Genomic DNA, 57,671 nt, shown 5'->3' on the forward strand with positions numbered 1-57,671 from the left:
TGCCCTTCTCTCACCTATTGCATTTAGCACAAGCTACAACATCGATATTATTTTGGTAATTATCTGCTCGCTTGTATTAATGAGCTTCGCCTTTATTGGAAAACGCAATCAGATGGGCAGGATCCAAGGTTTAATTTTTCTTGGTGTCTACATTCTTTACATCGGATTTTCAGTTGCAATGTAGTTTCACAGATAGGATGCTTCGATCTGGCGAACTTGCTCATAAAGCCATTGGTTTGTAGGTACATACAGATGATGTTGTTTCGCCAGACGAAGTATTGTCCCAGCAAATAGTTCCACCTCAGTGGGCTTTCTATTTATCCTATCCTGTGCCATAGAGGGCATGCCATGTGGATCAAGTGAAGCGATGAGTTCAGCCATTTGCGTGAGATCATTTTCGGTAACGGCAACACCTTCGCTATTTGCAACTGCCCGAGCTTCTCGCATAGCAGCGATAAAACAGCGATTTTGTTCACTCGCTCTTTCTGTGGCAGAACCATATGTTCCCCCAAACACCATGCATGTTTGATTGATGCCAACATTGAGCATGAGCTTTACCCACATACGATGCTGAATATCCTCTTCAACAACATGGGCAATTCCTGCACGATTAAAGAGATCATCAATATCGTTAACTGCAGACGCTTCCGTTTGAGGAGAGGCGCCAAAGCGAATCTCGCCCGGATGACTGAAGGTAAGATTATTGTTGATGAAGACCGCATCCATGCCCTGCGCAACTGCCAAAACAGTTCGCTCCCAGCCAAATCGTTGAGCAATCTGTTTTTCACTTATGACACCATTGAGCAAAGAGATAAATGCTGTCTGGGGGCCAGCAAGGCTATCTGCTGTCATAAGCGCTCGGTCAAATCCGCCATATTTTGTAGCGAATATAACAAGATCAACAGGAGTGGCTTCATCTTCTGAAATGGTAGGGATCTTGCAAACTTCACCATTTATTGTGATTGACTCATTTGCATGACGTTCATATCGCTCGCCATCCATAACAAATGAAACGGCGGAATGACCAAGATTTTTCTCAATCAAGGAAGCATACAGCAGGCCAACTGCCCCACGCCCTATGATAGCCACTCGCTCAATTGCCATGACAATCCCCCGATCTCGGTTTTATAACTTTGCTATTGTACCTTGCAGCAAATCGAATGCTCTACGCAGCAATTGAGTGGAAAGGCTTACCGATGACAAACACTGCTAAAACACTCGTAATTATTGCTCATCCAGATCTACAGAACCAAAGTAGGGTGCATCGTAGGTGGAAAGAAGAGCTTGCTCTTCATGCAGATGAGTTTGATGTGCGGGATCTTTATGCTCTCTATCCAGACAACACCTTCTCAGAAGAAGACATTTCAATAGAGCAAGAGGCGCTCGCTGCTCATGATCTCATCGTTTTTCAATTTCCCATCTATTGGTACCATGCACCAGCACTTTTGCAAAACTGGTTTGATAATATCTATGCCTTTGGATGGGCCTATGGCGGTGAAAGAGCAAACCCAGGAGAACCAGGCCGTATGCTCGCAGATAAGCATTTTGCTGTCGCCGTGAGCGCAGGAGATATAGAGCAAAATTATCAAGCAACGGGAACCGTAGGTTTTACACCCTCAGAAATTATTATCCCTTTCCGAGCAACGGCAAACTATGTTGGAGCTACATGCGAAGAAGAACCCTTTATTCTCTTTGGAACAGAAAACAATGGGCTTTCCGATGAGCGTTTAGAAGAAAGTGCTTCAGCCTATATCACATGGCTTCGTACATTACGCAACAACCTCAGTGGTCAAAGGATCAAGTAGTTCTCCATTTTCATTTTCGCCCCACTGACCACACCGACACACCCGTATTGCTACGCGAGAAGCATCTACCCCAAGCTCAGAAAATGCTGCCTGTAAAAGAATGCTAGGACGCAACGAGCCGGTAGGTGTTGCTCGCGTTTCTAATTGCACCACAAGCGCATCAGATGTTTCTTCCACCTGAAATCCAACGAGTGTTTTCGTAAGATCAACCTGCTTGCACTTATCTTTACGCATGTAAGAAAGCTGGCCCTGGCAAGCAAGTTGGTTTAACACGTTCCGGAGATCCTCACTGGAGAACAGAAGACTCTTCTGCTCAGAGCCACAGAGTTCAAGTTGCCAAGACGAACGCACAAGCCATGCTTCGAGCGCAGGAAGTTCAGAGGAAACATAACCAGCACGAAGAGGTCTTAAGTCTGCAGGAGTGGCATCATAAATTCTTTTAAACGCCTCATCTACATCAACCAGCTCGCGTAAGTAAAGGTCATACCACTCCCCTTGGGAAGAAGCTCCCACAGGAAGAGCCGAGCTAAATTGCACACGCATACGGGGAGAAAAGCCATTGGAAACAGAAAATGGCAAAGACGCACGACGAATACATCTATCAATCGTGCCGAGTACCTCCAAATGAGCAAGGTGACGCAACCTATCTTGTTTCGCATAGCATACACGCAGTCGGAAAAGATCTCTCCGCGTTACTACCTGCTCAGTCATCCGCGCTCACCTGCCAAATCATTCTGAACACCAAGGGTGGGACAAACACCGCAGCCAGTACAGGTTGATCTCGTACAGTCAGGCGTTGTAACACCGAGCTCAGCACGGCGCCATTCTCGTTCTAAGAAGCCACGAGAAACACCAGGGGACGTATGTTCCCACGGCAAACGAACATCAAGTTCATAGGGTTCAGCAGCAATTCGTTCGAGATCCATGCCTACTTCTCGACCTGCTTCGACCCAGCGATCATAATCGAATTGATCGGTCCAGGCATCAAAACGCGCTCCGTGCTTCCAAGCATTCTCGATAAGATCAAATGCTCGGCGACCCGTTCGAGATAGAACTGCCTCAACAACTGAAGTCCCTGGGTCAGAATAGGAAATACGGATAGCCCTATCCGGTGCACTAGCAAGCAGCAGCTTTTCTCGCCTGCGCACTTCTTCCATAGGGAGTTGTCCAGACCATTGGAACGGCGTATAGGCCTTAGGGACAAATACGGCAACCGAAATCGAGACTGAAGCACTGCCGCGACGCCCTTTTGGCAGAATTTCTCGAGCAATAGTAAGAACGCGTTCGGCAAGTTCGGGTATGGCACGAATATCGTCGTCCGTCTCGGTAGGTAGTCCCATCATGAAATAGAGTTTGAGACGATTCCAGCCATTCTCAAATGCATTGCGCGCAGCGCGCTCGAGATCCTCTTCAGAAACATTTTTATTTATAACGTCACGTAAACGCTGAGATCCAGCCTCAGGCGCAAAGGTTAAGCCGCCCTTTTTAGCGCTTGCAACTTCAAGCGCCATATCAACACCAAAAGAATCAAGTCGTTGAGACGGAATGGAAACGCGCACCGCCGAACCATCGAGCGAGGTATTGATACGGTGAAGTATCTCTGGGCACTGGGAATGATCTGTTGTGGAAAGAGACGTAAGTGACACCTCATCATATCCCGTTAACGTAAGGCCTTTCGAACAAGCTGCTACCACCTGATCTGCCGTGCGCTCACGAACGGGACGATAGGTCATACCTGCCTGACAGAACCTGCATCCTCGAGCACATCCTCGCAATACTTCAATCGAGAGCCGGTCGAATACCGTTTTTGCATAGGGAACAATCGTAGTTGTAAGTGGATTAGTATCTTTAAAATCCTGCACTACGCGTTTATAAACAACTTCAGGAACCTCTTCGTGCTCGCGAGGAACTGCATAACCCCATTCGGTTGATGTCTCATCCGTAACAATGTCGTAGAGAGAAGGCACATACACACCGGGAATTTTGCCAAGCTTTCTCAAAATATTGATACGCGAGAGCCCTTCTGCACGGCCATCGCGTACCGCACAGCACACATCAACGATAGCTTCTTCACCATCACCCAAAATAACAGCGTCAAACGCAGGGGCTAAAGGTTCACAATTCCAAACGGAAGGTCCTCCACCAACAACGATGGGATCATCTTCATCTCTCTGTGATGAACGAAGCGCAATGCCCGCTAAATCAAGCGCCTCAAGAATATTGGTGCAAGCCATTTCATGGGCAATGGTAAATCCGATGACATCAAACGACGCCACTGGACAAGCACTTTCAAGGGCAAGCAAAGGCACATTATGTGCTCGCATAAGATCGGCCATATCGACCCATGGCACGTATGCTCGCTCGCAAGAGATACCCGTCTGTGCATTGAGAATGTTGTAGAGAATGGCCAGTCCTTGGTTAGATAAACCAAGCTCGTAGGTATCGGGGTATACGAGCACCGCATGAAAAGGACCATCTTGCTCGCTGATACTGCCAAATTCATGATCGAGGTAACGCGAAGGTCGCTCGACTATTTCAAGAAATGGTTCAATTTCTGAAAAATGGTTACGGCGTTGGAGCCTCATACCTCACCTCTTTGCGCAAATACATGTTGCACTCCAGAATCTGCCTCATTGAGGGCACTTTCCAGAATCACTACAACACCCCAGCCAGAAATCATAGTCCCGCCTGTTGCAATACCAGCACGTACAAAACGAGCAAACATCTGCATTTGGTCACGAGAAATAAAACGAGCTACGCCACGCCATACAAAACCAGCCGCTATAACGAACACGGATACTGCAGATCGTATGGGAAGACTTGTGCATCCAAAAGCAGCTGCAAGATCTAAGGAAAGCATCACTTGTTTTGCAGTCAGAACACTCATTTCTGCACCAGGAGTAACTCCCAGAAATACAACTCCAGCATTGGAGGAGGCGCAGTTGTTTACGAGTGCGCGGGCCTCTGCATGACGTGTAAACGGAAATGCGGCAGCAACTGCAATTCCTTTCGGCGTTGCATCTACAAGCCAACGAGCAAGTGCTTTAACAAGCGTTTCTGGCTCAGCCGCGGCGATAAGTGAAACAGGTGCTCCATCAGCAACACTGCACTTTTCAGCATCTGGAACCTCGAGACTAGAATCGGCCAGCAACGCGCAGGGTGTACCCGCAGAAGCGTAGTAACGCGCTGCTTGTGCAACAAGATCTTGGTTGCTTCCAGAAAAAATAAGTGCAGCGTCTGCATATTGTGGACGTAAGTTTAGAAAAGCATCCAAACGTTGAATCTCAATATCTGCAAGAACATTGTCAGGAATGAGAACATCTCGTACAGCACAAACTGCTTCGCGTGGCGCATCTTCTGCCACGAGAATATGCAAAAGAAAACCTTCACGCGAGCTGGTGTGGGCATCACGCGCAGCATTGAGTATTCCTGCAATTTCAGAAAAGTTTACTGCCATAGCACAACCATTCTACCTGCACGTATTTAAGCTGCCTTTGTACGGTGCGCATAAACAGATTGAACAATACCACCTGCAATAAGTTGCACAACCATCGATGATGCACCATAGCTAATAAAAGGTAAAGGAATACCAGTAATGGGCATCATGCCAAGACACATACCAATATTTTCAAGAAGCTGAAACGACCACATGGCCACAACGCCCACAAGACAAAGCTTGCCAAATGGCGCTTCAATTCTCATAGCAAGTAAAATCGTTGAAAAGATGAGTGCGGCAAAGAGTGCTAGCAGAACAAGGGCACCAATGAAGCCAAATTCTTCTGAGAGAAGCGCAAAGACAAAGTCGGTGTGAGCCTCTGGCAAAAATCCCTGACCTGCTTGGGTGGCATTTCCAATGCCTTTACCAAACAATCCTCCCGAACCAACTGCAATTTGAGCTTGCTGAAGGTTATAGCCATCTCCGGTAGGATCAACAGAGGGATCCACAAATACGATAAGGCGTTTAAGCTGATACTCTTTCAAAATATGCGGCAAGCCATCGGTCATAGAGCTGGCCACTACAAGTGCCGCCGCACCAACAATAATTCCTATTGTGGCTAAGACCCATGACCGCTTTGCTCCGCCACAAATAATGATTGCTGCGCCTAAGAAAAGTATGACAAGACCAGTTCCTAAGTCCTGAATAAGGAGCAAGAACAGCGGGACACAGAGTATGCCACAAAGCTTCGCATACTCTTTGAAGTCGTCAATACGCCCGTTATACTGGCTTGTTGCTGAAGCCATAAGAAAGATGGTTACGATCTTTGCCACCTCAGAAGGCTGGAAGTTAAAAGGAATGAGCGGCAAGCGCACCCATCCGGTCATTCCTCCGCCTTCTACACCGAGGCCCGGTACATTTGGCAAGAGAATAAGCACAATATCTATTGCCAGCAAGACGTTGGTGAGATTTGAGATAGCACGATAGTCATAACGCCAAATTGCTATAGCTCCAACCAACCCAATTGCAGCACCAACACCTTGCCGTACAACTGAGGCATCAGAGATTGTGAGAGAGGCAGACCAAACAACAACAAGTCCATAGGCAACAAGCAGCGCAAGAGGGATAAGAGCCGTGAGATACAGTTCGCCCAATATGCCCTGGCGCCGTTTTGTACGGGAACGAGAAGGAGTTTTACCTGTATTTCCACCAAAAAGCGAAGCAAAGAAACCTCCACTTCCTGCGCGACGCGTGGCACCGCTTGATGTGTCTAAAGGCATAACACCCCTCCCCTCTTATTCAGTAGCAGTATCGTTAGAACTGCTTTGCGTATCCGGTTCATTATAGATAGCACCCAAGGTATCGCGCACTGCATACATAGCAGAGGTGGCACCAAAACCACCTTGCTCTATGACGGCAGCAATAACGTACTTTGGATTATCCGCAGGAGCATACACACAGAACCATCCTGTTGCTGGTTCACCTGGACGTTCGCCAGACCCTGTCTTGCCGGCAACGCGCACCGATAAATTAGTAAAGTGTGCTGTCGTGGAAGCATCTTCTTCGTAGATAACACCTTCAAGAGCGGTGTGTACCAGATCGAAGTAGGAAGCATCTTCCTCAGCAGTAAGAAGCTCTTGTCCCTGTGTTTCCGAAATCGTGCCATCACCAGAACGAGCCTGAATACTCTTGAGGAGATGAGGTCGCCAGATGGTACCTCTATTTGCGATACCGGCATATACACAGCACATTTGCATCGGAGTTACTAGGATGTCACCCTGTCCAATTGCAATATTGGTATTGTCACCGCCCTTCCATGAGCGGTCTTCATCGGAGTAATCCGAGAAATAGTTCCACTTCCAATCGGGCGTAGGCACGCGTCCTGAAGCTTCACTTGGCAGATCGATCCCTGTGGCTGACCCAAGGCCCCACTTCTCAAAAGTGTCTTGCATGCCAAGTTTCTTATCCTCATCGGCATACCAGAAGCCTTTGCCAATTTCATAAAAGACTACGTCACAGGAAAAGGTAATGCCTGTCTGAAGGGTCATATAACCATGTCCATCATGATCCCAGCAGTATTGGCCACTGGCTTCACCAAAGCCTGTCCAGAAGCCCGTACAATCGTAGCCACTGTCTGGAGTCGCAATACCATAATCAAGGGCCGCAAACGCCGTAAGCGGCTTGATAGTCGAAGCAGACATGTACTGGCCTGAAACCGCACGATTCATCAGTGGATTGTCGCTTTCTTCAGATGACAATGCATTCCAATCGTCATTTGAAATACCGCCGACAAAAACACTCGGTTCAAACGTGGGAGCACTTGCAAGGGCCAGCACTTCGCCATTGGTTGCATCAAGTACAACAACAGCACCTGCATCGCAATCTTTATTGCCCTTTGCACGCGATTCTTCAATTGCATGCTTTAGGCCGGCTTCTGCTCCTGCCTGAATAGTCGAATCAATGGTAAGTACAATGTCAGATCCTGACACAGGGGGTACCGTGGTGGAATAGTCGGTAATATTACCATCAGCATCTACGAAGACACGCTGTTCACCGCGAACACCTTGTAACACATTTTCATACTGGTATTCGATGCCAGCCTGTCCCACAATGTCACCCATCTCGTAAGCGACACTGCCTTCATCGTTGGATTCCTGACTTGCATCGTGCTGTTCTTGCGTAACACTGCCGGTATATCCCAACAGATGTGCCGCGAGGCTTCCCTGAGGATAAGAACGCTGTGTACGTTCTTCTACCGTAACGCCTGGGAATATATCTGCATGCTCCCCCAAATATGCAACAATCCTGCGTTTAACATCTATAGATACCGTTCGCGCACTCTGGGCACCTTCGGATTGATCCTGCACTTTTCGTTTAGCCGCTATGTAGGGCATACCGAGTAAGTTAGAAAGCAGACGCAGTTCAATTTCATCGTCCAGCACCGAGCTTTCAGCTGCGACAGCAAGACTCGGACGGTTGGTGACCAATTCTTCACCATTGCGATCGAGAATTCGACCACGCGTTGCAGGAAGAGAAATGCTGCGGGTGCGATTGGATTCTGCCATGCTCGTATACTTATCGCTTGAGACGAGCATCATGCTCCAAAGTTTGCCGGTGAGCAGCGCAAACACACCGGCAGAAAATGCAGCAAGTCCAAAAAGGCGTGACTTTGTACCCGACTCAGCAGATGTGTCTTCCCCACCTGCGGCGCGAGGCGTTTGTCCACCGATGTCAAAGGTAAACCGACCCGCACCGGAGCGTGAAATAAACCACACTGCAAGAGCTATAACAATAAGCGCCACAATAATGATGAGCGCAATTATGAGTGGAGCGGACATCCGGGCCTCCTAGAGCCCCTTGCGATTGGCCCGAAAGGGCCAACCAGCATGGCTGCGTCCTGTGCCAAGACTTGGTTTAGACCCTCCACCAAAGCTTGGCTGTCCTGTTGGTCCAGAAAGATGACGAGCAAGCCAAGCAACAAGAAAATACGCCACAATATCAAGGGCAATAGCGGGAAGTGTGCGTAATCCAAGTATCAAGAAGAAATTGCTTGCTTGACCTACAAGCATCATAGCAAGCCCATAGACAAATTCAGTAGCAACTGCAGCGATCAAAAACATCTGAAATGAACCAGTATGATCTTCTGCAAGTCTGTTGTGTTGTTCTCCGCCGAGCAAATATCCTACCAAGGTAAGTTCAAAAGCCATGAGACCGACAGGGCCAGTGGTTGTGAGATCGAAAAACAATCCTGCCAAAAAGCCAAAGATTACTGTTGTACGTCCACCAATTTGTAAGGCAAGACATGCAGTTGCAACAAGCGCTAGATTTGCGCGTCCGTTGGCAATGCCTATATTTGGCACAATAGCAAGCTGTAACAGTGCGCATACACAAGCTACGATAGCTATAACTTTTCGATTACGGTTTGCATCATTTACCTGCATAGTCTCACCTCCTGTTGGTGCTGTATTTGTAAGTTACTCTGCATTAACCCTCAGATGAATCAGTTTGTCCGTCCGATTCATCTGATGCATTATCAGAATTGTTTTGAGTGTCGGTACCTGAACCTGTCGTCTGATCGGCTGTGTCTTGCGCATCGGCTTCTGCATAATCATCTGAAGTTGCCTGCTGAGACTGCGTAAGAGATGTGATGACAATAACCTCCTCGAAGCTGTCGGTACTAGAGAGGCTTCGAACTGTAATGGAGTAGTACAGCGAGCCAGACGTTCGTTCTATATTGGTTACCCGTCCTAGTGGTAGTCCCTTCGGGTAAACACCACCTAAACCGCTGGTAACCACAAGATCTCCAACTTCTACGGTTTGGTCAGTCCGTACAAGAGAGAGACGTAGCGTACCGTCAGCAGATCCTTCAAGCATTCCCTGAGCTCTGCTCGATTGGATCATCGCCGAAACAGAAGAACCTTCATCAGTGATAAGCCGAACCACAGATGATGTTGCTCCACACTCAGATATTTGACCGATTACACCACTTGAATCACAAACAGGCATACCAACTGCAAGACCTGAGGTTGTGCCTTTATCAATAGTGACCGTAGAACTCCACGAATCAGTGGAGCTGGCAATAACATTTGCAGCCGTAGACTCGAGATTATAGGTACTCTGCAAGTCGAGAAGATCTTGTAGTCGCTCGGCTGTTTGCTCCGCTTCTTCCAGCTGAGCATTTCTGCTCGTTAACTCTTCATTTTCAGCACGAAGCTCAGAGAGGGTCTCTTGATCTGCAGTCAGGTTAGCAAATACATTACCCAGACTAGAGAACGGCGTACTTATCAAAGCACCAAGATACCGTACCGGCATGGTAACTACCGTAACGGCACCTCTCACTGTTGTAATAGGTCCCGATCCCGCTTCGCGACAGCTTAAGGTAAACAAGGTTAAAGACACGACACACAAAATCACTGCGAGCCGTGTTCCTTTACCGTTACTCTGCTGTGTTCGTCTTGATACCCCTGTAGAGAAGCGCGGCATACTATCGCCCGCCTCGTTCCTTAATTAGCACTCTGAACAAACCCACCAGACAAGGCGTTTGCCTCAAGAACTTTTGCACAACCATTTACAACGTTTTCGAGCGCTGTAGGACTGACGTTTACGGGCACACCTGTCTCATCACGAAGACGAGAATCAAGGCCACGCAGCAATCCACCGCCACCAGTAAGAAGGATGCCGTAGTACATAAGATCGCTCGCCAAATCAGGAGGTGTTACATCAAGCGCATCTTTAACAGCCTTGGTAACCTCATCAAGCGGCCGATTAAGGGCTCGACGGATCTCCTCAGATTCAATTCGAACAGTCTTCGGAAGGCCGTTGATAACATCTCGGCCATTTACCTCGACATCAAGTTCCTCACGTAGAGGAGCAGCAGAACCAACTTTGATTTTGATATCTTCAGCTGTACGCTCGCCTATTGAAAGGTTATACGCGTCGCGCACGTGCTCAAGAATCGTTTGATCAAACTCATCGCCAGCAGTACGAATGGACTGTGAAACAACAATGCCGCCCATGGCAATAACTGCGACTTCAGTGGTACCGCCACCAATATCGACAACCATTGATCCGGTGGGGTCTTCAATAGGTAAATCTGCACCAATAGCAGCAGCCATTGGCTCCTCAATAAGATAAGCCTGACGGGCGCCAGCCTGAATAGTTGCTTCAAATACAGCGCGCTTCTCTACTGAAGTAACCCCTGATGGGACGCAGACAACAACTCGAGGACGTGGCGACCAAGGATAACGGCGTTGCCGAGCTTTTTCGATGAAGTAGCGAAGCATGACTTCCGTAACATCAAAGTCTGCAATAACGCCATCTTTGAGAGGGCGTACCGCAGAAATAGACCCCGGTGTACGCCCGACCATACGTTTAGCATCGGCGCCAACAGCCAACACACGATCTGCTTCTTTATCAATAGCGACAACGGAAGGCTCGTTTAACACGATACCCTGGCCACGAACAGAAACAAGCGTATTGGCCGTTCCCAGGTCTATGGCAAGGTCGCCACCATACTCTCCAAAGAGTGAGTCGAAGATCGACATTGTTTCCTATCCCTCAGACCGACCGATCCCTTCGGTCGACACACGGTTTCGTTTCTTCTTCAGTCTAACAAAGCTCATACATCATGCATCCTGAAGGTACAAACAAGCATTTATTTCACTTAACCAGTAACAACCGTGCCCTCAGAATCGGCGTTTTGCGATGCATTGTCCGTATCTGTGGAGGAGTTATCACTAGAAGTAGCAGAGCTATCACTAGAAGCGTTTGTATCAGTTGAAGATGCATCATTTGAAGCATTTGCATCAGTATCTGCAGTGCCCTCAGAGGTTGTCGAATCAGAAGTATCAGAAGCATCGTCTGATGAAGATTCGAGCGTTGTTCCATTTGAGGATTGAGAAGCATATACCGGCTCAACGGAACTGACCGCCCAAGAAATGCCAGAACGGACCAGATCGACGTTATATTCAACTTCCCCACCGTTGGAAAGCGTGACCTTTACATGAGCAGTAGAGGTTGCCATGGACCGATCGAGTCCATCAATCTGAACATTCTCTACACCAGCAGGCAGCACCGCTAATACCTCAGAAGAAGCCTCATCAGAAAGAGATGAGCTCAGAGAAGCGGATGGATCATCACTTGTAAATAAGGATTCAACAACCGATTCCTGCGTAGGCCATCCAAACCCATTGAGATAAAGTGCAGTAGCTGCACCAGCAAGGATAAGAAGAATAATAAAGATGACAAGGAAGATCTTAAGACCGGTATGACGATGCTTGCGACGCATCTTACGGTCGTCCTTATCAGCCTGGACCAGATCGCCTTCCGAAATGGAGAAAAAGCCTGTGTCTTCAGGTGATGGCATAAGCTCGCCGGACTTGCCAAGTGGATCTAAAGGATCTATCTGGATGCCACCGGTACCACCAGCAGTATCATAGCCAGCCTGTGCAAGGAGCGCATCGGTCTCAGAAGGGCCATGAGAAGACAGCGCGGCAACGGCACGTTGTGCAGCCGTAAAAGAAGCTTGCTGCTCTGCCGTAAGCTCCAACGAACCATCAGCTGTTGCACGCCCAAAAGCATCCACTGCCTCTGTCATGCGGTTAGCAGCTACGTAGGCACTGCCAAGATCTGCCCAGATTGCATTTTGGTTAGCAAGAGGAGTAGAGAAATCAAGGGCTGTACGATATGCCTCAACAGCATCGACAGGACGTCCAAGTTTCATAAAACTCCCACCAAGGCACACCAAGGCGCTTGAAGGATCTGGGTTGTTCTCATCGATAGCAGCATTGCGGTAGGCAATACCAGCCTCACGTACATTGCCCAGGCGCGTTTGTGCATCGCCTAAAGCCATCTGAGCTTTATAAGGGGTGGCATAATCTGGATCCTGAGTGGCTGCAGTAAGTGCTTCAACAGCAGCTTCAAGACGACCAGCAGCCAGAAGCCCTCTACCTTGATTGCAACGAAGGGCACCGCGCTTGCCATAAGCTGTGTCAACAAGCGCTTCTTCGTATGCAGCAGCAGCTTCCTCATAGCGACCCATTTTCATAAGAGCATTGCCCTTCAGATGGTCAGCAGCACCAAAAGCCTCACCAGGACGCTTTGCCTGCCCCACATAGGCAACTACTGAAGCCCAGTCACCTTTCTGATATGCGGCGCGGGCCGCATCAAATGCTTGTTGATCCACGGTAATAACTCCTTTTTCACTCCCCCGTTGAGATGATAGCTATGCTGCCACCTCATGCTCAATTCGTACAGACTCAATAACGTCACCTGCACGAAGCTGGGAGATCACATCCATGCCATCTATTGTCGTTCCAAATACGGTATAGCCGCTATCGAGTGCATGCTGCGGGCCTAAGCAGAAATAGAACTGAGAGCCTGCAGAATCTGGGTCACTTGAACGAGCCATGGCAAGTGCGCCATCCACATGACTATTATGCGGGTTCGTATCATACTCATGACGAATGCGGTATCCCGGACCGCCAGTACCAGGCATACCAAACTCACCACGCTTGCCTGCTGCAACATCTTCAGGTGTCATCTCACGCGTATTGGGACAACCACCTTGAATTACAAAACCTGGAACATAACGATGAAACTTCAGGTCATCATAGAATCCTGAAGAAGCAAGCTCACAGAAGTTAGCAACATGAATAGGAGCACCCTCGCCATCAAGGCGAACACGAATAACCCCTTTAGAAGTGGTGATGACAGCAATTTCATCACCAGTGACCTGGTATTTAGGTGTATAGAGCGGATCTGCAAAAAAGCCCATATGCGCTCCTTTCTCACCCTACGTCTTGTAGGAACATTATACTCACCGGCATAATTCTACCAGCTCATTGCAGTCTGGAATCATTTCACAGTATGAGCAGAACAGAGCCAACCAAACTTATAAACTAATTGCTTTCATCGGGCGCCTGTGGCTCCCAAGCTTCATAGTTCTGGTTGAAGAGTCCTTTATAGGTGTTCTCTCCGCTGGCATTTTGACTTCCCACCAAAGGAGCCATTATTTCATCGCGATTTGCAGCGGGATCTGAGGAGGCTTCCGCACTATTCCACGCACTATTCAGTGCATCTACACGATTCCTCAGCCAGTTTCCCAGCGTTACGAGATGCTCAACATCTTCAGCATATGTTCCAGAAGTTACATCGACGGATTGTATATCGCTGATGAGATTTGAAACATCATACGAAAGTTCTTCACATTCACTGGAAGCATTATCAAAGGCTTCTTGATCGCCGCCAAAAGCAGCTTCTTCAAATCCATCTTCTGCCTTATCAATGCGTTCTGCTAAATCTGCGAGCTCCTTGTAATCCTCACTAAGCTGCTGATAGGTAGCCTCATCCCCAGTAAGCGTTTCTTCTTGATCCTCCTGATCAGAAGAATCCTGACCGCTCAGGCGTTCCACTACACCAGGAAATCCCGCTGTAGATGTATCGCGCGCTTCAGTTGCACGAGAGGAATATGCCTGAGGATTCCACGGATGTGTAAGGATAAGAGCCAAGCCACCAATGAGCACCAGTGAAGCCAATGCACAAACCAAAACCGTTTTTGTATGAGGCAAGCGACCATAATCAGGTTCTGATTCAGCCGGAATAGCACTCTCAATACGAGGCATCGAGTGTGTTTCTTCTAAAGCCTGCTCATCCTCTTCATCAGCCACATCAACCTCAGGGATATGCAATTGACGTCCCGAGTCCTTTGAGGTGTTTGTGCTTGAAGCCTCCTCATTAACTACTGGCATACCGCAAACAGGACAAGTAGCGGCACCTTCAGGCAAAAGAGAGCCGCATGCGGAGCAATAGTTCCCTTCTATTTTTGGCAAAACTGTCGTTGCACCAAGCTCCCCGTGACATGCTGGACAAACCGAAGCGTCATCGGAAACATTTGTGCCACAGTAAGGACAAATCACAGATATTCCTTCCAAAATGCCTGGAGCCCAATGCAAATAAACACAGAAGCCTAGGCACGTTCGAGCTGACTAAGCACGTAAGGCAGAATACCGCCAGCTGCAAGGTATGCACCCTCCGTTGGTGTATCAACACGAACAACGCACTCAAATCGGATACTTGTACCATCTGCATGCTCTGCTGTCACCACGGTAGTACGTGAGGCAGGAAGCCCAGCAGAAAGATCAACAGGTCCAAAGGAATATGTCTCAGTACCATCCAATCCAAGTGAAGTAGCGGTTGCACCCTGCGGCAATTCAAGCGGTAATATTCCCATTCCTATGAGATTTGAACGATGAATTCGTTCAAAACTCTCGGCGAGAACAGCCCGGACTCCAAGCAACAACGGGCCTTTACCAGCCCAGTCACGTGAAGAGCCACTTCCGTACATTTTGCCAGCTACAACAACAAGCGGTGTCTTCTCACAACGGTAGTGCTCCGCTGCATCAAAGATGCTCTTCTCAGCACCATCCAAAAGATCGCGTGTCCAGCCACCCAGACGTGGAGCGACCAACTGATTCGCAAGGCGAACATTTGCAAAGGTGCCGCGCGCCATTACCTCATGATTTCCACGGCGACTTCCATATGTATTGAAATCTTGGGGTGCAACGCCATGCTCTTCAAGATAACGAGCAGCAGGTGAATCAAGTGCAATAGTACCCGCAGGAGAAATATGGTCAGTTGTTACAAAATCGCCCAGAAACGCTAAGCAGCGAGCATTCTCTACAGAAAGCTCGGTTTGAGGATGAGCAATTTCAAAGTACGGTGCTCGACGAACATATGTTGAATTTTCATCCCATGCAAATGTTGCAGATGTACCGACTTCTCCCACTTCGATGGATTCCCATGCTTTATCACCGCGGAGCAATCCATTGGATGTTTCTGAGAAAAGCAGCGGGTTGAGATACTCATCAAGAACCGCCTGTATCTCATCGTCTGTAGGCATTATGTCGGAAAGCATAACAGGGGTTCCATCGCTGCTTATTCCGACTGGCTGTTCACTTAAATCAACGTCAACAGTTCCTACTAACGCATACGCAACAACAAGCGCTGGCTGGCAAAGGTAATTCTGAGCAACATCAGGAGAAATGCGTCCCTCGAAATTTCGATTACCAGAAAGTACGCTCGTCAGCTCCATATCTGAAGCATGTTCCTTGAGGCAAGGAAGAATAGGACCTGAATTACCAATACAGCTCATGCAGCCATAACCACAATTCACAAATCCTATGTGTGCGAGATCGTCAGATAATCCAGCATGTTCAAGAAGCTCTTGGGTTGCATGGCTGCCAGGAGCAAGTACACGCTTAACCCATGGCTTTGCCTGTAACCCATACGAAACCGCCTTCTTAGCTACAAGACCGGCAGCAACCATCATTGCAGGGTCAGTTGCTGTTGTGCAACTCGTTACCGCAGCGATCGCAATAGTGCCGTGTCCGAGATCATAGGTTGTATCACCACACGTCACAGCAAATGTTTGATCCAAAGATCGGTACCCATGCTCTTTGGCAGCCTTACGGAACTGCTTTTTCAAAGCAGAAATGGGCAAACGGTCATGTGGTCTAGATGGACCAGCAAGGCTTGGCTCAACCGTAGAAAGATCCAACTCAATCATGCGTGCATAGTGACGATTGCCGCCACTTCCCCACACACCTTGCATCGCGAGGAAACTCTGAGCAAAAGCAATCTCATCAGCATTGCGACCCACGAGGCTAAGATACGAAAGCGCCACCTCATCTGTTGGGAACAAAGTGCAGGTAGAACCATACTCAGGAGTCATATTGGCAACACAGCACCGCTGAGTAGCAGAAAGCTTTGCAACGCCAGGACCACATACCTCTACAAAGCAGCCAACAACCCCTTCAGAACGAAGAAGCTGTGCCACGGTAAGGGCAAGGTCCATACCACTCGTTCCAGCCGGAAGCTCACCGGTAAGATGCAAGCCTACAACCGCAGGCACCAGCATGGTAATAGGCTGACCTAAAGCTGCGGCTTCAGCTTCAATGCCGCCGACACCCCAGCCAAGAACACCCAGGCCGTTTGCCGTAGTGGTGTGTGAATCGGTTCCAACCAGAGTATCAAAGCATGCAACTTCAGCATCTGAGGTTGCAAGCGCATCCTTGCCAACCACGTCACAAAAACGCTCAACATTAAGCTGGTGACAAATGCCAACTCCAGGCGGAACAATACGCACATTATCAAACGAACGGCTTGCCCACTTTAAGAAAGCAAATCGTTCGTGATTGCGCTGAGCTTCTATTTGCCTGTTCTTCTCTGCTGCATCTGGCGTACCAGTACAGTCAGCTGCAACTGAATGGTCTACAACGAGCGTACAAGGGATATGAGGATTGACACGCGTTGGATCCCCTCCGCGTGCCACCATAGCATCGCGCATTGCAGCAAAATCAACAAAGACGGGAACGCCCGTAAAGTCCTGGAACAGGACACGAGCTGGCATGAACTCAATCTCGCCACCCTGCTTACCAGCAAGGCCTGCATTTACAATGCGCTCGGCATTTTGGATAGCCTCTTCATCATTTGAAGCTCTGCGAACAACATTTTCCAAAAGCACCACGAGAGAACGAGGAATTGTTTCGGCCCCTGGAATTTGAGAAACATCGTACACAAGACGACGAAGAGACCCATGCTCAACCCAACAACCCTTGCGAGCGCGACGAACCGCTTCTTCGAATGCGTTGTCTGCCATAGTGGGACCCCTCAATTCTGTTGTTGGACAAACGTTTGAAGAGGCCCCCTCGCCGAAAACGACAAGGGGGCCGCATTTTTATTGGTGCCCTCAGAGGGGTTCGAACCCACGACCTTTCGCTCCGGAGGCGAACGCTCTGATCCACTGAGCTATGAGGGCGCACTCGGTGATTATAGCGTCCTTCGCGACCAAGAGTCTTCTCGTCAAAAGATTCTCACAGGCACTACTCAGTATCTTAAGAAGCTGTAAACATCCTTACTATCTTTCTCCGTCAAGGGTTTACCTGTGCTTTATATAATCAGACCGCTATTAGTAGTAAAGTGTGAAAGCTTATGGAGATAACCATTCGTAACAACGAGAGTATGGAATACACATGATTGCTGTTATCAACAATACTGCTACGCCCGAACAGATTCACCACTTTGTCAGCTGGGTTGAAGAAAAGGGCCTTTCTGCGAACGTTTCTCAAGGCACAAACGAGACCATTATTGGCCTTATTGGAGACACCTCACAGATAGATCCATTCTTGCTGGAAAGCATGGATATCGTTGATCGCGTGCAACGTGTTTCAGAGCCTTTTAAGAAGGCTAACAGGAAATTTCATCCCACCGACACTGTTGTTGACTGTGGCCACGGGGTACTTCTTGGTGGCGGACACTTTCAGGTGATTGCAGGCCCCTGTTCAGTCGAAGGAAAAAATCTCATCGAAATCGCTCGCGAAGTGCATGCTGCAGGAGCAACCATGCTTCGAGGTGGAGCTTTTAAGCCTCGTACGAGCCCTTATAGCTATCAGGGAATGGGCAAAGAAGGCCTCGATTTACTCTGTGAGGCACGTGCCGAGCTTGATATGCCCATTGTTACAGAAGTGATGGATGCTCGTGATCTCGATCTATTTGTCGATCGCAACATTGACGTATTACAGATCGGAGCCCGTAACTCACAAAACTTCACTCTCCTGCGTGAGGCAGGTCGTACGGGCATTCCGGTACTTATCAAACGTGGCATTTCTGGCACCATTGATGAGCTTCTCATGGCAGCGGAATACGTCATGAGCGAAGGCAACTCTCAGGTTATTCTGTGCGAACGCGGAATCCGTACCTATGAGACGCGCACACGCAATACATTTGACCTCTCTGCAGTAAGTGTGCTGCATCATCTTTCTCACTTACCAGTTGTAGCCGACCCAAGCCACGCCACAGGATATGCCCGTTATGTCTCGCCGATGGCACTTGCCGCTACGGCTGCAGGGGCAGATGGCCTTGAAATTGAAGTTCATAACTGTCCAAGCAAGGCATGGTCAGACGGAGCACAAGCACTGACACCCGAACAATTCGCTCAAACCATGAAAAAGATTTCGCGTATTCGTGAAGTTATTACTGAAGATGAACAGGAGCAATAGCACTATGTCAGGAGAGGATGAGAAGAACTCATCATCAACTCAAACACCCACTGCAAACACGTCGACCTATGTTCCGGGTCGTGTAGGCATTGTGGGTCTCGGCCTCATGGGCGGATCGTTTGCAAAAGCCTTCGCAAAAGGCGGCCGCGAAGTCTATGCCTGGAATCGAACGCATGCAACCGTAGAGCTTGCAATGGTGGAAACAATCCAAGGTGAACTTACACCAGACGTTGTGCCGACTTGTGAGCTCATTATTCTTTGTGGCTATCCTGAAGTCTGCGTGCAATGGCTTGAGGACATGCAAGACCTCATCTCTCCTCGTGCCATTGCTATTGATACCGCAGGTATTAAACGCAGTATTTGTGACAAATGCTTCGCTATTGCAGCTGATAAACCTTGGACCTTTGTTGGATGTCACCCCATGGCTGGCACGCAATATTCAGGATTTGGTCATGCTCGTGCCAACATGTTTCACAATGCACCCATGGTTGTTGTGCCACCACCAATGGATGATTTCGCTCGTCTTGAAGTGCTTGAGCGACTTAAGAATCTGCTTGCACCATGTGAATTCGGTTCATTTACCCTTGCGACGGCAGATTTTCACGATAGGCAAATTGCCTATACCAGCCAACTTGCGCATGTGGTTTCCAATGCATATGTAAAAAGCCCTGCAGCTCAAGCTCACAAAGGTTTTTCAGCAGGTTCATACAAAGATCTGACACGTGTTGCACGTCTTAACGCACCCATGTGGACAGAACTTTTTCTGGATAACGCCGATTATTTGTCAGCTGAAATCGGTACGCTTGTTACTAACTTATTAGCTTACAAACAGGCTATTGATGAGCGCGACAGCGCACAGTTATGCACCCTACTTGAAGAGGGCGATCGACTCAAAAAGGAGGCCGAACGCCGATGAATACCTCACAGATAACAACGAAGGAAATAGAAGTTCCCACAAGTTCTCGAACATACCAGGTAACCGTTGGCGCAGGGATTCTTGAAGAAATCGGATCGATATGTCGGTCAAGCGTTGGCGGTGATACCTGTTGCGTTATTAGTGATTCAACCGTAGCTCCCCTCTATGCTGAGCGCGTCAGTCGCTCTCTCAAAGAGGCGGGATATCACTGCTTTGAACTTACCTTCCCTGCCGGTGAATCTTCTAAGCGCATTACAACACTTGAGCACTTACTCGAACAGATCGCTCAAGCCCAACTAACGCGCGATGATCTCATTGTTGCTGTCGGAGGCGGCGTAACTGGAGACATGGCTGGCCTTGCCGCAGCTCTTTATCTCCGTGGTATTCAAGTTGTACAAGTCCCCACCTCATTGCTGGCTATGGTCGACTCATCAATAGGCGGCAAAACAGCAGTGGATCTCGCAGCTGGCAAAAATCTTATTGGTGCCTTTTTGCAACCATCTGCTGTTCTTGCTGACGTGCAGTGTCTGAGCACAATTTCACCTGATCTTTTCCGCGATTCATGCGGTGAAGTTATTAAACATGGTGTTATTGCAGATGCTGATCTTTTCTCTCACCTGGAAGCTCATCCGCTTACGCAAGCTTTCTATGACCAAGCAACGCTTGTCTCGGTCATTGCGCGAAATATTGAGATCAAACGAGATGTTGTATCTGCGGATGAAAAAGAGCGTGGACTGCGTCAGACGCTCAACTTTGGTCATACCATTGGACACGCAGTAGAAGCAGCCTCTAACTTCAGCTTAGGTCACGGTACTTGCGTTGCTATTGGCATGTGTTGCATTGCCCGTGCCGCTTATACAAAAGGATGGTGCGAAAGCGATGTGCCCGCACGTCTTGAAGCAGTTGTAGCAGCACATGGGATGCCGATCGACACTGACCTTTCCCATGACCTTATCGTTCAATTTGCCACACATGATAAAAAGCGTCATGGTGATGGGCTTAACGTGATCATTCCTTCACGCATTGGAGAAGTCGAGATTAAGCGTTTATCGCTAGATGAATTTAGAGAACTGGTTACGCTCGGCTGTGGCGTAACACGACATCTTTCATAGAGAAGAGGACCTGTGGAAGCACTTATCAATCCTCAGCCACTTGCAGGAGCAATACCAGCGATTGCATCAAAGTCTATGGCACATCGGTTGCTTATCTGTGCTGCTTTTGCTGACCATACAACCGATATCACGTGCAATACTACCTCTGCGGATATAGATGCCACTGTGCAGTGCCTCAATGCGTTAGGCGCACGCATCACGCGCACACGCGTTGGTTTTAGGGTTCGCCCTCATCGAGAGACATCCTCACTCATTGCCTCTCAAACCACGACACTCAATTGTGGGGAATCGGGCTCTACCCTGCGCTTTATTTTGCCAATAACCTGTGCATTGGGAGTAGACGCGAATATTTTAGGTGCAGGACGGCTTGCGTCTCGCCCGCTTTCTCCGCTCTATGAAGAACTTATAGCAGCCGGAGCTAACCTATCCGAGCAGGGATCCTTCCCTCTTCATGTTTCTGGCAAGATTCGCCCTGGTCGTTTCCAACTACCTGGCAATGTATCTTCTCAGTATCTGAGTGGCCTTCTGCTTGCAGCACCTCTTCTAGAGGGAAAAACTGAAGTGGTAGTAAAAGAGCCTCTTGAGTCACGCTCCTATGTAACACTCACCATTCGTGCGCTTGAAAGTTTTGGTGTACACGTTCACGAAACAAAACAAACAACCAAAGAGGGAACGTTTACAACTTTTACCGTTCCGGCTCATTCGCCTTATACCACTCCAGGACAAGTTTCTGTTGAAGGCGACTGGTCGAATGCGGCGTTCTGGCTCGCCGCAGGATGTCTCGCAGGTCCTGGCGTTTCGGTCACTCAGCTCGATCTTGCAAGTCCCCAGGGCGATCGCACTATCTTGGCTGCGCTTGCACTGTTGGGGGCTCGACTTTCTCGCAAAGGTACGCAAGCTACTGCAGCGCCTGATACGCTCAATGCTTGCTCAATTGATGTAAGCGACTGTCCTGACCTTGTCCCTCCCTTAGCAGCAGTCGCCTGTTTTGCGCAGGGAACCACACATATTACAGGGGCAGAAAGACTTCGTCTTAAAGAATCGGACCGTCTGGAAACAGTTACTGCTGCACTCAATGCTCTTGGTGGTTGTGTTCGCATTGAAAACGACAGTCTTATTATCGAAGGAGTAGATTCACTTAAAGGAGGAACTGTCGACGCGGCAAACGACCATCGCATTGCCATGATGGCAGCTATCGCCGCTATTCGCGCCACATCTCCGGTTCGCATTCTTGATGCAGGATGCGTAGCGAAATCTTATCCTGATTTCTTCAAAGATTACGCCGTACTCGGCGGTAATGTCACTCTTTCTTAGAGAGGACAAGCTTATGGGTTCAAGTATTGGTACAACACTCAAAGTAACCGTTTTTGGCCAATCACATTCGGCTGCCATTGGCTGCGTCATTGAGGGTATTCCTGCGGGCTTCGAACTCGACGAGGAACAGCTTTCGCGCTTTTTAGCACGAAGAGCTCCTGGACAAGGTCCTTGGTCGACAACACGGAAAGAGCCCGATCGTCCACGTATTGTTTCTGGCCTTAATCAAGCGGGAAAAACATGCGGCGCACCCCTTGCCGCTCTGATAGAAAACACCAATACGCGAAGCCAAGACTATGCCAATCTTGCCCGTATTCCCCGCCCTGGTCACGCCGATTGGCCCGCACAAATTAAATGGGAAGGCAACCAAGATGTTGCCGGAGGTGGCCACTTTTCAGGAAGGTTGACAGCACCTTTGTGCATAGCCGGCGGTATTGCGCTACAAATTTTGGCTACTAAGGGCATTCATATTGCTGCACATATCTTACAAATCGAACATGTGAGGGACGTACCTTTTGCAGCTGTTGAAAAAGAAGACCTCGCAGCCAAGACTCTCCAACTTCAAATCGATGAGCTTGCGAATAACAAAGCCTTCCCCACCATTGATGATGCAGCTGGTATCGCCATGCGAGATGCTATTGAAGCTGCCAGAACAGAACGTGATTCTGTAGGCGGCATCATTGAATGTGTGGCCACTGGCGTACCTGCAGGTATTGGTGGACCCATGTTTGATGGTATTGAATCCGTTATTGCACGACTCGTATTCGGTGTACCTGCCGTAAAGGGTCTTGAATTTGGCTGTGGCTTCGCTGCGGCTGGCATGCGTGGCTCCCAACACAACGACCCCTACCGCATGAAGGATGGAAAGATTTGTCCTCAATCCAATCACGCTGGTGGAAATCTGGGAGGCATTACCACCGCTGCACCCATCCTCTTCCGCATGGCAGTAAAGCCGACTTCTTCCATTGGAAAAGAACAGTGTTCTGTAGATATGATCGATAAGGTCGACACTAAGCTTGTTGTTAAAGGTCGTCATGATCCCTGTGTTGTCCCCCGCGCTGTCCCTGTTGCTGAATCGGTTATGGCACTTGCTGTTCTTGATGCTTGGTTATCGTGGCCCCCTGATGGAACGCTTTCACGCTTGCAGTAATTCGTGTACTTCCTTACATGAGAGGAAATAGGTTTGAAGGATATTCGTACGCTTAGAAAAGATATCGACTCCATCGACACCCAGATTCTGGACCTGTTTGCTCAACGCATGGACTGTGTTTCACAGGTTGCCGAATACAAACGTGAACACGGTCTACCTGTCCTCGACAGAACTCGTGAACGAGCAAAACTTGCCGATGTCGCCTCGCGTGCACCAGAAAATCTTGGAAATTCTGCCCAGGTGCTTTTCTCGGTACTCATGGATCTTGCCAAAGCTGACGAAGGTAACCGTATGGGTTCTTCTTCAAAGCTCGTAGAACGTATTAAGCGAGCCCGAAGATCAACTCCCGAGCTTTTTCCTCAAACTGCTCGTGTTGCCTGTCAAGGTGTTGAAGGTGCCTATTCTCAAGTGGCTGCCGATCGCCTCTTCAAGCATCCTGATATTAGCTATGTACGTACGTTTGCCGACGTATTTGAAGCTGTAGAAAACGGGCGCTGCCAGTATGGTGTTGTACCAGTCGAAAACTCTACGGCAGGTTCAGTTAACCAGGTATATGACCTGCTTGCCCGCTATAAATGCCATATTGTGCGAACATTTCGCCTCAAGGTTGACCACTGTTTGTTGGCAAAACCAGGTGCTGAGCTGAGCACGATTCGTGATATTTACAGTCACGAACAGGCCATCAATCAGTGTTCAGATTTTCTGGCAAGCCTCGGCGATTCTGTTCGAGTCCATATTTGTGAGAACACTGCTATGGCTGCACAGATGGTGGCAGAGAGTGATCGTACAGATGTTGCAGCGCTTTCAAGCAGATTTTGCTGTGAGCTTTATGGTCTTAAACAGCTTGCAAGTGGTGTTCAGGACATGGGCAACAATTACACGCGCTTTGCCTGCATATCTAAAGAGCTTCAGATTTTCCCAGGCGCTGAGCGTACCTCTTTAATGATGACAGTTGGTCACAAGCCTGGGTCTCTTTATCGTGTGCTGGGTCGTTTCTTTGCTCTCGATATCAATCTGGTTAAACTTGAGAGCCGCCCCATACCAGAACGAGACTTCGACTTTATGTTCTACTTTGATCTTGAGTGCCCTGTTGCAGCACCAGAGTTTTCTGCGCTTATCAGCTCACTCGATGATGTTTGTGAAGAGTATCGCTATCTCGGCAGTTATTCGGAGAACGTATAATGGCAGACAAAAGCTCCCTTTACGGGTTAATTGGACGAAAACTTGGCCATAGCTGGTCTCGGGAAATCCACGAGCGCCTTGGTAGCTCCCCGTATGAACTTTGGGAGCTTGAGCCCGAAGAAGTCGCGTCTTTTATATGCAAAGGTACGTGGAAGGGAATCAACGTAACTATTCCCTACAAGAAAAATGCAGCTGAACTTGCTGATGAACAATCAGCACGTGTGATGCAGCTTGGAGTTGCCAATACACTCATTCGTCAATCAGATGGCTCTATCTTTGCTGAAAATACTGACGTAACAGGATTTGGCTGGATGCTCGAGCACTTCTTCAAAACTCGATTTGATTTGAGTGCCCGAGATGCCCTTGATTCAAAAGAAGTCCTGGTTCTTGGTACTGGAGGGGCAGCTCAAGCGGTAAGTTGTGCACTCAGTGGCGTTGGAGCTCGGGTTTATTTTATTTCACGGCATGGAGAAGATACCTATGCAACCCTCTTAGAGCGCCATTCCCATGCATCGCTTATCGTTAACACAACACCTGTCGGCATGTATCCAAACTGTCCCGACTCCCCCCTTGATGCAACCGTTCTTTCAGAAATGAATGATCTTTTGGGTGTGCTGGATGTGGTATATAACCCCATTCGTACTGGCTTAATACTCCAAGCTGAACGTCTGAACATTCCCGCCGAAAGTGGACTCTGCATGCTTGTTGCTCAGGCAGTACATGCAAGCGAGCTTTTTCAAGGACGCCAGCTTGATGAAAGCATGATAGAAACCATCGTGCATGATCTTAAAACGCAAACACAGAACATTTCCCTTATTGGTATGCCAGGTTCTGGTAAAACCACTGCAGGTAGACGACTTGCCCGTCTCTTAGGACGACCATTTGTAGACCTTGATGATGCCTGTGCTGTTGCAGCAGGAATGCCTGTAGCAGACTATATTACCGCCCATGGTGAACAGGTATTTCGCAAGCTAGAAACAGAGATTCTTGCAGATTATGGCAAGCGTTCCGGTTTGGTGATTGCTTGCGGTGGCGGCGTTGTTACGCAGCCCCACAACTATGAGCTTCTACGCCAGAATTCTTTTGTTGTCATGCTTGATCGTCCTCTTGAGGAGCTCTCTCTTCAAGGACGTCCTGTTTCCCAAGCAAAAGGCATTGAACAGCTCGCTCATGAACGGATGGATCTCTATCGTTCATGGTCTGACACTATTCTTACGTGTACAGGATCTCCCGATGGCGATGCAAATGCTCTCATGACGCTTATCTCTTCATAAGAAAAGACAAATAATCCAGAAAATATTCGTTTAATCTGCCGACCAGAAGAAATACTCTTACGTTCAGAGGTTTTAGTGAGTTCTGCCTTCATTTCATATGGCAAAGCTAATAAACTCATTACTTTAATTGGGATTATCTCTTATTTGCTCACCCTGTAAAGGATGTTTGGATGAAGGAAGGCGGGATCATGCCTGAGGCCACTATCGCCCGAAATGTCATTGAAGCCGTAGGAGGAGCACATAATGTGCTAGCGAGTACGGTTTGCATGACACGCCTTCGAATGACGTTGCGTAATACTTCTGCAGTTGCAGTCGATAGTCTCACTCAAATTCCTGGCGTTCTCGGTGTTATCGGCCGAGGGGATCGTGGCATTGAAGTGGTGTTTGGCCCTGCAGTTGTTGATGGGGTGTACCAACAGTTTTGTAAACTTGTCGGAAATCGCTCTGAAGAGGTATCGCCTTCGTCCTCTGCAAGTGAAGCTGTAAAGAGCGCTATGCACATCGTCATAAGCCCTGGAAAACAACAAGGCTATGCAACTCAGACAGAACCCCGCAACAACAAATCTGATACGTTCTCTGCCCAACCCGATTCGACTAATGCAACAACGAAAGACCTTCCGGGTGAAGATCTCACCCTTGATGAGCTTTATCAACTTCTTGAATCGGACAATCGTGTTGATCCGAACTCAACACCAGATACGAAGGATGCCACCGTAGTTGCTGCCGATGCTACTGGTCGTCATATTTTGGTGCTCAATGGCCCTAACATTAATATGTTGGGCATCCGAGAACCCAATGTCTATGGCACAGAGACCTATAGCGACCTTGTTCACCTCTGTGAGCGTGCTGCTGCAGAAGCAGGATTTTTGTCCTGCAGTTGTTATCAATCAAACCATGAGGGCGATCTTGTTGACCAAATTCAACAAGCACTTGGCACCTTTGATGCCATTGTTATCAATCCTGCCGCTTATACACATACCTCAGTTGCACTTCTCGACGCTTTAAAAGCAGTAAAAATACCAACCGTGGAAGTACATATTTCTAAAGTTGAAGAACGTGAAGATTTCCGACAGCGCTCATATGTCCGTGCTGCTTGTATCGAAACCATCACAGGTCTTGGCCTGAAGGGATATGTAAAGGCAATCACAGATCTAGCCACCTATTTAGATAAGCATCCAACCTATTAGATTGAATCTCCCAGATATATCGTATGGACTAATGGCAGCTTATTGTATTTAGTCCATACGATGTGTGGCATAAACTTCCTCATCCATCCAAAGAGTGACCTCTCCTGAAGAAAGTGTTGTGGGCACATCTATAAGCCGCTGATTCGAAGAGCCTCTAAATCTTAGAGTTATATCGTAGAGATCTTGGACAAAAGGGCCGTCCACTAAGACATCGAGCACTTCAAGGATGCGATCTGTTGTCTCACCAAGATGCCATGCTCCACCGCGTGTAAGCTGTTCCCATGTGTGACCAGAAAAGAGCCAGATGCTCTTTTTTGCACCAAATTTTTCTCGAACTGATTCAAGAAATTCTACTAGCCCCTCCTGATTTTCCGGCTCCATGGGCTCTCCCCCAAGAATGGTAAGCCCTGTAATATATTCAGGCTCAAGAGAAGTTATTATCTGCGACGCTACCTCATCATCAAACGGCTGTCCCGCATTGAAGTCCCAAGCCTCAGCATTAAAGCAGCCAGGACATCCGAGCCGGCACCCAGACACAAAAAGCGTTGTGCGAACTCCAGGGCCGTTAGCAATATCACAGTATTTAATATTTGCGTAGTTCACAAATGACTCCTTATACAGAGATGGCGGACCTTATAACAAGATCCGCCATCTATTATGTCCTATGCAATCCAACGAATAGGACTAGAGATGCATAACGCGATCGCGTATTTCTTCGGTACGGCCCTGATTCCAGAATTGCGTACCAATGTAACCACAGGTGCGGCGAGCAACATTAAGCTTTGACTGATCGCGATTGCCACAATGCGGGCACTCCCAGACAAGCTTGCCATCCTCTTCGACAATTCTGATCTCGCCATCGTAGCCACACTCTTGGCAATAATCGCTCTTCGTATTGAGCTCGGCATACATGATGTTGTCGTAAATATAGCGAAGCACACTCATAACCGCTTCGAGGTTATCCTGCATATCAGGAACCTCAACATATGAGATGGCACCACCTGGTGAAAGCTGCTGGAACTCACTTTCAAACTTAAGCTTAGTAAAGGCATCAATGGGCTCACGTACATTCACGTGATAGCTGTTAGTAATGTAACCATGATCAGTTACATCCTTGATAATGCCAAATCGACGCTGCAGGCACTTAGCAAATTTGTAGGTAGTTGACTCCAGCGGCGTACCATAGAGCGAATAGTCGATGTTCTCAGCCGTCTTCCACTCGGTGCACTTATCATTCATGCGCTGCATAACAGCGAGTGCAAAAGGAGTTGCTTCGGGATCGGTGTGAGAGTGACCAGTCATAAAACGGCAGCACTCATACAGACCCGCATAGCCAAGGCTAATGGTGGAGTAACCACCATACAGCAGCGGATCGATAGGAGCGCCCTTAGGCAAGCGCGCTAAAGCACCATACTGCCAAAGGATAGGTGCTGCGTCAGAAAGTGTGCCCTTCAGACGCTCATGACGGCAGCGCAGGGCTTTATGGCACAGCTCAAGACGCTCGTCAAAAATCTCCCAGAAACGGTCCATGTCGCCGCCGGAAGACAGAGCAACATCAGGCAAGTTTATGGTAACAACTCCCTGGTTAAAGCGACCATAGTACTTTGGCTTATTCGGCTCATAGTTGCCGGCATTGGCGATATTATCAAAGCCATTACCAGAACGGTCTGGCGTGAGGAAGCTACGGCAACCCATGCAGGTATAGCAATCGCCTTCACCGGGTTTTTCGCCCTTTGACAGCTTAAGTTCACGCATCTTCTTCTCAGAGATGTAATCCGGCACCATGCGCTTAGCAGTGCACTTTGCAGCCAACTGGGTGAGATAGTAATACGGAGAATCTGGATCGATATTATCGGGCTCGAGCACGTAGATCAGCTTCGGGAATGCAGGAGTGATCCAGACACCAGACTCATTCTTAACGCCCTCATAACGCTGGCGAAGTGTCTCTTCGATAATGAGTGCCAAATCGCGCTTCGTACGTTCATCGGTAGCTTCGCCCAAATACATAAAGACTGTTACAAATGGAGCCTGTCCATTTGTAGTCATAAGCGTGACAACCTGATACTGAATCGTTTGTACGCCACGACGAATTTCTTCACGAAGCCTTTTTTCAACGATCTCGTTGAGCTTATCCATTGCGGGCTCAATGCCAAGCTCATTCATCTCATTGATTACCTGGCGACGAATCTTCTTACGGCTAATCTCAACAAAGGGAGCAAGGTGCGTAAGGGAAATGGACTGACCGCCATACTGGTTAGAAGCAACCTGAGCGATAATCTGCGTAGCAATATTGCAGGCCGTTGAGAAGCTATGTGGCTTCTCGATAAGGGTACCTGAGATAACCGTGCCATTCTGAAGCATGTCATCAAGGTTTACCAAATCGCAGTTATGCATATGCTGGGCAAAATAGTCGGCATCATGGAAATGGATAATACCCTCGTTATGAGCCTGCACCACATCATCAGGCAGCAGCATACGCATGGTAAGATCCTTGGAAATCTCGCCTGCCATATAGTCGCGCTGTACTGAGTTAACGGTGGGGTTCTTATTGGAATTCTCTTGCTTAACATCCTCATTGTTGCACTCAATAAGCGAGAGGATCTTGTCATCAGTTGTGTTCTTCTGGCGCTTGAGGCTCTGAACGTAACGATAGATGATGTACTTGCGAGCAACCTCAAAACGACCCAGTGCCATGATTTCATCCTCAACCATGTCCTGAATCTCTTCTACCGTAACGGTATGTCCAGCTGCTTCACAACGATCCTGAACGTTCTCGGAGGCATATACGACCTGACGCTCTGTCAGACGCTCATCAAAAGGCACTTCTTTGTTGGCAGCACGAATAGCATTTGAAATCTTAGAGAGATCAAAGCTCACTTCGGAACCATTGCGTTTAATGATCTTCATAGGATTATTCCTCTACTCGTTAAAGACGTTCTACATCTCATAAGATCGGAGACGCATGACATATAGTAGCGCATTGCATGGACAAATATAGCAGAATGCCCCATCAGTTGTGTGTAATTTTGTAAACGGTACTATATCTTGTGCTTCTTTTATCCTGCACGAATAAAGAATGCGCAGGTAGAAGAGATGCAAATTGTGGTTCAGAAGCCCGTTGAAACACAATAGGTTGTATATAAACAGAATACGTGGATTGTTTGAAGTTCCCAACAGCAACAAGAACCACACACTTATCAAAGCGTATACCCATCGGCTGCGTTACCATAAGACCTTGCGACTACATAACGCAAAAGCGTGAACATAAACACAGATACCAGGAGGAGTCATATGCCTAACGAGGGAAGCTACGAGGCGGCACAAAGAAAAAGTGATGAGGTTCATGCCGACCTCAGCAAGCACCCCGAGAATTACACCATGCTTACAGGCGACAGGCCAACAGGCCGCCTACATCTTGGCCATTACTTTGGCACGCTGGTAGACCGTGTGCGGTTGCAGAACATGGGAATTCACACCAACATTGTTATTGCCGATTACCAGGTCATAACTGATCGCGATACCACAGAGCACATCCGCGATAACGTTTACAACATGGTCGTAGATTATTTAGCCTGCGGCATTGATCCATCTAAAACCATGATCTTTACCCATTCGGCAATTCCTGAGCTTAACCAACTCATGCTGCCGTTTCTTTCGCTTGTTACCGAAGCAGAAATGGAGCGCAATCCAACTGTTAAGGCAGAGCAGCAAGCATCGGGCCATGCTCTAACAGGACTATTACTTACCTATCCAGTCCACCAGGCCTGTGACATTTTATTCTGCAAGGGCAATATCGTGCCAGTTGGTCGTGACCAACTCCCCCATATTGAAATAACTGACAAAATCGCCCGTCGCTTCAATGAACGCTATGCCCCTGTCTTCCCCGAGCCAGTAGGACTTCTCACCTCAACACCTCTGATGCCTGGTTTAGACGGCCGCAAAATGAGCAAATCTTACGGAAACGCCATTTCACTCTCAATGACAGCAGAAGAAACTGCAAGGCTCATCAAAAAGTCGCGCAGCGATTCCGAGCGCACCATTACCTTTGACCCTGAGAACCGTCCTGAGATTTCTGGACTTCTTTCCACAGCGGCAATTTGCACTGGTCGCGATGCAACAGAAATCGCTGACGAAATTGGCGACGGTGGCGCAGGACAGCTCAAGCGCTACGTCACCGAAGTAGTTAACGATTACTTTGCCCCGATTCGAGCACGCCGAGAAGAAATTGCTCAGGATATGGATTATGTTGCCAACGTAATTCACGAGGGCAATCAGCAAGCACGCCAAATTGCTTCAGCTACCCTCGAACAGGTCCGTGAAGCAATGGGCATGACGTATTAAGTCACGTTCTGATTAGTCGAGTTCTGATAAGGCCTCACCCAGCAGTGTGAGGCCTTTTTCTAAGACCTCAGACCGTGCGCAATACCCCAAACGAGCGCCACAAGGGAGCTCAAAACGACTTCCGGGCACCAAAAGAACACCACGCTTGTGTAAAAGATCAAGACAGAAAGTTTCGTCATCAAGGTTATTAGGCAAATCAAAACGAACGTATGAGGTTGAAACTCCCTTTGGCACCGTCCAATGAACACGCGGTTGTTGGGCAACCCATTGTTCTACAATCGCACGATTCTTTTGCATGATGGCGGAATTACGCGCAAGAACACGATCACGATGAGCAAGAACATAGGTTGCCAAGCAATCGTTAATGGCACCGCCGGAAATCATGGTGTAATCACGAAGGATACGAATTGTTTGAGAAATCTCATCATTAGCAATGACCCAGCCGATGCGTGCTGCAGGCAGAGAATATGTTTTTGATACCGAGTTGGTAACAATGCCACGATCGTAAACATCAATCACAGAAACAAAATCATCAGTATCTTCAAGTGGAAGATACACTTCATCGCTTAAAACATAGGCACCAACCGATGAAGCTATTTCAACAATCGCCTTAATTTCTTCAGCAGAAAGCACCGTGCCAATAGGATTGGAGGCATTATTTATACAGATGAGACGCGTATTTGGACGTATAAGGCGTTCAAGTTCCTCTATGTCAGGGTGCCATCCAAGCTCTTCATGAATCTGCCAATACTCAACCTCAGCTCCAAGAGCCCGGGGTATCTCATAGAGCGGAGCATAGGTAGGCCACTCAGCAATAACATGATCGCCTGGACGGACTACTGCCATAAGTGCATTGAGATTCGCGCCGGTACATCCATTTGTTTGTAAAATCCGGTTTGGTGCAATATCAGTTGTATAAAGACTTGCCACTTGCTCTTTAAAAGCAGGTGACCCTTCGATCCATCCATAATTGAGCTTCTCAGCAGCAATAGCATCACGAAGTGTTGCTCCGCCTTCTCCGTCCAGCGCCTGAAGCTCTTCAAACGTAAGAGAAGCAATGGTGGATTGAGCAATATCAACGCGCGCACTGCGCTCCCATACATTAAGCCAATCTTCTACGCCTATAACGGGCATATCCATAACAACCTCCAGGTGTTGTATTCGTGTATGGGAGCGCTTAGATGTGCTTCTATTTACCGCAATGTAGCGTACATCACAGCCTTGATGGTGTGCATGCGATTTTCAGCTTCATCAAAGACTTTTGACTGACGAGACTCAAATACTTCGTCTTCAACTTCCATCTCTGTTACGCCAAACTTCTTGGCAATATCAGCACCAATGGTGGTATTGGTATCGTGGAACGCAGGAAGACAATGAAGGAAAATAGCAGACGGGTCAGCAAGAGCCATAAGCTCCTTCGTTACACGATAAGGCGTGAGCTGGGCGATACGCTCAGTCCAAACCTCATCCGGCTCACCCATGGAGACCCAAACATCGGTATAGATAACATGTGCGCCAGCACAAGCAGTCTGAGGATCCTGAGAGAGCGTAATGGTGCAGCCATTCTCAGCGGCAATGGGTGTGCAAGCCTCAATAACATCATCGGCGGGCATGCACTCTTCAGGTCCGCAGGCAACAAAATTCATGCCGAGCTTGGCGCACACCACCATAAGAGAACGGGCAACATTGTTCTTGGCATCGCCCATAAAGACAACAGTCTTACCCTTAATATCGTAATTAAAGTTCTCTTGAATCGTAAGAACATCGGCAAGCATCTGTGTAGGATGCCAAAGATCAGTCAGACCATTCCAGACAGGCACACCGCTCTTTGCAGCAAGCTCATCAACATCTTCCTGAGCAAAGCCACGGAACTCAATACCGTCATACATGCGGCCCAGCACCCGGGCGGTATCCTCAATGGATTCTTTCTTGCCCATCTGTGAGCTGCCTGGATCGAGATAAGTTACACCCATACCCAAATCCATAGCGCCTACCTCAAAGGCACAACGTGTACGGGTAGAAGTCTTTTGGAAGAGCAGAACGATATTCTTTCCTTCAAGATAACGATGGGGTGTACCAGTGCGCTTGAGATCCTTAAAGTTCTTAGACAGCTTGAGCAGATACTCAATCTCCTCAGTTGAAAAATCGAGAAGTTTAATAAAGCTTCTCCCGGAGAGGTTGACGCCCATCTATATACCTTCCTTTCAATTATTGAAGCTCAGCTGCAAAATCTGAGCACTTAACAACAATCAAACTTATTGAATAACCTCGTCACGCTCAAATGGCATGCTCATGCATCTTGGACCTCCACGACCACGAGAAAGCTCAGATGAAGGCACCACAAGAAGATCGAGACCAGCCTTGTACAAAGCTTCATTTGTCACATTATTTCGCTGATAAACACAAATTCGACCAGGAGCAACTGCGAGGGTGTTAGATCCGTCATTCCACTGCTCACGAGCAGCTGCTACCGGATCGCCGCCACCACACTCAACCAGCGTGACAGAATCAAGCCCCAGAGCATGAGCAAGAATGTGTTCAAGCGTATCGTTATGCTCAACAATTCGAACAGATCCCGGATGAGAACCACGAGAAAGCTCGAAGACTTGCAAAGTTCCCATAATGCCAGGATGAATGGTGAACTTATCAATGTCTATCTGCGTAAAAACCGTATCCAAGTGCATGAAAGCACGAGAGACAGGAATATTAAACGCCAAGATCGAATCTATTTCAGAAAGATCTTGCCGTTCCCACAATATATGCTGCGCAAGCGTATCAATTGCGGAAGCTTGTGTTCGCTGAGAAATACCGATAGCCAAGCATTTGGCTGAAAGATTAAGGATGTCGCCACCCTCCATATGGAATGCACTGTTGCGGTGATACCACAGCGGCGTATCGCAATAGTGAGGATGATCGCGGAACAAAAATTGACCCAGCAACGTTTCACGATTGCGCACGTCAGAATACATGTGATTCAGACAAACACCATGCCCAACCACAGCAAAAGGATCTCTTGTGAAGTAAGCGTTTGGCATAGGATCTACGAGAAGAGAAACTTCCCCACCTTGTCCAGGGCGAATATGATCCGCTAAGCGCGACCCAGCCTCAATAGGAAGATCAACTTCGTTTGCACGAACACCAGCTATGCATTTGCAGACAAAGGCCTCGGTGTCTTCGATGGAATCCATGAACTCGCGCACAGCAGCACGTGTACGTTTACCACGTAATCCCGACTCTTCGAGCCATCGCGTACAAAACTCATCACGACTGCCCGCAGCATCGAGCGCCTCAGCAACTAAGTGCTCTAAATACACAACTTCCACGCCCTGGTCGCGAAGAACCTGAGCGAACGTATCATGCTCTTGCTGAGCCACCTCAAGATATGGAATATCGTCAAAGAGAAAATGAGGGAGCTCATCTGGCACAAGATTGAGAAGCTCTTCTCCTGGACGATGGAGCATGACTTTACGTAAAGTCCCAATCTCGCTATGAACAGACAGCCCTTTTGACATATGCGAGGTCTCCTCTCATAGACAACACACTGCATGCCAACGCAACACTATGAATTATCTTCGTAGCATATCGCCATTCTATCCAATAAATAGAGCAGACGGGTGAGCGGAGTAAGCAGCACCGTAATCGGGTTTATCCAACTGATGCGACCATTTCATATTTTGCAATAATAACCCTTTTCACCTGGTATTTATTTCCTAGCAATAAAATGTGGACTACGATTTAAAATATAGTTATAACCACTTACGATCAATTTTCAATATTGACAAATTCAAGATGCATTATGCATATCTGGAGCTTTCGAAGTGAGTATGTAAGGGTTTCTCTACTTGCACATCCCTTGTGATTATACGCCTAGAGCCCTGGTAACATTATTAGTACACACAACGATGCCGGGGGGAGCTATGGCAAAGAAAGAAGCTAGCAAAAAATCCCGTAAACAAACTGATGATAAGGACCTTTCACTTGAACCTTTCGAGCGCAGTCCTGAGGGTCTCGCACGGCGTGTTTCAAAATTTGAAGGGCGCAAGAACGCTGGCAAGCATTCCGAACGAGATTTTTCTTATACACAAAATCGTGAGTTGAGTTGGTTACAGTTCAACATGCGAGTTTTAGATGAGGCATTTGATCCCACCGTGCCTCTTTTTGAGCGCCTCAAGTTCGTTTCTATTTTTGCAAGCAATCTCGATGAATGGTTCATGATTCGAATCGGAGGACTTTCTGAGCTTGCTACCCTCAAGCACCAGCCTCGTGACAATAAATCAAATCTCACACCGAGTGAGCAGCTTGAGAAAATTTTTAAGCAGCTCCCAGAGATGTTAGATCGTCATGAAGAGGCATTTCATCGTACGGAAGCCGCCCTCGCTCAAGAGGGGCTTATTCGCGTTACGCCTGCAACTGCCACAGAAGCCGATATCACTGCAATGACGCACTATTTCCGTCAGCGTCTCTCCCCTATTATTTCTCCTCTTATTGTCGATCCACGCCATCCTTTTCCTAACTTAAGAAATGGACTTCTCTATGTCATGTGCTCGCTCGATGGGCCCGATGAAAAGGGACTGTTGGGAATGGTTGAGGTTCCGCCAACCCTTGATCGCGTCATTCCGCTATCTTCCGGCTCCCAAACCTCTCGATACACCTTGCTAGAGGATGTCATCATCGCCAACTTGAGCGAGTGTTTTGGTAGCTATGTCCCCACATCGGCATGCATCATTCGCGTTACCCGCAACGCTGATATAGATCCAGATGGCGAAGGAGTGGAAGAGGAAGAGGACTATCGCCAACATATGAAAAAGGTCCTCAAGCGGCGCCAGCGTCTTGAGCCTGTTCGCCTTGAGATGAGCTCATTTGCTCCATTTGACGAATCCCTTACCAGCTTTATTCGCAAAGAGCTCAAGCTTTCACGCGAACGAGTATCACATGTCGAAATCCCGCTTGACCTTTCATACGTGTATGACTTGGAAGACCTCCTTCCAAAGCGCGTTGCTTCTAAACTCGTCTTCCAACCCTTCGAGCCGCAGCTTTCTCCTCTGGTAGAACAGGGTAAACCTATGCGTCAACAAGTCATGGATCATGACATTTTGCTGTTCTATCCCTATGAAAGCATGTCCCCTCTGCTCGACTTACTCCGCGAGGCTTCAAACGACGATGACTGTATTTCAGTCAAAATCACCCTCTATCGTGTAGCAAAGCAATCGAGACTGTGTGAAAGTCTCATTGCAGCTGCTGAGAATGGCAAAGATGTCACTGTTTTAATGGAACTCCGTGCACGTTTTGATGAAGCCAATAATATTCAGTGGGCAGAGCGTCTGGAGTCTGCAGGCTGCACCGTTATATATGGTTCCGAAGGCTTTAAATGTCATTCAAAGATATGCCAGATCACCTATCATGAAAGCGGCAAAATAAGCCGTATTACCTGTCTTGGAACCGGCAACTTCAATGAGAAGACAGCTCGTCTTTACTCAGACTTTATGCTCCTTACCTCTCATGAAGGAATTGGAAACGACGGCAACGCATTTTTCCGCAATCTCTCAATTGGCAATCTTGCAGGCACGTACGCCTATCTCGGTGTTGCACCAACAGGGCTCAAGCCTCTCATTATGCGTGGCATAGATCGAGAAATTGCTCGAGCTCAAGCTGGTATGCCCGCTCAGGTATTCCTCAAGATGAACTCACTTACCGATCGTGATGTTATCGACAAGATTGCCTATGCATCACAAGCCGGCGTAAGGGTCATCATGATCATCCGTGGCATCTGTTGTATTCGCCCCGGAATCAAAGGGATTACCAACAATGTGCATGTCCATCAAATTGTTGGACGTCTTCTTGAACATTCTCGTGTGTATGCCTTTGGCGCCGACGTGGATACAATTTATCTTTCAAGCGCTGACATGATGACGCGAAACACCGAGCGACGTGTCGAGATAGCCTATCCAGTTCTTGACCCCATCTGTCGCAAAATGGTTATCTCTTATATGAACCTCCAGCTTGCTGACAATGTAAAGGCTCGTATTCTCACGCAAAATGGCACATGGAAACGTGTTGAGCGCAATGAGGATGATCCGGCAATCGACAGTCAGCAGCTCATGATTGAGTTGGCTTATCGTCGTTCATCCAATGCTATTTCAGGCCGTAAGGCAGCGCTTTATCCTATTTCTGTCGTGATGCCAAAACTGCCTCAGGGGGGACTGCACGATCTTCTCGTGATGTCAGGATCTGCAGAAACTCACCCACGTCTTGCAACTGAGGCCGATCCCGCTGTACATGAGACTGAAGACACCGATGCTCGAGTGGAAATAACGGAAGCTCCTTTAACTCAAGAGGTGGCTTCTGATATTGCGGCTGAAACAGTTTCCTCTCCTCAGTCCACTGAAGACATAACCCCGGTGAACGAGAGTGTCGTTGAGCAGAAAGCATCAGAGTCGGTTTCATCAGAAGCTTCGTCTAACCCTGATGAAGTCGAAGAGATAGTGGAGCCCATTATTGAAACGGTTGAAATAGAGGGTCCTGTAGAGTCACACACAAATAAGCCAAGTGATATCGCAGCAATTGATTTGCATCATCGAGGACGATTTGCCACCGCTTTTGCACTTATCGTCCTTGGAATAAAAACTCTCTTCCGCGGAACTAACAACAAACAATCCTAGGCGACGTATATATGAAACTCACCATTGAACGCATGACCTATGGACCGGATGCCATCGCTCACGATGGCAATGGTAAGGCAGTTTTTGTAAGAGGTGGAACACCGGGCGATTATGTGGAAGCAGAAATTCTCTCAGAAGGATCGAGCTTTTCGCGAGCGCGCATTGCTGAGGTACTAGAACCCGGCCCTAACCGGATTTCTTCGCCCTGTCCCCTTTCAGATGAATGTGGCGGCTGCCCTTGGGCATCGCTGGCTCGCACAGCACAGCTCGAAGCAAAACGTTCCTGCGTAATAGACGCACTTACTCGCATCGGGCATTTCTCTTCTGATGAAGCAGAGAAACTTGTTGCAACATGTCGACATACCGATGAAGCTTGGGGATACCGCAACAAAATTGAACTGGCCTTTTCTCGTTCATCTGGACGATCAATGTTAGGCATGCATGCTCTAGGCGATAATCATGTCCTAAAAGCCAATGCCTGTCCTTTACTTGATAAACACTTTGCTCGTGTTCCGCGTGCCGTTGCAGGCGCACTTACCTATCTTTCAAACTCGCATGATTTATCGTTTGAACGTATAGGCATTCGTGCCTCGCGACGCACTAAAAACGTTGAAATCGCTCTTTGGACAACACCGGGACCTTTTCCCCGTGCACAGGCGGCAAAAATCCTCAACGATGCCCTTAAAACCACCTCAGTTGTGCGTGTTCTAACAAAGGGCCCCTCTAAAGCCCGTCGAATTGCAGGGGTTGAGCGTCTCAGTGGCAGCGGTAATTGGCAGGAACTTATTGGAGATAACCGAATGAGTTTCTCAGCTCCTTCTTTTTTCCAGGTAAATACCGCTGGTGCAGAACAACTCATATCCTTAGTTATCGATGCTCTTCAGCCCACTGCTGAAGACATTGCAATGGATCTCTATTCTGGAGCTGGAACGTTTACCCTGCCGCTTGCCCAAACATGTGATTTTGTCTATGCCGTAGAGAGCTACGGTCCTGCTGTGCGGGATTTACGACGGAATTTAGAAACGGCAAACCTTACAAATGTTGATGCTCAAGGTGGCGATGCAGGACGGGAATTTCCGGATGATGAGGCAGATATTATCGTTGTTGATCCGCCTCGTTCTGGTCTGTCCGAACAAGTGGTTGAATTGCTCTGCGAACAACCAGCACGTGCAATAGCGTATGTTTCCTGTGATCCCGCAACGCTTTCGCGAGATCTTGCCCGTTTTCGTTTAAACGGTGCGTTCGATATTGCATCAATAACTCCGGTAGATTTATTCCCGCAAACTTTTCATGTAGAGACGGTTACTCACTTAGTCCGTTCCAACAGGAGATCTCATTCATGAAACATGTCCTTCTAGCTTCTGGCTCCCCTCGACGAGAGGCGCTGCTTCGAACTGTTGGCGTAGTACCTTCGGTGAAACCACAAGCAGTTGACGAAACTCCTCTCGAAAATGAGTCACCACAAGAGCTTGTATCACGTCTTTCTCAAATAAAAGCCCATGCTGCTCTCGAGAATGGCGATGCACAACCAGGCGATATTATTATTGCTGCTGACACTACGGTGGCCTTCAATGGCCGTGAACTTGGGAAGCCTAAAGATCCAGATCAAGCACGTTTTATGCTTCATCTCTTATCCGGCAACACGCATACCGTTTCTACCGGCGTCAGCATTGTTCTTGTAGATGAAACCGTTCCAAAATTCCTTGCCGAAACAACGTTCGTAGAAACAGCGTATGTTTCTTTCTATCCTCTTTCAGATGCAGTTATCGAAGCATATATTGCAAGCGGCGAGCCTTTTGATAAGGCCGGCTCTTACGGCATACAGGGCCGAGGATCTTTGCTCGTAGATACGATTGATGGTGATTATTTCACTGTCGTAGGACTTCCTCTCGCCCGAACAGTTCGCGAACTTGACTTACTCTTGGAACGTTATTCTCGTTGTGAATCTCCGTTTATTCTGAGCTGTTTGGGAGGCATACATGCCTAATTCCATCGAAAGTATTACGCAGATACCTGGAATATTCGCTGCACATACAACAAATTCCGAAAGAGCAACAGGCTGCACCGTTATTATTTGCCCTGCAGGAGCAACCGGTGGTGTCGATGTGCGCGGCGGAGCCCCTGCAACACGAGAGACCGATTTATTACGCCCTGAAGAGACAGTAGATGTGCTACATGCGGTTGTTCTATCTGGCGGCAGTGCCTTTGGACTCGAGGCTTCCTGTGGCGTTGCAAATGAACTAGCACGCCAAGGCATTGGCCTTGATGTAGGTGTTGGTGTAGTGCCCATTGTAAGTGGTGCATGTCTGTTTGACTTAGCGTGCGGAGATGCACACGCTCATCCCACACGAGAAGACGGCGAACTTGCCTGTCGAGTTGCACTCAGTCGAGAAAATCCTCCATCTCCACTTGAGCGTGGGTGTGTAGGCGCTGGTACCGGCTGCACCGTTGGTAAGCTTGCAGGCCCCGAGCGTGCCATGAAATCCGGTTTAGGTGAAGCAGTATCTCAAGGACCCAACGGATTGGTTTGTGGTGCTATCGCAGCAGTAAACGCTGTTGGTGATATTCACGATCCCTTTACGGGTTCTTGGATAGCCGGGATGCGTGATGAAAAAACCAACCTGCCACAGGGTGCTTCATTAGCAGCACTCTTAGACCAAACGGCTTCTATGCCCTTAGAGCGCACTAATACTACTATTTCTTGTATTGTCACCAATGCAAAGCTTACAAAAGCCCAGGCAACCAAAGTAGCTCAAATGGCGGCAGATGCCTATGCGCATGCCATAGTGCCAACACATACCACAAATGATGGTGACACCATCTTTGTCATGGCTACAGGTGAGATACCAGCCGATGTCGATGTGGTTGGTGCGCTTGCTCAAAACGCTCTTGAAAGCGCAATTGTTGATGGAGCACGACAAGCAATTTCGTCATACGGCTTTATTGCAGCGTGCGATGTATAACTTGTCTAGTTAAACCGATATAAACGCTGAGCCACGCGATAGATGCCAATGGTTGTTTTTCTGCCCACGTCAGTGGGCAGATTTGTTGCGACACCCATTGCGCCATGTCGAGCACGACGATACATGCGGTCATCATAGGCCTTAAGTTCATCCCAAAGGGCTTCACATTCATCCATAGCGTTGGGTTTATCAGAGATGCGCGAATACACTGAAGCTGCAGCCATCATGAGGGTGAAGTAGTTATACATGTACCTGCGTAAACGAGGCTGCTCAACATCATCGTGAATATGGTATGCATGCATCATAATGCGAGTGACACGGATATGTTGATCGACTCGAGAAACCATAATGCTCTCGTTAACCGATTGATCTTCACGTCCAATGAAGTACCGATAAAGATCAACATCGAGATAATAAAGCGATCGACAGCGTGGCAGAGGAACATACGCATAGATATTGTCTACATAGAAGGTATGAGCTGGGAGTGGCAAACCGCCTTGGCGCAAGATTTCAGTGCGATAGCAAAGCGCATGCATAAGCAGATACTGCGCCATATTAAAGCTGCCGATCTTGTCCCACCCAATCACCTTATTGCGTGGAAGCGCATAGCGAAAATCAACAATGCTCTGCTTACCATCAGCAACGTGCTCATGCACGTAGTTAGTAATTACAAGATCAACCGGCAAGGCCAAAAAGACAAAACGTCTTAATTTTTCTAACAACTCAGCGAGCGCAGCACCATCCACCCAGTCGTCCGAGTCGACGATTTTAAAATATGCCCCATCGGCTTCACGTAAAGCGGCCAAAATGCCCATCCCATGTCCACCATTTTCTTGGTGGACTGCTTTGATGAGATTGGGATAGCGCTCTGCCCACTCATCGGCTTTCTGAGGGGTGGTATCTTTCTGAGAGCCATCATCAACAATGACAATCTGAATGTCATCTGCATACTCAGACCCTTCCAGAATGGAAGAGATGCAATGATCCATATAGTCAGCAGAGTTGTAACAAGGAATACCAAATGTGATGGTCTTTCCTTCGATATGCTCCGTTCGCTGTAGCTCTGACATTACCCAGCAATCCTCACTAGCGCTGTGCCACTATCTCATCGCTCAATTCGAGCGCAGAGGCACAGACGGCATCCATGTCGTAATAACGATACTCTGCAAGACGGCCCACTGGATGGAAATTGAGCAGGCCCTCAACACGCTCGCGATAGCGACGATACAGTGCTTGAGTTTCATCTTCAATGATGGCGTAATAAGGCGTCTGCCCACTACCGGGTTCATAAGCCTTGGAATATTCACGCATAATAGTTGTTTTACCAGGAACAACCTGACCTGTCATATTCTTGAATTCGGTAATACGCGTGAAGTCTTCACTCGTTGTGTAATTAACCGTACCCACTGGCTGGAATTGATCCTGATCGAGCGTCTCAAACACCATATCAAGTGTTCGATATGGCAAAGCGCCCAAATCGTAATCAAAGAGCTCATCCAGTGGACCGGTATAGATAATCTCTCCGCCATACGGACGCTCACGCACGGTTATGCCATCGGAGCTAAAGCCCAAAAGATCGCGAGCATCCACTTCAAGAAAGACATCGATAAGATCGTGATCAAGCATGCGCTCAAAAAGGCGTGTATAACCATCAACCGGCATGCCCTGATGTGGAGCCTGCGGGAAATAACGGTCATCATCACCGATAAATACCGGTACACGTCCTGTAACAGAAGGATCAATTTGGTCAGGGGTTTTACCCCACTGCTTCATGGTGTAGTGCAGAAATACATTTTCATACACGTAATCGGCAACTTCTGCGAGTTCAGCATCGTTCTTCTCGCGAAGCTCCATAATAGGCACTTTTTTATTTTCACCGAATGTGGCTACAAGCTTTTCGTAGAGATGCTCTCCGTGCTCTTCGCCAAAAGCCAACTTCAAAGAAGTGTGGTTAAAAGGCACCGGCATGAGAGTGCCATGAATGTTGGCAAGCACCTTATGCTGATAGTCCGTCCACTCAGTAAAGCGAGACAAGAATTGATGCACACGGTCATTGTATGTGTGATAGATATGCGGCCCATACTTATGGATAAGAATACCGGCGGCATCGAGACAATCGTACGCATTACCTGCAATATGATTTCGGCGCTCAAGAACAGCTACGCGAGAACCACACGTCTCCGCAAGACGACGTGCACAAGTGGCACCTGCATAGCCGGCGCCGATGACGATGACGTCGTACAGATCGGGGTTGAAATCCGAGGGCAGTCCGATGTCGCTTGTCATCTGAATCCTTCCATCTAACGTAATACCACGTTTCCTAGTATTGTTTTATAAAGAAAGACGCAATCCGTGTACGGAGAGCTTCTTAAACTTCGTACCGATTCTAACACGCGTCCATATAATAGGTTGCAGTGCACATGGAAGGCATAGAGAGAGGACTACAATGAGCGATTTTCTAGAGCGTATGAAAACTGCCGCCAAAGCCTACAAGAAGACAATTGTTTTACCGGAAGGTGAAGATCCACGCACGCTTGAAGCTGCGCGCAAAATCGTAGCCGAAGATCTTGCCCACATCGTTATTTTGGGCGACCCCGCCACAATTGATGTTGAGGGCGTAACCGTTATTGATCCTAAGAGCCCCACTGCTCCTAAACACGAAGCTTATGCCCAGAAATTCGCTGAGTTGCGCGCAAAGAAGGGCGTCACTATTGAGCAAGCGCGCGCCCAGATGATGGATGCAACGTATTACGGCACCATGATGGTAAAGATGGGCGACGCTGACGGCCTTGTTTCTGGCGCTTGCCATTCAACCGCTAACACCCTTCGTCCTGCCCTTCAGATTCTCAAGACAGCACCCGGCACCAAACTTGTTTCTGCGTTTATGGTTATGTGCACGAAAACACCAGAATTCGGTGTTGATGGAACACTCGTGTTCGCAGATTGTGGTCTGAATATCGATCCAACCTCCGACGAGCTGTCTGAAATTGCAATTGCCTCCGCCAATTCCTTCCGCACTTTTATGAACGAAGTAGAACCAAAGGTTGCCATGCTTTCCTACTCTACTATGGGTTCCGCTGGCGGAGATACAGCTAAGAAGGTCCAAGAAGCCACTGCCTTTGCAAAGGATAAGGCTCCTGATCTTGCCATCGATGGAGATCTCCAGCTTGATGCAGCAATTGTCCCTGAGGTGGCTACTCTCAAAGCTCCTGAAAGCTCCGTTGCGGGTCATGCAAATGTTTTGGTCTTCCCGAACCTTGAATGCGGAAATATTGGCTATAAACTCGTTCAGCGTTTTGGACAAGCCGAAGCTTATGGCCCCATTCTGCAGGGCATTGCCAAGCCGGTAAACGATCTTTCACGTGGCTGCTCAGCAGACGACATTGTGGGCGTTGTAGCTATTACATCTGTACAGGCACAGATTGCCGATGCCCACGATCTGGCATAAAGAAATTCAGGCTTTAATACAAGACCGCATCCTTTGTGGGTGCGGTCTTTTTTCATAGATTATATATCTTGAGTCGAGCATCTATTTCTTGCAAGGTCATACGGAGAGCAAAGAGCTGTTGATAGGTAGCAGTGCGAACTTTGCCTTGTGTCTTAAGAACTCCCATACGTTCAGAAATATCTTGGAGTTCACAACGAACCTCAGAAGCAAAGGCTTCGTATGCGGCAAGTCTTTTACTGGCAACTTCATCCATGCCACACCACTACCCTATTCAACACAGCTTGTTACCACATGAGCTTAACCACGCTTTTTCTTGCCGCCCAGAGGATGCGGACCTGCCGCTCTCACCTCTTCTGCCATGTCTGGGTGGTTCACACGGGCATTTTCTTCAAACATGGTAGCAAGACGCTCTGCCTGCTCATCATAAGCAGCTTTATCAGCCCACGTATTACGTGGATTGAGCAGTTTACGTGATACACCAAGACAGAGGTTGGGGATCTCAAGATTAAAGCGCTGCTCATGCCAGTAGCCACTCGCCTCTAAAACACCCGACATGGCTGCATTTACCATTTTACGGGTAAGCGAAAGCTTCATACGGTGACCAACGCCATAAGGTCCACCAGTCCAGCCGGTATTGACGAGATAAACTCGTGTTCCACCTTTCTCGATGCGCTCACCAAGCATCTTGGCATATACATTGGGATCCAGAGGCATAAACGGCTCACCAAACAGTGAAGAGAAGGTGGGCTGAGGCTCAGTAATACCACGCTCGGTACCAGCAACCTTAGAGGTAAAACCAGTTATGAAGTGATACATAGCTGCATTGGTTGAAAGTTTGGCAATAGGCGGCAATACACCAAATGCATCTGCGGTAAGAAAGATAACTACGTCGGGGACGCGCGTAGCCACACCATCAACCACAGCATCGGGAATAAATTCAACTGGATATGCCACACGACCATTCTCAGTGATGGAAACATCGTCAAAGTCGGGGATGCGCGTCTGGGGATCGAGCACTACATTCTCAGAAACGGATCCAAAACGTATGGCATTGTAAATCTGGGGCTCAGTCTCCGGTGTGATATTGATAGTCTTGGCATAGCAGCCGCCCTCAATGTTGAACACGCCATCATCGGCCCAACCGTGTTCGTCATCGCCAATAAGATTGCGACCAGGAGCAGCCGAAAGGGTTGTTTTTCCCGTTCCAGAAAGACCAAACAATACTGTTGTTCCTTTGGAACGCGGATTCATATTGCATGAGCAATGCATGGGTAAAACGTTATCTTCCACCGGCAACAAGTAGTTCATAGCGGAGAAAATGGACTTCTTAATCTCACCAGAATACGAGGTACCACATACCAAAATAGTGCGATCCTCAAAGTTGATAACTACCGCAGCTTCAGAATTTGTCCCATGAATAGCGGGGTCACATTTAAAACCGGGGGCAGCAAGCACCATGAAATTAGGTGCATAGCGTGACAGTTCCGCAGGCATTGGACGCACAAGCAGCTGATGAACAAAAAGCGCCTGACTTGCAAGCTCGCACACGACCTCAAAGTTGCGAGAATAACGACGATCCGCGCCTGCAACTGTTTGCATCACAAACAGATCATGATCGTTAAGATATGCGACAGTATCTTCCTTGATCTTCTCGTAATGCTCTTTTGATAAGGGGACATTTACACTGCCCCAAGCGATTTTGTCGTGCACATCGGGAGTGTCAACAATAAAACGATCACGTGGAGACCTGCCGGTATATTTGCCTGTAGTTACACAGAGGGATCCGGTATCTGAAAGAACACCTTCTCCTCTACGAATAGCCTCTTCAACAAGCAGTGCGGTGCTGAGATTGAGCTTTATACGACTGTCGTCATAGGCAAGACCAAGCCGCGCAAAATCATCCTGAACCATGATACCTCCTTTGCTTTGAGGGCTGTCCAAAAAAAACAGGCACGAAAACAGCTCTCGTGCGAGAAAATCCCCTAGGGAATCATCCCCCAATTAGACGGATAAGACCACCCAACTCGGCGAACGGTATCCTCAACAAAAACGACAGAAAAATTTCAGGATGCTAGAACACGATCTTCATAAGCCTTAAGAAGCGCTGCTATCCCTTCATCATGCGAGGCAACAAGTAATGTTCTTCCCTGTAAATGACGTAAAACAAATTCACAGGCTTTTTTGCGCGTAAGATCATCAAGGGATGAAAAGGGCTCATCAAGCAACACGGCATCACTCGACACAGCAAGAGCACGCGCAAGTTCAACACGTCGTCTCATGCCGCCTGAAAGCTCACTTACAGGACGATCAAGCGCCGATGCGGGCAATAACTCTAAAAGGAGTGCTTGGGCGTCGGAGTAAGACAATAGGCCATCACAGGCTAATACAAGATTTGCCTCCGCGCTCATACCTTCAACTAGCTTTGTTGTTTGAAACATACAGCTCGGAGATTTCGGTCGTAAAACTTCGCCATCATAAGCGCTCTCAAAGCCAAGAAGTATTCGGAATGCTGTTGTTTTGCCGGCACCAGATGGATCAGTAAATACCATTCTTGATCCTGCATCCGCATCAATCTCAAAGGGACCAACTACCAGATCTCCATAGGAGACCGTCACTTCATGAAGAGCAATTTCAGCTGCCTTGCTAACCTTCTGAGAATCCCCACCAGGACGTGATAGACATGCAGCATTGAGTGCCCATGTACGAGAAGAACCAAGCAACCATAAAAAGAGACGTTCTGAAGCCCAAGCAAGCAGCACTACCACAATTGTCCAAGCAAAGAGGTCTGCCGTATCGAACAATAACTTTGCTTGATACACCCTATCTCCCATACTTCCTTGCGGGATGCCTATCAGCTCTGCAGCGACACCAGCCTTCCAACTCATGCCAACACAGGTCTTTCCTGAAGCAATTAAGAAAGGAACCAGGTCAGGCCACGTGGTTGCAAGCCAACGACGTATACGAGAAACCCTCAGTGTTTTTAAAAGTGCATCAAATGAAGTATCACGAGCTGAGCAAGCTTCGGTTACCGAGAAATAAAGTGCAGGTAGCGCTACAAAAACCACTGCCACAAAGCTCACGTTACGAGAGCCAATCCAGATCAAAAGTAAAACAACTATGCAGGCCACCGGAACACTTTTCATGGCTGACAGCACAGGAGCTATAAACTCATAGACCGCCGAAAAAGAAGTAGAAAGTATTCCTAAAACAAGGGCAAGGATAAACGCCAATATAAAGCCACTCATCACACGCGTAAGAGTAAAACCAACAGTAGAAAGAAATGCTGACTCAACAACATCGCGCACGAGAGCTGTAAATGTAGAGATTGGCCCTGCTAAAAGAAGGTCTGTGCCAATGACCATACTCGCAAGTTGCCATACCACAATCCAAAGAAGTATGACAAAAAAACGACGAACAGCACGAACAGAGGGCTTAGAAAGCCCTCTGTTCTGACCCATCCGTCGAGAAGAAAACGAATGCTCTGGACTTACCCGAGCCAGTAGAAATCATCTCCAGGAAGAGCACCACCAACAGAAGTTGGATCGGCATCATAGAGAACTTTCAGATAACCAGAAAGAGCATCTTGCATCTCAGAACCCGTGATGCAAACAAGGCTGCATCCAGGAATTGCCTCAGCTGCGACATCTGCATTATCAATAATGCCACGCTTGACAACGAGCTCAGCTGCAACAGAAGGATCACTGTTGACCGTCTTTACAGATTCAGACTGTCCATCAAGGAATTCCTGGACGGCTTCTGGATGATCCTTAAGAAAATCATTGCGCACAACGGTGACACCGGTTACCAAACGGCCGCCGTCACCCGCATAAGTGTCCCACACGTCATTGAGATCGATCACAGCCTGAAGATCCTTAACACGTGACTGTGCAACAGTTGCGTAGGGCTGAGGAAGCACTGCGATGGCATTTGGATCAGCAGCTAGTGCAGAAACTACTTCGGTTGCCTCGCTCTTGTACTCAATTGTTACCTGATCTTTAATATCGGCCTTGCTGAGCAAGAAGTTCATGACATACTCAGGAGTTTGCCCCCTACCGGTCATATAGATAGTTTTACCTGCTAAATCATCAAAGGTCTTAATCGAATCATCAGCAGTTACTACATAGAGAACACCGAGCGTATTGATGTCGATAACACTTACCCCACCATCGGTCTTATTGTAAACCGTAGCAGCAACGTTGGCAGGTACAAGTGCAATATCCAGATCGCCGTTAATCAAAGACGGAACGATCTCGTCAGCAGCACCAGAAACGGTAAATTCATACGTATTGTTTGTCTCATGTGCATCGGCTTTTTCCATAAAGGAGACCATGCCAATAGTGGTCGGTCCAGAAAGCGATCCCACGCGCACGGTTACAGGATCAGCAGACGCTGATTGTGTAGAGGTGTCTTCCGTAGAATTTGTTTGACCAGAACAACCAAATAGCGCCAAAACACAACTCAGCGCACAGATGAGCGCTGTTATCGAAAGAAATCTTCTTCTTTTCATAAGAAGCCTACCTCCTTAGCTCGCCCGGCATAGACCAAGCATGGTGATTGGTGTGGAGCAGCTCTTCAGCTCGTGCGGAAAGTGGCTCCTCTAAGAATTCACGATAACACGTAACAATGCTTGGATTCTCGTAAGAGTTGCGCCATTGGCTTACTTTATCCAACCCATACAGTTCTTGTCCGCGCGAACCGGCAAGTTCATCACCATCATGGATGGGCTGACCGCCGCCGCCAACACAACCACCGGGGCAGGCCATTACTTCAACAAAATCATAATGCACGGTACCTGCAAGTATTGCATCACAAAGCTTGCCTGCATTTGCCAAGCCGCTCACCACGGCAACACGCACATTCGTTCCATCTAAATCAAAAGTTGCTTCTTTCCAACCATCTAACCCTCGTACTGCCTGGAACATATCATCAACAGGCGTTTTTCCTGTAACAAGGTGGTAGGCAGTGCGTAAAGCTGCCTCCATAACACCACCGGTTGCTCCGAAAATTGCACCGGCACCCGTTCCAGTTCCCAAAGGATCATCAAAAGGAGCGTCTTCGAGGTTGGCAACATCAAGATGGTCGGCACGAATGAGACGTTCAACCTCTCGAACAGTAAGCACCACGTCCACGTCGGGATCGCCGCAGGCATCATTCATATTGGGATATGCACACTCAGCCTTCTTGGCTACGCACGGCATAATGGATACTGAGAAAATCTTATGTGGATCAAGACCGAGATAATCGGCGTAATACGTTTTGAGAATGGCGCCGAACATCTGCTGGGGTGACTTAGAAGTCGAAAGATCATCCACAAGCTCAGGATAATGTGCTTTTACATAACGCACCCATCCCGGGCAACAAGAGGTAAACATGGGATGTCCCCCATGTTGAGATATATCAAGGTGCTCTAAGAGTTCGCTTCCCTCCTCCATAATAGTGAGGTCAGCGGAAAAATCAGTATTTACAACGTAGTCTACGCCCAGCATACGCAATGCACGTATCAGCTTACCCAACGAGGCCTGATCCTTGGGAATACCTAGCCCCTCTCCCCAAGACGTGCGTACTGAAGGTGCTATTTGAGCAACCACCGTTACAGAAGGATCTGCCAACGCATCAAGCACGCGCTCTGTATCGTCACGCTCGCGAAGCGCTCCTGTTGGGCAATGTGTGATGCACTGTCCGCAAAGCGTGCAATCCACTTCGAAAAAATCAAGACCGCCGCGTACATTGACCACGGTATGTGTTGCTCTACTGGTGACATCCCACACGTGAGAGTCTTGCACTTTGTCACAAACTTGAATGCAGCGATGACAGGCAATGCACTTCGAATTCGTACGGATGAGTGGCTGAGATCGATCCCAGGGGGTATGCACAAGGTGCTTGTTGCCATAATCCAGGTAATAAATACCAAGATCGTTTGCAAGGCTTTGCAGCGTACAATTGCCTGAACGAACACAACTTGTGCATTCGGAATCATGCGTTGAGAGCAGAAGCTCTACGTTTAGCTTGCGAGCCTCGCGCACCTTACGTGAATTGGTATGTACTACCATTCCGTCTAATACGTAGTTATTGCAAGCAGCTACAAGCTGTTCGATGCCTTCGATTTCTACCACGCAAACACGACATGAGCCGATCTCGTTAAGCTCTCGCAAATAGCATAGTGTTGGAATATTAATGCCCACAGAGCGTGCCGCGTCCAAAATAGTTGTATGGTCTGCAACCTCGGCGGTACGACCATCAATCGTAAGCTTTACCATTGCATAATCCTTCCGCCACGGAATGCGCCAAATCCGAAATGATCACACCTCAAGCATCTTGAAGCCTCTTGAAGTGCTTCCTCTTTGGTAAGACCGTTTTCGACCAGTTCCCAATCATTCTTACGATCGGAAGCTTCACGCGTCGTCATTTCACAACGAGCACATGCAAGCTTGCCCTTGAACTGGACGGGTGGAAGTTCAACGCTCAATTTATCAATCTTGTGATCAAACCCGAGATAGTGGTCAATATTTGCCGCTGCAACTTTACCTGCATTAATCGCACGAATGACCGTAGCGGGACCGGACTGACAATCTCCGCCGGCAAAAAGACCGTCAAAACCAGGTACGGAACCATCCTCTTCTGCCACAATCTTGCCACGAGAGCAGGGCACACCAGCGGCTGCAAAGTCTTCAGACTCAATAGCTTGTCCAATAGCAACAACTACGCGGTCGCAAGGAATAACCTCTTCGGGTGCATCCGCAGCACGAGGAGCTGGACGCCCACCACGAGGACCACCGATTATCTGAGGCTGTACACGAAGACCGGTTACATAGCCATCAGGTGCTTCGATAGCGAGCGGTGCATGAAGCTCAAGCAACTCGCACCCCTCTGCTTCTGCACCTGCAATTTCTTCATCCTGCGCGGTCATATCGGCTACACGACGACGATACACAATAGTGACCTTTTGAGCACCACAGCGAACTGCGGAACGAGCCACATCCATAGCAACATTGCCGCCGCCAACAACACAAACACGCTCATGACTAAAGTCTGGAATGATTCCGTCACCAATGGTGCGAAGCATCTCCACAGCAGACAGAACGCCAACAGCGTCCTCCCCTTCCATTCCGAGCTTCCTATCAGCATGAGCACCAATAGCAAGATAAACAGCATCGTATTCCGAGCGAAGTTTCTCTAAATCAGTAACACGGACATCACAGTGCGCTTCGATACCACAATCCAAAATCCACTGGATCTCAGAATCAAGCCGTTCACGAGGCAAACGATAGCTTGGAATGCCGTAGCGCAACATACCGCCCAGCTTATGGCGAGCTTCGAGAATAGTGACTTCATGACCCATAATAGCCAGATAGTAGGCACATGAAAGACCAGCCGGACCACCGCCAACAACTGCAATACGCTTATGCGTGGGCTCTGCTTTGTGGGGACGATAGTTGGATTCCATATGATCGACGGCCCAACGCTTAAGCCCTCGAATATTCATCGGGTCATCCACCATGCCACGGCGGCAGTGCATCTCACACGGATGCTCACACACATACCCGCAGACCAGCGGCAATGGATTGTCTTTGCGGATAAGGCGCACTGCATCAGTATTGCGACCGGCCTCTACGAGCGAAATATAGCCAGGGATATCCACGCCAGCAGGACAGCCTGAAACACAAGGTACAAGCTGGCTTTGCTCAAAGCCACATGCATGGTGCTTAATGTGATAGACAAAGTCATCACGGAAGCCCTTGATAGCATGAAGCGCCATTTCTCCTGCTTCATAACCAATAGCACAGTCACTGGAAAGATAAATGGTACGCGCAGTTCGCTCGATAAGATCGAGGGTATAGTCATTCGCGGTACCATCCAGTACGCTTTCCATAAGCTCTTTGAGTACGGTAAGACCGATGCGGCACGGTGTGCACTTTCCACAGCTTTGAGTTGCACACATCTGCACAAAGGCCATCGTAAACTCAACCGGACATGGAGCTAAGGAACTTACAGCTAAGCGCCGTTCAATGGCCTTATGGAGATCATCCATGACCACCTGGGCATCGCTACGCTCCATTACGTGTAGTCTTGCCATTAAGATCCTCTCCTTTTTATGTGTCCTCCTACAGGCACATTGAAGAGAGTCTATTTCAGATGAAGGCTCGAATGAAGCGTTTGTCTGTAAACGTGGTGCAGTATAAGAGCAGCGGTTGTATGCGGAGGAAGCAATATATGATTACTCACATTAGCAATGGGACTATCTCTGCTTCTATTGACTCGTTTGGAGCACAGCTCACGAGCCTGAGCGCTCACAATAAAGAGTATTTATGGCAGGGCAATCCACAATGGTGGTCTGGTCAGGCGCCTATTTTGTTTCCTATTGTCGGAACACTTCGTAATGACCAGGCACATTCTGCTGCTGGCGAAGTAAAGTTGGGCCGTCATGGCTTGGCTCGTCGTTTTGAACACACCCTTCTCTCTTCGGATGAAACATCAGCTCAATATGAGCTTCGTTCTACGGAAGAGACACGCAAGCAATTTCCCTACGATTTTGTCCTGCGTATGAGCTATAGCCTCATCGGTCCAACCACGCTTGAACAGCGCTATGAAGTAGAAAATACGGGCACCGTTGAGTTGCCTTACACAGTTGGTGCTCATCCGGCCTTTAATGCTCCACTCGATGAAGAAGAAACCTTTGAAGATTATGAACTGAAATTTGCCCGTGCGTGGTCCTATGCATCCCCTTCACTTGATCATGAAAGCGGACTCTTAGATTTCGATCACACCTGGGAAGTCCTCAAGAATGCTGATAGCTTCTCATTAACTCATGATCCATTCCGTGAGCATGACACCATCGTATTTCAGGACGTACCTGATAACGTGGTAACACTTCAAAGCAAAAAGACCTCTCATGGTGTGCGTGTTTCATTCAAAGGTTTCAACTATTTAGGTGTTTGGTCAGAGATGCACGATGCTCCCTTTGTTGCAATTGAACCATGGATGGGCTGTGCAACTGCTCTCGACGAAGACGATATGTTTGAACATAAACGTGGCATGGAACTTCTCGCACCAGGAGTCACCGCGCGTCACGCCTTCACTATCGAGCTGCTCTAACTATTTCTTGCTTGACCCCGCTGTTTTATGCATCGTTAAGGAGCTGCAAGAGTTCCAGCGGAGAAGAAAGTCGCACGCGGCAAGGCACCTGCTCTGTAACAGGGTCTTGCCGCCAACAGGCAAGAGCAAAATCTGCGCCAGCAGCCTTGGCACATAAACCATCTGCAACAGAATCCCCTACGTAGAGCGCCTGATTGGGTGCGATATGTAATCTATCAAGACAGGCAAGTAAGGGGTCGGGATCTGGCTTATGTCGTTCAGTATCATCTGCTGTAATAATTTCACGCATGTGCTGTTTTATGGCAAACCGAGCAAAACCACGGTTCATTTCATCGCTTGTTTCAGAAGTCACAGCACCCATTACAACCCTGTGCTGGGCAAGTATATCAAGCAGCTCTTCTATCCCCTCAAAGGGGCCAACCTCATCGCCCCACAGCTCATATTCATGATCAAGCCACAGGTCAACTGTTTCCTCATTACTTGGAAGGCCAACCGCTGCTAACGCCTGTGGAGCCGGCAAGGAGAGTCCCAGTTCCATTTCCTGAGGCGTAAGACGGTAACCTCGTATATCTACGGCAACCATCTGCAAGGCATCATGAATAGCTTGCGTAGAATCAACCAGTGTTCCATCGATATCAAAGATAACGGCTGTATAGCGCATAGCTTTCTCCTTTGAAGCTGAGAGGACCTACAGATAAGGGCGACAACCAAGACGGTTGCCGCCCTTATCACTCATTCTATGCCTTGCCTACTTAGCCGAGCAGGTCGACAACATCCAAAGCAATCATGTATTCCTCATTTGTAGGTACTACCATCACAGTAATTGAAGAATCAGGCGTAGAAATCACACGCGGCTCGTCAGAACGGATCTCGTTCTTTGCAGGGTCAATCTTGACACCCATCCAGGCGAGACGATCTGCGACACCAGCACGCATCTCAGGAGAGTTTTCGCCAATACCAGCTGTAAAGGCCATGGTGTCGACACCCTCCATAGAAGATGCCATCTCTGCAAAGAGTTGAGCTGTGCGGTAATAGAACATGTCGAGCGCCATCTGGCAGTTTGCATCCCCGTTGTGAGCTCCTTCTTCAATATCACGCGAATCAGAAGAAACGGCGGACACAGCAAGCAGACCAGACTGCTTATTCATCATCGTGTCGATATCATCGATAGAATAGCCACCAACACGATTGAGATAGAACACCGTTGCGGGATCAAGTGTGCCGCAGCGAGTACCCATGATAAGACCATCGAGCGGAGTAAGACCCATAGTGGTATCCATGCACTTGCCATCTTCAATTGCGCAAAGGCTTGCGCCGGAACCCAAGTGGCAGCTTACAAGCTTATGCGTTTTGTCGCCCATAAGCTCATGAACGGTACGCCAAATGAAGCGATGAGACGTACCGTGAGCGCCGTATTTACGAATGTGGTAGGTATCAACCACATCGCGAGGAAGAGCATAGCGCCAAGCACGCTCAGGCATGTTGTAGTGGAAAGCGGTGTCCGGAACAATTACATTGCCAATCTCAGGGAACATTTCACGGCAAATCTCGATAACATCTGCCTCTGCATAATTGTGAAGTGGGGCCAGCGGCGCAACTTCACGAACCCATGCAAGTGTCTCATCGGTAACAACCGCAGACTCGGGGAAATACCAACCACCCTGAACAACTCGGTGGCCAATGCCTCCTATGGGCTTATTTATGTCTTTCAAAATATCAAAAACATAGGTAATAGCCGTCTTATGGTCAGGTAGGGCAACCTCGAGCTTCTGCTTCTCTCCACCAAGCTCCTCATGACCAATGAAAGACCCCTCAATGCCAATACGCTCACAGTTGCCTTTGGCGTAGACCTCTTTAGTATCCACATCAAGCAACTGATATTTCAGGCTTGAGCTACCAGCATTGATAACAAGGACGTTCATGGGACTCCTTCCGAATTGATATAGTCTCTGGGCACATCTGCCCTTGGAAATAATACGACCTCACGGGTCTTTGTGGAGACCTAAACAAAGAGTTTTATAACAGTCCCTCGCCCATCTCGATGCCGCCGAGGACATGCATATGGAGATGCATCACTGTTTGGCCTGCATCAGCGCCGGTATTCATAATGACGCGAAAACCAGTTTTATCAATGCCTTCGCGGCGAGCAACCTCACCAACAAGCTCCGTCATTGCGGCGAGCGTCTGAGCATCTACATTGTCCAAAATGTTGTCATGATGTGCTTTTGGAACAATCAAAACATGCACTGGAGCCTGCGGATTGGCATCCCTAAAGGCCGCAGCAAGATCATTTTCACAGACCATATCGGTAGGAATTTCTCCTGAGGCAAGTTTGCAGAAAATACAATCAGACATACTATCTCCTTCCTGCCTCATCCGAGGCATAGTCTTACGCACTTACTCATCAACAAAAGCTGTTGAAGGCGCAGCAGTCGTGTCGGGCGCTTCGGCTTGCGTAGCATCAAGAAGAACTTGTACTTTTTGTTCTGCAGAGGCAAGGCGCTCTCGTAAGTCTCGAAGCAGTTCCACCCCACGGGTATATCGAGAAAGAGCATCCTCAAGTTCCAGATCGCCCGCTTCCAGAGAACGAACAATCTGCTCAAGCTCGACAGAAGCTTCTTTAAATGTGAGCTCTTCAACAGGTCTAGGCTCGGCGTTTTCAGCCATTACCTCTCCTTTCCTTATGCATATTGGTATGAGCAACATCAGTTACACATGTCTCAACTGAACCAGATCCAAGCATGACCGACAGGTTATCTCCTATCTTCACCTGCTCAGTATCAGATATGACATGGCCAGCTTCATCACGAACAATGGTATATCCACGCTGAAGTACCGCAAGTGGCGAAAGCGCTAAAAGGGTTCTTGCATCGCGCTCAATCGTATTGCGATGTGGTTGTACAACATATGCCGAAGAGGTGTAGAGTCTTCCCGCAAGACGTTCTACACGTTCAGAAATACGTTCAACCTGCCGCGGCAATGCATCCATAAGACGCTGCTCAGTAAGGAGTAATGACTGCTCTTGCGTCTCTACAATGCTTGCCGGATTAGAAAGGCATCGGCGTTGTGCCAATGCATTAAGTGCAGCGCGTTCAGATTCAATGCGACGCTTGGCAGCTAAGCCCAAACGGTGCGAAAGATCCGAAAACGCTCGATTCTCTCTTTCAAGCCTTGCAAAAAACGCTCGCGCCAAACGCTCTTGCCGCTCATTTGTTTGTGAGACTATCTCATCGATTGCAGGGGCAACACTTTCTGCTGCTGCCGTAGGAGTTGAACAACGCCTATCGGCAACCATGTCACAGATTGAAGTATCAGGTTCGTGCCCAATTCCAGTGACTACCGGTACAGGACATGCTGCAACAGCACGTGCAAGTGTCTCATCATTGAAGGTCATAAGATCCTCAAATGAGCCACCGCCACGCACCAACAAAATACAATCAGGCTGAGAAGCAGCAGCAACTGAAAGAGCGCGCAAAATAGTTTGCACAGCTCCATCACCTTGGACTGCACAACCAACCTCGTCAAGCTCTACCAGCGGGTTTCTTCTTGCTAAGGTGCGACGAACATCGTCTATAACCTCACCAGAGAGCGATGTTACAACCGCAACTCGTGTGCAAAAGCGTGGAATTGGACGCTTGTGAGCGGGATCCATTAAGCCTTCGCGTTCCAAGCGTCGTGCTAACTCAGCAACCTTTTGGCGCAAAATACCTTCGCCTGCAGCAGCAAGTGCCTTTGCTTTAAAACTCAACCGCCCCGTGCGTTCATAGATATCGAATGAGCCAGTAAGCTGGACCATCAAACCATCGCGCAACTGAACACCCGAAGCAGCATATATGCCGCGCCATACAATACAGTCCATTGCCGCAGCATCATCTTTAATTTGAAAATAGCAATGACCAGAACGTGCATTTGGGCCGCGGAAGCCACTCACCTCTCCTGTAACCACCATTGTTGGCAGAGAGCTGACGGCACCGGCGGCAAAACGCACCGCTTCGCTGACACTTAGTGGTGAAGTATTAGTCATTCCTACTCCGTGAAAGCAGATAGAGCAACTGCAAGACAGAAACAAGTGCAGCAGCAACATACGTAAGTGCGGCAGCAATCAAGACGCTACGAGCGCCTTCCTCAGCAGTTCTATCAAAGCCGCATCTATTAGAAATGTAGGCTACAGCGCGTCTGGATGCATCAATTTCCACCGGCAGGGTTACCAGCTGGAAAAGGACCGTGCAGGCGTA

Annotated in this window: 49 protein-coding genes and 1 tRNA gene (2 of these 50 cut by a window edge); 17 read left to right on the plus strand and 33 right to left on the minus strand. The window is 48.3% G+C overall.

All coding sequences use genetic code 11. The features are described 5' to 3' along the window. Positions 1–184 carry the 3' end of a calcium/sodium antiporter gene (locus ACQY6Y_RS08125; RefSeq protein WP_428379836.1) on the plus strand. 797 nt of this gene lie to the left of the window's left edge, so only the last 184 of its 981 coding nucleotides appear in the window; its start codon lies beyond the left edge, outside the window; it ends in the stop codon at positions 182–184. A 2-nt stretch (positions 185–186) separates the two neighbouring features. Here the strand turns inward: ACQY6Y_RS08125 and ACQY6Y_RS08130 are convergent, their stop codons facing one another. Beyond that, complete coding sequence (locus ACQY6Y_RS08130) at positions 187–1,104, minus strand: ketopantoate reductase family protein (protein WP_428379837.1); 918 nt, start codon at positions 1,102–1,104, stop codon at positions 187–189. A gap of 92 nt (positions 1,105–1,196) precedes the next feature. On the opposite strand from ACQY6Y_RS08130, the gene ACQY6Y_RS08135 reads away from it, so the two are divergent. Continuing rightward, positions 1,197–1,805: an NAD(P)H-dependent oxidoreductase gene (locus tag ACQY6Y_RS08135; RefSeq protein WP_428379838.1), complete on the plus strand. Its 609-nt coding sequence runs from the start codon at positions 1,197–1,199 to the stop codon at positions 1,803–1,805. On the opposite strand, the gene ACQY6Y_RS08140 is transcribed toward ACQY6Y_RS08135, so the two are convergent. The 13 genes from ACQY6Y_RS08140 to ACQY6Y_RS08200 form a co-directional block, all read right to left on the minus strand. Continuing rightward, a complete protein-coding gene (locus tag ACQY6Y_RS08140; RefSeq protein WP_428379839.1) occupies positions 1,770–2,516 on the minus strand; it encodes a TIGR03936 family radical SAM-associated protein in 747 nt (248 codons plus the stop codon). The two genes, ACQY6Y_RS08135 and ACQY6Y_RS08140, sit on opposite strands and share 36 nt — an antisense overlap. Then, positions 2,513–4,390, minus strand: coding sequence for a TIGR03960 family B12-binding radical SAM protein (locus tag ACQY6Y_RS08145; protein WP_428379840.1), 1,878 nt, complete (start codon positions 4,388–4,390; stop codon positions 2,513–2,515). Before ACQY6Y_RS08145 ends, ACQY6Y_RS08140 begins: the two co-directional genes overlap by 4 nt. Continuing rightward, positions 4,387–5,262, minus strand: coding sequence for a hypothetical protein (locus ACQY6Y_RS08150; RefSeq protein ID WP_428379841.1), 876 nt, complete (start codon positions 5,260–5,262; stop codon positions 4,387–4,389). The genes ACQY6Y_RS08145 and ACQY6Y_RS08150 overlap by 4 nt, the downstream gene beginning before the upstream one ends. A gap of 26 nt (positions 5,263–5,288) precedes the next feature. After that, complete coding sequence (locus tag ACQY6Y_RS08155) at positions 5,289–6,521, minus strand: FtsW/RodA/SpoVE family cell cycle protein (protein WP_428379842.1); 1,233 nt, start codon at positions 6,519–6,521, stop codon at positions 5,289–5,291. Between the two features lie 15 nt (positions 6,522–6,536). After that, on the minus strand, positions 6,537–8,579 hold the full coding sequence (gene mrdA / locus ACQY6Y_RS08160) for a penicillin-binding protein 2 (protein ID WP_428379843.1): 2,043 nt from the start codon (positions 8,577–8,579) through the stop codon (positions 6,537–6,539). Positions 8,580–8,588: 9 nt separating this feature from the next. Further along, positions 8,589–9,182 carry a rod shape-determining protein MreD gene (gene mreD, locus ACQY6Y_RS08165; RefSeq protein WP_428379844.1) on the minus strand — a complete coding sequence of 198 codons (594 nt, stop codon included), beginning with the start codon at positions 9,180–9,182 and terminating at the stop codon, positions 8,589–8,591. Between the two features lie 43 nt (positions 9,183–9,225). Beyond that, a complete protein-coding gene (gene mreC, locus ACQY6Y_RS08170) occupies positions 9,226–10,155 on the minus strand; it encodes a rod shape-determining protein MreC (protein ID WP_428379845.1) in 930 nt (309 codons plus the stop codon). 89 nt (positions 10,156–10,244) lie between these two features. Then, the gene (locus ACQY6Y_RS08175; protein WP_428379846.1) at positions 10,245–11,285 is read right to left on the minus strand and encodes a rod shape-determining protein; all 1,041 of its coding nucleotides are present in this window, start codon (positions 11,283–11,285) and stop codon (positions 10,245–10,247) included. 119 nt (positions 11,286–11,404) lie between these two features. Continuing rightward, complete coding sequence (locus ACQY6Y_RS08180; protein ID WP_428379847.1) at positions 11,405–12,925, minus strand: tetratricopeptide repeat protein; 1,521 nt, start codon at positions 12,923–12,925, stop codon at positions 11,405–11,407. Positions 12,926–12,964: 39 nt separating this feature from the next. Next, entirely contained in the window at positions 12,965–13,516 is a 552-nt protein-coding gene (locus ACQY6Y_RS08185) for a peptidylprolyl isomerase (protein WP_428379848.1), read from the minus strand. A 124-nt stretch (positions 13,517–13,640) separates the two neighbouring features. After that, on the minus strand, positions 13,641–14,657 hold the full coding sequence (locus ACQY6Y_RS08190; protein ID WP_428379849.1) for a zinc ribbon domain-containing protein: 1,017 nt from the start codon (positions 14,655–14,657) through the stop codon (positions 13,641–13,643). 50 nt (positions 14,658–14,707) lie between these two features. Then, positions 14,708–17,398, minus strand: coding sequence for an aconitate hydratase AcnA (gene acnA / locus ACQY6Y_RS08195; protein WP_428379850.1), 2,691 nt, complete (start codon positions 17,396–17,398; stop codon positions 14,708–14,710). A gap of 82 nt (positions 17,399–17,480) precedes the next feature. Next, positions 17,481–17,557: transfer RNA gene (locus ACQY6Y_RS08200), tRNA-Arg, on the minus strand. Positions 17,558–17,771: 214 nt separating this feature from the next. Here ACQY6Y_RS08200 and aroF point away from each other — a divergent pair. The 8 genes from aroF to aroQ all read left to right on the plus strand — a co-directional run bounded on the left by aroF (position 17,772) and on the right by aroQ (position 26,932). Then, positions 17,772–18,797: a 3-deoxy-7-phosphoheptulonate synthase gene (aroF, locus tag ACQY6Y_RS08205; RefSeq protein ID WP_428379851.1), complete on the plus strand. Its 1,026-nt coding sequence runs from the start codon at positions 17,772–17,774 to the stop codon at positions 18,795–18,797. A 4-nt stretch (positions 18,798–18,801) separates the two neighbouring features. Continuing rightward, the gene (locus ACQY6Y_RS08210; RefSeq protein WP_428379852.1) at positions 18,802–19,713 is read left to right on the plus strand and encodes a prephenate dehydrogenase; all 912 of its coding nucleotides are present in this window, start codon (positions 18,802–18,804) and stop codon (positions 19,711–19,713) included. Beyond that, positions 19,710–20,825, plus strand: coding sequence for a 3-dehydroquinate synthase (gene aroB / locus ACQY6Y_RS08215; RefSeq protein WP_428379853.1), 1,116 nt, complete (start codon positions 19,710–19,712; stop codon positions 20,823–20,825). Before ACQY6Y_RS08210 ends, aroB begins: the two co-directional genes overlap by 4 nt. 12 nt (positions 20,826–20,837) lie before the next feature. After that, the gene (aroA, locus tag ACQY6Y_RS08220) at positions 20,838–22,139 is read left to right on the plus strand and encodes a 3-phosphoshikimate 1-carboxyvinyltransferase (RefSeq protein ID WP_428379854.1); all 1,302 of its coding nucleotides are present in this window, start codon (positions 20,838–20,840) and stop codon (positions 22,137–22,139) included. 13 nt (positions 22,140–22,152) lie between these two features. Further along, a complete protein-coding gene (gene aroC, locus ACQY6Y_RS08225; protein WP_428379855.1) occupies positions 22,153–23,289 on the plus strand; it encodes a chorismate synthase in 1,137 nt (378 codons plus the stop codon). 33 nt (positions 23,290–23,322) lie between these two features. Then, positions 23,323–24,471 (plus strand): bifunctional chorismate mutase/prephenate dehydratase, encoded by a 1,149-nt coding sequence (locus ACQY6Y_RS08230; RefSeq protein WP_428379856.1) that lies wholly within the window; start codon positions 23,323–23,325, stop codon positions 24,469–24,471. Beyond that, positions 24,471–25,745, plus strand: a complete 1,275-nt coding sequence (locus tag ACQY6Y_RS08235; protein WP_428379857.1) for a shikimate kinase — start codon at positions 24,471–24,473, stop codon at positions 25,743–25,745. Before ACQY6Y_RS08230 ends, ACQY6Y_RS08235 begins: the two co-directional genes overlap by 1 nt. Positions 25,746–25,915: 170 nt before the next feature. Then, positions 25,916–26,932, plus strand: a complete 1,017-nt coding sequence (gene aroQ / locus ACQY6Y_RS08240) for a type II 3-dehydroquinate dehydratase (protein WP_428379858.1) — start codon at positions 25,916–25,918, stop codon at positions 26,930–26,932. A gap of 48 nt (positions 26,933–26,980) precedes the next feature. Here the strand turns inward: aroQ and nrdG are convergent, their stop codons facing one another. Next, complete coding sequence (nrdG, locus tag ACQY6Y_RS08245) at positions 26,981–27,535, minus strand: anaerobic ribonucleoside-triphosphate reductase activating protein (protein WP_428379859.1); 555 nt, start codon at positions 27,533–27,535, stop codon at positions 26,981–26,983. Between the two features lie 81 nt (positions 27,536–27,616). Continuing rightward, on the minus strand, positions 27,617–29,839 hold the full coding sequence (nrdD, locus tag ACQY6Y_RS08250) for an anaerobic ribonucleoside-triphosphate reductase (protein ID WP_428379860.1): 2,223 nt from the start codon (positions 29,837–29,839) through the stop codon (positions 27,617–27,619). Positions 29,840–30,223: 384 nt separating this feature from the next. On the opposite strand from nrdD, the gene trpS reads away from it, so the two are divergent. Beyond that, positions 30,224–31,273, plus strand: coding sequence for a tryptophan--tRNA ligase (gene trpS, locus ACQY6Y_RS08255; RefSeq protein WP_428379861.1), 1,050 nt, complete (start codon positions 30,224–30,226; stop codon positions 31,271–31,273). A 12-nt stretch (positions 31,274–31,285) separates the two neighbouring features. Here trpS and ACQY6Y_RS08260 read toward each other — a convergent pair whose 3' ends face one another. The 3 genes from ACQY6Y_RS08260 to ACQY6Y_RS08270 form a co-directional block, all read right to left on the minus strand. Continuing rightward, positions 31,286–32,413, minus strand: a complete 1,128-nt coding sequence (locus tag ACQY6Y_RS08260; protein ID WP_428379862.1) for an aminotransferase — start codon at positions 32,411–32,413, stop codon at positions 31,286–31,288. Positions 32,414–32,466: 53 nt separating this feature from the next. Further along, positions 32,467–33,462, minus strand: coding sequence for an ornithine carbamoyltransferase (gene argF, locus ACQY6Y_RS08265; RefSeq protein ID WP_428379863.1), 996 nt, complete (start codon positions 33,460–33,462; stop codon positions 32,467–32,469). Between the two features lie 66 nt (positions 33,463–33,528). Further along, positions 33,529–34,785: an arginine deiminase gene (locus tag ACQY6Y_RS08270; RefSeq protein ID WP_428379864.1), complete on the minus strand. Its 1,257-nt coding sequence runs from the start codon at positions 34,783–34,785 to the stop codon at positions 33,529–33,531. A 405-nt stretch (positions 34,786–35,190) separates the two neighbouring features. Between ACQY6Y_RS08270 and ppk1 the strand changes: the two genes are divergently transcribed. The 4 genes from ppk1 to ACQY6Y_RS08290 are packed head-to-tail and all read left to right on the plus strand — an operon-like array spanning position 35,191 to position 40,895. Further along, positions 35,191–37,932, plus strand: coding sequence for a polyphosphate kinase 1 (ppk1, locus tag ACQY6Y_RS08275; protein ID WP_428379865.1), 2,742 nt, complete (start codon positions 35,191–35,193; stop codon positions 37,930–37,932). Positions 37,933–37,943: 11 nt separating this feature from the next. Next, positions 37,944–39,275 (plus strand): 23S rRNA (uracil(1939)-C(5))-methyltransferase RlmD, encoded by a 1,332-nt coding sequence (rlmD, locus tag ACQY6Y_RS08280; protein ID WP_428379866.1) that lies wholly within the window; start codon positions 37,944–37,946, stop codon positions 39,273–39,275. Beyond that, positions 39,272–39,919 (plus strand): Maf family protein, encoded by a 648-nt coding sequence (locus ACQY6Y_RS08285; RefSeq protein WP_428379867.1) that lies wholly within the window; start codon positions 39,272–39,274, stop codon positions 39,917–39,919. Before rlmD ends, ACQY6Y_RS08285 begins: the two co-directional genes overlap by 4 nt. Further along, positions 39,912–40,895, plus strand: a complete 984-nt coding sequence (locus tag ACQY6Y_RS08290; RefSeq protein WP_428379868.1) for a P1 family peptidase — start codon at positions 39,912–39,914, stop codon at positions 40,893–40,895. The genes ACQY6Y_RS08285 and ACQY6Y_RS08290 overlap by 8 nt, the downstream gene beginning before the upstream one ends. A gap of 5 nt (positions 40,896–40,900) precedes the next feature. On the opposite strand, the gene ACQY6Y_RS08295 is transcribed toward ACQY6Y_RS08290, so the two are convergent. Then, a complete protein-coding gene (locus ACQY6Y_RS08295; RefSeq protein WP_428379869.1) occupies positions 40,901–41,965 on the minus strand; it encodes a glycosyltransferase family 2 protein in 1,065 nt (354 codons plus the stop codon). Between the two features lie 16 nt (positions 41,966–41,981). Then, positions 41,982–43,181 (minus strand): UDP-galactopyranose mutase, encoded by a 1,200-nt coding sequence (gene glf, locus ACQY6Y_RS08300; protein ID WP_428379870.1) that lies wholly within the window; start codon positions 43,179–43,181, stop codon positions 41,982–41,984. Positions 43,182–43,341: 160 nt separating this feature from the next. Between glf and pta the strand changes: the two genes are divergently transcribed. Then, positions 43,342–44,343: a phosphate acetyltransferase gene (gene pta / locus ACQY6Y_RS08305; protein WP_428379871.1), complete on the plus strand. Its 1,002-nt coding sequence runs from the start codon at positions 43,342–43,344 to the stop codon at positions 44,341–44,343. A 52-nt stretch (positions 44,344–44,395) separates the two neighbouring features. Here pta and ACQY6Y_RS08310 read toward each other — a convergent pair whose 3' ends face one another. The 6 genes from ACQY6Y_RS08310 to ACQY6Y_RS08335 form a co-directional block, all read right to left on the minus strand. Then, the gene (locus tag ACQY6Y_RS08310; RefSeq protein ID WP_428379872.1) at positions 44,396–44,596 is read right to left on the minus strand and encodes a hypothetical protein; all 201 of its coding nucleotides are present in this window, start codon (positions 44,594–44,596) and stop codon (positions 44,396–44,398) included. A 44-nt stretch (positions 44,597–44,640) separates the two neighbouring features. Then, complete coding sequence (pckA, locus tag ACQY6Y_RS08315) at positions 44,641–46,254, minus strand: phosphoenolpyruvate carboxykinase (ATP) (protein ID WP_428379873.1); 1,614 nt, start codon at positions 46,252–46,254, stop codon at positions 44,641–44,643. A 152-nt stretch (positions 46,255–46,406) separates the two neighbouring features. Next, complete coding sequence (locus ACQY6Y_RS08320; protein WP_428379874.1) at positions 46,407–47,801, minus strand: ATP-binding cassette domain-containing protein; 1,395 nt, start codon at positions 47,799–47,801, stop codon at positions 46,407–46,409. A 29-nt stretch (positions 47,802–47,830) separates the two neighbouring features. Then, positions 47,831–48,850 carry an ABC transporter substrate-binding protein gene (locus ACQY6Y_RS08325; protein WP_428379875.1) on the minus strand — a complete coding sequence of 340 codons (1,020 nt, stop codon included), beginning with the start codon at positions 48,848–48,850 and terminating at the stop codon, positions 47,831–47,833. A gap of 7 nt (positions 48,851–48,857) precedes the next feature. After that, on the minus strand, positions 48,858–50,600 hold the full coding sequence (locus tag ACQY6Y_RS08330) for a [FeFe] hydrogenase, group A (RefSeq protein ID WP_428379876.1): 1,743 nt from the start codon (positions 50,598–50,600) through the stop codon (positions 48,858–48,860). Then, entirely contained in the window at positions 50,594–52,417 is a 1,824-nt protein-coding gene (locus ACQY6Y_RS08335) for an NAD(P)-binding protein (protein WP_428379877.1), read from the minus strand. The genes ACQY6Y_RS08330 and ACQY6Y_RS08335 overlap by 7 nt, the downstream gene beginning before the upstream one ends. 137 nt (positions 52,418–52,554) lie before the next feature. On the opposite strand from ACQY6Y_RS08335, the gene ACQY6Y_RS08340 reads away from it, so the two are divergent. After that, complete coding sequence (locus ACQY6Y_RS08340) at positions 52,555–53,436, plus strand: aldose 1-epimerase family protein (RefSeq protein ID WP_428379878.1); 882 nt, start codon at positions 52,555–52,557, stop codon at positions 53,434–53,436. 25 nt (positions 53,437–53,461) lie between these two features. Here ACQY6Y_RS08340 and ACQY6Y_RS08345 read toward each other — a convergent pair whose 3' ends face one another. From ACQY6Y_RS08345 to ACQY6Y_RS08370, 6 genes are all read right to left on the minus strand, one after another. Continuing rightward, on the minus strand, positions 53,462–54,097 hold the full coding sequence (locus ACQY6Y_RS08345) for an HAD family hydrolase (protein ID WP_428379879.1): 636 nt from the start codon (positions 54,095–54,097) through the stop codon (positions 53,462–53,464). A 91-nt stretch (positions 54,098–54,188) separates the two neighbouring features. Next, a complete protein-coding gene (locus ACQY6Y_RS08350) occupies positions 54,189–55,358 on the minus strand; it encodes an acetate/propionate family kinase (protein ID WP_428379880.1) in 1,170 nt (389 codons plus the stop codon). A 94-nt stretch (positions 55,359–55,452) separates the two neighbouring features. Continuing rightward, positions 55,453–55,791, minus strand: a complete 339-nt coding sequence (locus ACQY6Y_RS08355; RefSeq protein WP_428379881.1) for a histidine triad nucleotide-binding protein — start codon at positions 55,789–55,791, stop codon at positions 55,453–55,455. 42 nt (positions 55,792–55,833) lie between these two features. Continuing rightward, positions 55,834–56,103 carry an exodeoxyribonuclease VII small subunit gene (xseB, locus tag ACQY6Y_RS08360; protein WP_428379882.1) on the minus strand — a complete coding sequence of 90 codons (270 nt, stop codon included), beginning with the start codon at positions 56,101–56,103 and terminating at the stop codon, positions 55,834–55,836. Continuing rightward, positions 56,096–57,460, minus strand: coding sequence for an exodeoxyribonuclease VII large subunit (gene xseA / locus ACQY6Y_RS08365; RefSeq protein ID WP_428379883.1), 1,365 nt, complete (start codon positions 57,458–57,460; stop codon positions 56,096–56,098). Before xseA ends, xseB begins: the two co-directional genes overlap by 8 nt. Then, positions 57,453–57,671 carry the final stretch of a zinc metallopeptidase gene (locus tag ACQY6Y_RS08370; protein ID WP_428379884.1) on the minus strand. It continues 480 nt past the right edge of the window, so 219 of the gene's 699 nt are visible here — the last part of the coding sequence; the start codon falls outside the window, past its right edge; the stop codon is at positions 57,453–57,455. The genes xseA and ACQY6Y_RS08370 overlap by 8 nt, the downstream gene beginning before the upstream one ends.

This window comes from Olsenella sp. Marseille-QA0557 (genome assembly GCF_965119725.1).
Classification (GTDB): domain Bacteria; phylum Actinomycetota; class Coriobacteriia; order Coriobacteriales; family Atopobiaceae; genus Coprovicinus; species Coprovicinus avistercoris.

Coding starts and splice junctions, on each gene's coding strand:
- ACQY6Y_RS08130 (WP_428379837.1), bottom strand. CDS start 1,104: ATGGCAATTGAGCGAGTGGCTATCATAGGGCGTGGGGCAGTTGGCCTG.
- ACQY6Y_RS08135 (WP_428379838.1), top strand. CDS start 1,197: ATGACAAACACTGCTAAAACACTCGTAATTATTGCTCATCCAGATCTA.
- ACQY6Y_RS08140 (WP_428379839.1), bottom strand. CDS start 2,516: ATGACTGAGCAGGTAGTAACGCGGAGAGATCTTTTCCGACTGCGTGTA.
- ACQY6Y_RS08145 (WP_428379840.1), bottom strand. CDS start 4,390: ATGAGGCTCCAACGCCGTAACCATTTTTCAGAAATTGAACCATTTCTT.
- ACQY6Y_RS08150 (WP_428379841.1), bottom strand. CDS start 5,262: ATGGCAGTAAACTTTTCTGAAATTGCAGGAATACTCAATGCTGCGCGT.
- ACQY6Y_RS08155 (WP_428379842.1), bottom strand. CDS start 6,521: ATGCCTTTAGACACATCAAGCGGTGCCACGCGTCGCGCAGGAAGTGGA.
- mrdA (WP_428379843.1), bottom strand. CDS start 8,579: ATGTCCGCTCCACTCATAATTGCGCTCATCATTATTGTGGCGCTTATT.
- mreD (WP_428379844.1), bottom strand. CDS start 9,182: ATGCAGGTAAATGATGCAAACCGTAATCGAAAAGTTATAGCTATCGTA.
- ACQY6Y_RS08175 (WP_428379846.1), bottom strand. CDS start 11,285: ATGTCGATCTTCGACTCACTCTTTGGAGAGTATGGTGGCGACCTTGCC.
- ACQY6Y_RS08185 (WP_428379848.1), bottom strand. CDS start 13,516: ATGGGCTTTTTTGCAGATCCGCTCTATACACCTAAATACCAGGTCACT.
- acnA (WP_428379850.1), bottom strand. CDS start 17,398: ATGGCAGACAACGCATTCGAAGAAGCGGTTCGTCGCGCTCGCAAGGGT.
- aroF (WP_428379851.1), top strand. CDS start 17,772: ATGATTGCTGTTATCAACAATACTGCTACGCCCGAACAGATTCACCAC.
- ACQY6Y_RS08210 (WP_428379852.1), top strand. CDS start 18,802: ATGTCAGGAGAGGATGAGAAGAACTCATCATCAACTCAAACACCCACT.
- aroB (WP_428379853.1), top strand. CDS start 19,710: ATGAATACCTCACAGATAACAACGAAGGAAATAGAAGTTCCCACAAGT.
- aroC (WP_428379855.1), top strand. CDS start 22,153: ATGGGTTCAAGTATTGGTACAACACTCAAAGTAACCGTTTTTGGCCAA.
- ACQY6Y_RS08235 (WP_428379857.1), top strand. CDS start 24,471: ATGGCAGACAAAAGCTCCCTTTACGGGTTAATTGGACGAAAACTTGGC.
- aroQ (WP_428379858.1), top strand. CDS start 25,916: ATGAAGGAAGGCGGGATCATGCCTGAGGCCACTATCGCCCGAAATGTC.
- nrdD (WP_428379860.1), bottom strand. CDS start 29,839: ATGAAGATCATTAAACGCAATGGTTCCGAAGTGAGCTTTGATCTCTCT.
- trpS (WP_428379861.1), top strand. CDS start 30,224: ATGCCTAACGAGGGAAGCTACGAGGCGGCACAAAGAAAAAGTGATGAG.
- ACQY6Y_RS08260 (WP_428379862.1), bottom strand. CDS start 32,413: ATGGATATGCCCGTTATAGGCGTAGAAGATTGGCTTAATGTATGGGAG.
- argF (WP_428379863.1), bottom strand. CDS start 33,462: ATGGGCGTCAACCTCTCCGGGAGAAGCTTTATTAAACTTCTCGATTTT.
- ACQY6Y_RS08270 (WP_428379864.1), bottom strand. CDS start 34,785: ATGTCAAAAGGGCTGTCTGTTCATAGCGAGATTGGGACTTTACGTAAA.
- ppk1 (WP_428379865.1), top strand. CDS start 35,191: ATGGCAAAGAAAGAAGCTAGCAAAAAATCCCGTAAACAAACTGATGAT.
- rlmD (WP_428379866.1), top strand. CDS start 37,944: ATGAAACTCACCATTGAACGCATGACCTATGGACCGGATGCCATCGCT.
- ACQY6Y_RS08285 (WP_428379867.1), top strand. CDS start 39,272: ATGAAACATGTCCTTCTAGCTTCTGGCTCCCCTCGACGAGAGGCGCTG.
- ACQY6Y_RS08290 (WP_428379868.1), top strand. CDS start 39,912: ATGCCTAATTCCATCGAAAGTATTACGCAGATACCTGGAATATTCGCT.
- ACQY6Y_RS08295 (WP_428379869.1), bottom strand. CDS start 41,965: ATGTCAGAGCTACAGCGAACGGAGCATATCGAAGGAAAGACCATCACA.
- glf (WP_428379870.1), bottom strand. CDS start 43,181: ATGACAAGCGACATCGGACTGCCCTCGGATTTCAACCCCGATCTGTAC.
- pta (WP_428379871.1), top strand. CDS start 43,342: ATGAGCGATTTTCTAGAGCGTATGAAAACTGCCGCCAAAGCCTACAAG.
- ACQY6Y_RS08310 (WP_428379872.1), bottom strand. CDS start 44,596: ATGGATGAAGTTGCCAGTAAAAGACTTGCCGCATACGAAGCCTTTGCT.
- pckA (WP_428379873.1), bottom strand. CDS start 46,254: ATGGTTCAGGATGATTTTGCGCGGCTTGGTCTTGCCTATGACGACAGT.
- ACQY6Y_RS08320 (WP_428379874.1), bottom strand. CDS start 47,801: ATGGGTCAGAACAGAGGGCTTTCTAAGCCCTCTGTTCGTGCTGTTCGT.
- ACQY6Y_RS08325 (WP_428379875.1), bottom strand. CDS start 48,850: ATGAAAAGAAGAAGATTTCTTTCGATAACAGCGCTCATCTGTGCGCTG.
- ACQY6Y_RS08330 (WP_428379876.1), bottom strand. CDS start 50,600: ATGGTAAAGCTTACGATTGATGGTCGTACCGCCGAGGTTGCAGACCAT.
- ACQY6Y_RS08335 (WP_428379877.1), bottom strand. CDS start 52,417: ATGGCAAGACTACACGTAATGGAGCGTAGCGATGCCCAGGTGGTCATG.
- ACQY6Y_RS08340 (WP_428379878.1), top strand. CDS start 52,555: ATGATTACTCACATTAGCAATGGGACTATCTCTGCTTCTATTGACTCG.
- ACQY6Y_RS08345 (WP_428379879.1), bottom strand. CDS start 54,097: ATGCGCTATACAGCCGTTATCTTTGATATCGATGGAACACTGGTTGAT.
- ACQY6Y_RS08350 (WP_428379880.1), bottom strand. CDS start 55,358: ATGAACGTCCTTGTTATCAATGCTGGTAGCTCAAGCCTGAAATATCAG.
- ACQY6Y_RS08355 (WP_428379881.1), bottom strand. CDS start 55,791: ATGTCTGATTGTATTTTCTGCAAACTTGCCTCAGGAGAAATTCCTACC.
- xseB (WP_428379882.1), bottom strand. CDS start 56,103: ATGGCTGAAAACGCCGAGCCTAGACCTGTTGAAGAGCTCACATTTAAA.
- xseA (WP_428379883.1), bottom strand. CDS start 57,460: ATGACTAATACTTCACCACTAAGTGTCAGCGAAGCGGTGCGTTTTGCC.